Origin of the sequence: Delftia sp. WSY_10 (assembly GCF_043104705.1) — a bacterium.
Classification (GTDB): Bacteria; Pseudomonadota; Gammaproteobacteria; order Burkholderiales; family Burkholderiaceae_C; genus Comamonas; species Comamonas tsuruhatensis.
This window is the reverse complement of record NZ_JBICKY010000021.1, coordinates 1-57671: the sequence shown is the minus strand read 5'-3', so window position 1 is coordinate 57671 and position 57671 is coordinate 1. Positions and strand designations below refer to the sequence as shown.

Below are 57671 nucleotides of genomic sequence, written 5' to 3'. Positions count from 1 at the left end.
CGCAGCGCGGCAGAGACGGCATAGACCAGGCTGCCCTCCACGCCCGTGGTCGTGGCCACGAATTCGCCCTTGCGCGAGAAAACGTTGCCCCGGCCATCATCAAAGGACAGCGCCACCGACTTGAAAGGCTGGCCGGCAAAGCGCTCGGTGAAATAGGGGCTCCAGCCGCGCGCAGGCTGGGGGCTGGCCCCCAGCAGCTCGGCCATGAATTCCCGGCGATCGATCTGCCCGCCCGGCGCCGCATCGCCCAGGCCCACATCGAACCCGCAGTTGGAGGGCTTCAACGCAGCGACTTCCACGCCGCGCTGCTCCAGCCAGGGCATCCAGGCGCCATCCGAGCCCAGCCGCGCCCAGCTGCCGCCGCCCAGCGCCAGCACCACGGCCTTCGCGTGCACCTGCAGCCGCCCTTCGGGGGTGTCAAAGCCCAGCGCATCGCCATCCTGCCAACCCAGCCAGCGGTGGCGCGTGTGCAGGACCACACCCTGGGTCTGCAGACGCACCAGCCAGGCACGCAGCAAGGGCGCAGCCTTCATGTCCTTGGGGAATACGCGGCCCGAACTGCCCACAAAGGTTTCCACGCCCAGCTCGCCGGCCCAGGCACGCAGCTGATCCGGGGGCAGCAGCTCCAGCCAGCGCGACACCTCGGCACTGCGCTCGCCATAGCGGGAGACAAAGGCGGGCAGGTTTTCGGAATGGGTCAGGTTGAGCCCGCCCTTGCCGGCCATGAGGAACTTGCGTCCTGCGGAGGACTTGGCCTCGAACACATGGACAGTCAGCCCCTTGCCGGCCAGCCCTTCGGCCGCCATCAGGCCCGCAGGCCCCGCGCCGATCACCGCCACATCGCAGTCCATCGTGCGCGCCGCCGCGCTGTGTTCAAAAGCATCCATCACATCAGTTCCCATTCCAAGCTCGCATTCAACTTTGCGCTGCCGGCAGACTCATATGCCTGCAGCGCGGGCGCGCAGAATACCCTGCCGCAGGCCGGCCTGCGCGCAGGCGCCACTAATTCCCGATGACCCCGCAACCCTGCTGCCGCCCCGTAAACAGCTATGACAGTCATAGCATCCAGCTACCGCCCATACGGTGCAGCAGGTGATAGGTTTCTGTCACAATCATTTCGCGGTGCGGATTTTCCTGCGCCTTCCTCATTGCGAAAAATCAAGGACATCACCCATGGCCAGCGAACTGATCAAACACATCTCCGACGCAAGCTTTGAAGCTGACGTCTTGCAACCCGGCTCCACGGTGCTGGTCGATTACTGGGCCGAATGGTGCGGTCCCTGCAAGATGATCGCCCCCATCCTCGACGAAGCAGCCCAGACCTACAAGGACAAGCTGTCCATCGCCAAGATGAATGTGGACGAGAACCGCGAGATCCCGGCCAAGTTCGGCATCCGCGGCATCCCCACGCTGATGCTGTTCAAGGACGGCCAGCTGGCTGCCACCAAGGTCGGCGCCCTCAACAAGGCACAGCTGTCTGCTTTCCTGGACCAGCACCTGGCCTGATTCTCCTGGCTGCCCCCTACACCGGGGCAGCCAAACATGCGGCCCGGCGCTGACCGCTGCACCGCATCGCACTGGCGCACAAACCCTGCGCCAGCGCAAATTTCCCTATGACCTGCGGATTTTTTCCTGTCATAATGCCCCTCATCACCGGCCTTATGCATCGAAGGCCGCGCTGAGACCCTCAGGCAAGCCAGCCCACTTCCACAGTGTTTCGCTTGGCTCAACGCCTCCCCCTGGTTTCTTTCCACTCCGTTCTGGAGTCTCTCCATGCACCTTAATGAACTCAAGGCACTGCACGTGTCTGAAGTCCTGAAGCAGGCCGAAGCGCTTGAGATCGAAAACGTCGGTCGCATGCGCAAGCAAGAGTTGATGTTCGCCATCATCAAAAAGCGCGCCAAGGCCGGGGAACAAGTGTTCGCCGACGGCGTGCTGGAAATCCTGCCGGATGGTTTCGGCTTCCTGCGCAGCCCCGACACCAGCTACACGGCCAGCACCGACGACATCTACATCTCGCCCAGCCAGGTCCGCCGCTTCAACCTGCACACCGGCGACATGATTGAAGGCGAAGTGCGCACGCCCAAGGATGGCGAGCGCTACTTTGCCCTGACCAAGCTCGACTCCGTCAATGGCGGCTCGCCCGAGCAGAACAAGCACAAGGTGCTGTTCGAGAATCTGACCCCCCTGTTCCCCACCCAGCAGCTGCGCCTGGAGCGCGAGATCAAGGGCGAGGAGAACATCACCGGCCGCATCATCGACATCATCGCCCCCATCGGCCGCGGCCAGCGCGCGCTGATCGTCGCGCCGCCCAAGAGCGGCAAGACCATGATGATGCAGAGCATCGCCCACGCCATCACGGCCAACCATCCCGACGTTCACCTGATGGTGCTGCTGGTCGATGAGCGCCCCGAAGAAGTGACCGAGATGCAGCGCTCGGTCAAGGGCGAGATCATCGCCTCCACCTTCGACGAGCCCGCCACGCGCCACGTGCACGTGGCCGAGATGGTGATCGAGCGCGCCAAGCGCCTGGTCGAACTCAAGAAGGACGTGGTCATCCTGCTGGACTCCATCACCCGCCTGGCCCGCGCCTACAACAACGTCGTGCCCTCGTCGGGCAAGGTGCTGTCGGGCGGCGTGGACTCCAACGCGCTGCAGCGCCCCAAGCGCTTCTTCGGCGCGGCGCGCAATGTGGAAGAAGGCGGCTCGCTGACCATCATCGCCACGGCCCTGGTCGATACCGGCAGCCGCATGGACGAAGTGATCTTCGAAGAGTTCAAGGGCACGGGCAACAGCGAACTGGCCCTGAACCGCCGCCTCTACGAAAAGCGCGTGTTCCCCGCCATCGAACTCAACAAGAGCGGCACGCGCCGCGAAGAACTGCTGCTGGCTCCCGAGATCCTGCAGAAGACGCGCATCCTGCGCCAGTTCATGTACAACATGGACGAGATCGAGGCCATGGAGCTGATGATCAAGAACATGCGGGCCACCAAGACCAACGTGGACTTCTTCGACATGATGCGCCGCGGCGGCTGATCTCAGAGATCCAGCCCACGGCACCTGCGAACGCCTCGCTCACGCGGGGCGTTTTGCATTCAGCTCACCATGCAGCGGCAGCCGTACCCAGGGCGCAAGCCGCACGCTCCCAGTGCATGGGGGCGCCCACCACCTCCACCGGCGCCCGCAGGCGCCGCGCGGGCCCCCAGGAAGTGGCCTCGACGGCCGCGCCGAAATCCGCACAACGGTCCACCGGCGCCAGCGTGCAGGGGTCCGGATCACCGACGCCCTGGCCCGCCAGGAGATGGGCCGTGCGCGCCAGCGAGGCTTGCACCGTGCTGCCGCCCAGCCCCTGGCTACGCCGCACCAGCGCCATCACCACGGCGGCCGCCATCAGATAACCCGTTGCATGATCCAACGCCTGCAGCGGCAACGGCGTGGGCCGGTCGCGGCCCAGCTGGCGCATGCCCGCATCGGCAATGCCGGCGCTCATCTGCACCAGACTGTCGAAACCGCGCCGCTGCTGCCAGGGCCCGCTCCAGCCATAGGCATTGAGCGACACGTCGATGAGCGAAGGATTCACCTGCCGACGCCGCGCGGCATCGAATCCCAGGCCTTCCAGCGCGCCGTCCCGGTAGCCATGGACCAGCACATCGGCCCCGGCCAGCAGTTGCTCGAACACGGCACGATGCTGTGGCGCCCGCAGGTCCAACCGGGCACAGCGCTTGCCCAGCGTGACCTCGGGCACCGTGCCGGGCTCCTCCCAGCCCGGCGGATCGATGCGCAATACCTCGGCGCCGTGACCCGCCAGCCATCGCGTGGCAGCGGGGCCGGCCAGAATGCGCGTCAGGTCCAGCACGCGCAGCCCCTGCAGCGGGCGCCTGGCCGATGGCTGCCAGGCACCCGCATGCCGGCTCGATTGCGGATGCGGATGTGGATGCATCTGCCACGCCAGCAAGGGCTCCCGCTGCACTGCGCGACCCTGCGGGTGCGCGGCCCATTCAGACAGCCCGCGCATGGCTGCAGCACAGCCGCCTTGCGCCACAACGGCCGACTCCAGCTCTTGTGCTGCCCAGCGCTCGACCGCGGCAGCCACGGCCTCGCGTTCGGCGGGCGCATCCAGAACGGCCAGTGCCGCTGCACGGTGATGGGGCGCATTGGTATGCAGGCGAATCCAGCCGTCCGCCGTGCGGTAGTCGCCGGCCACGGAATCCCACAGCGCGGGCATCTCCCAGCCCTGCGGATGCAGGCTATGGCCAAACCACAAGGAGGCAAGCCTGCGATCCACCACCACACGCGGCGCTGCAGCGCCGAGCTGCGCGATCAACTCGGATAGGCAAAGGCCTGCCACGCCCAGGCTGGCGGCCGCCAGATCGGAGACCGGGAACACGGAGGCCAAGGACCCACGACCTCGCTGCTCCAGACGTTGGAGCGCCACCGGATCACCATCCAGCGCCTCCCAGATCTGGCCGGTGCAATGGTCGAAAGCGCAGGGAAAAGGGAGACGGGACATGGAGCACTCCTGGCAGCTGAAACAAGGCTTGGAGCTCGCACCATAGGTTCCTGGTAAATATTGTCAATATTGATTCAATTAATCAACATATGATCGACCCATGCCCGACTACCTGAACTCCACCGAGGCCACCGCGCTGCTGGGCGTGAGCCGTGCCACGCTGTACGCCTATGTCAGCCGAGGCCTGCTGCAGGCCCACGCCGCAGACACGCCGCGCCAAAGCCGCTACCTGCGCGAAGAGGTCGAGCAGCTCGCACGCCAGCGCGGCCAGGGCCGCAAGCCGCGCGAAGTGGCGCAGGCCGCGCTCAGTTGGGGCCTGCCGGTGCTGGAGTCCACGATCACATTGATAGAAAAGGGCCGCCTGTACTACCGGGGCGAGGACGCCGTGCACTGGGCGCGAACCCGCACGCTGGAGGAGACAGCCGCCCTCCTGTGGCAATGCCCGACCCAGGCAGCCTTCGCTGCAAACGCCGTGGAGGCCGCGCCTTTGCTGTCCGACCTGCAGCAGCGCATGGCAGGCCAACCGTGCGAAAACACATTGCTGCCCCTGTTCACCGTCGCCAGCGATGACACGGCCACCGCTGCCTGGCAGCAATCACCCGAACGGCTGGCAGCAGGCTGCGGTGCGCTGTTGCGCCTGCTGGCTGCCTGCCTGCTGGGCACCGTGCCGGACAAGGCCGCCATCCATCTGCAATGCGCACGGGCCTGGAAGCTGGACGCGCCAGGCGCGGACCTCGTGCGCATGGCCCTGGTGCTGTGCGCCGACCATGAACTCAACGCATCAGGCTTCACGGCGCGCTGCGTGGCCTCCACGGGCGCAAGCCTGCGCGCTGCCGTGGTGGGAGGCCTTGCCGCCTTGACAGGCGGGCGCCACGGCGGCACGACCGCGCGCGTGGAAGCGCTGTGGGACGAGGTGGGCGAGCAGCAGATCGCCACCCGCCTGCGCCAGCGTCTGGCGCGCGGCGAATCCCTGCCCGGCTTCGGCCACCACCTCTACCCAGATGGCGACGTGCGTGCCGCCCTGCTGCTTGACATGCTGCCGGCGCATGGCCCGGCAACGATGCTGGCCAAGGAGGTGATGGCGCTGACGGGGCAGGCGCCTTCGGTCGATTTCGCGCTGGTGGCCCTGCGACGGCATCTGCAGCTGCCGCCGGGCAGCGCCTTTGGCCTGTTCGCGCTGGGCCGCTGCGCCGGCTGGCTGGCGCAGGCGCTGGAGCAGCGTGCCACCCGGCAAATCATCCGTCCGCGCGCGGCGTACACGGGCCCCAGGCCTGACGGTTTGGCACGGAACTGAGCACTATGCGATAATGCAGGGCTTTTTCTTGCGGAAAGTACGCTTGATTTGAACCGCTACAAAGGTTGCAGCGGGTCAGGCACGGCTACCGCACTTGCATCAGAAGGAAAGATCATGAAAGAAGGCATCCACCCCAACTACCGCGAAGTGCTGTTCGTGGACCTGTCCAACGGCTTCAAGTTCGTGACCCGCTCCTGCGTGAACACGAAGGAAACCGAAACCTTCGAAGGCAAGGACTACCCCCTGTTCAAGCTGGACACCTCGTCCGAGTCGCACCCCTTCTACACCGGCACGCAAAAGTCGGTGGACAACATGGGCGGCCGTGTGGAGCGCTTCCGCAACCGTTTCGGCAAGAAGTAAATCCTGCTTCTCCGGCCAGAAGGGCAGCACGGGCAACCGCGCTGCCCTTTTGTTTTTCGCAGTCCGGCCAATCCATGCCGGCCAGGCATGCCCCATTCTTTTCGAGGCCCTTGCTTCGCGTATTCTTGCGCCCTCCGTTGCAGAAAGTCCTGTGAGTGAACCAGCCCACCCCTGCCATCGTTGCCCAAAGCGCCGTGCGCCGCCTGCCGCGCTGGTCGCTGCTGCTGCTGTGCCTGGCCTATGTCGTGCCCGGATATGTGGGGCGCAGCCCCTGGCGCATGGCCGACATGGAGGCCTTCGGCTACATGCGGGAGCTGGCCCTGGGCCATACCTCTTGGCTGGCACCGCGCATGGCGGGGCTGCTGCCCGAATCCGAAGGCCTGCTCTCGTACTGGCTCGGTGCGCTGGCCATGCAGGGAGCACCTTCCTGGCTGCACCCGGAGATGGCGGCACGCCTGCCCTTCATCGCCATGCTGGTGATCACGCTGGCGGCCACTTGGTGGGGCGTGTACTACCTGGCGCGCACACCGGGCGCACGCCCCGTGGCCTTTGCCTTTGGCGGTGAGGCCCAGCCTACCGACTATGCGCGCGCCATGGCCGACGGAGGGTTGCTGGCCCTGGTGGCCTGCCTGGGCCTGGCCCAGCTCTCCCACGAAACCACCAGCTACATGACCCAGCTGGGCTGCGCGGCCCTGCTGTTCTTTGCCGCCGCCGCCATGCCCTACCACGGCCGCACGGCCACGCTGGCATTGCTGCTGGGCCTGCCCGGCCTGGCACTGAGCGGTGCGCCGACCGTGGCCACGCTGTTCGGCCTGGGCGGTACCTCCATGGCTTTCTTCTCGCGCACCTGGGGCGACGAAGCCACGCCCGCCCCACGCGCATCACGCCTGTGGACCGTGCTGTGGCTGGCGGTGACGATCTTGGCGGCCGCACTGTCCTGGTGGCTGGACCAGTGGGCCTGGCGCGTGGTGGACAGCGGCACTGCCAAGGAATGGCAAAGCCTGGTCAGGCTGCTGCTGTGGTTCAGCTGGCCCGCCTGGCCGCTGGCACTGTGGACGCTGTGGGTCTGGCGTCGCCAGATCGCCACGCCCCGGCGCTATCCCCATCTGGCGCTGCCGCTGTGGTTTGCCATCATTCCGGTGATCGCTTCGTTGAGCACGCTGCCAGCAGACCGCGCCCTGCTGCTGGGCCTGCCCGCCATCGCCACGCTGGCGGCCTTTGCCCTGCCCACGCTGCGCCGCAGCATCAGCGCCCTGATCGACTGGTTCACCCTGCTGTTCTTCAGCGCCGCGGCCATTGCCATCTGGGTGATCTGGCTTTCGCTGCAGACCGGCATTCCCGCCAAGCCCGCCGCCAATGTGGCAAGGCTGGCCCCGCAGTTCACGCCGGAATTCTCGGTGCTGTCCTTCGCCGTGGCGGTGGCCGCCACCCTGGCCTGGTGTGTGCTCGTGGCCTGGCGCACCTCGCGCAACCGTGCGGCCATCTGGAAGAGCCTGGTGCTGCCCGCCAGTGGCGCCACGCTGGCCTGGCTGCTGCTGATGACGCTGTGGCTGCCGCTGATGGACCATGCGCGCAGCTTCGAGCCACAGATGCGCCTGGTACTGGCCGAACTGCCCAGGGACGGCAGCTGCGTTCAAACCTATGGCCTGCCGCGCGCCCACATTGCCGCGCTGCGCTACTACGGTGACATCGATACCCAGCGCCTGAGCATGGCCGGTGCCGCGCGCTGCGACTGGATGGTGGCCGAGGAAGAAACCTGGCTGGATCCTCACAGCGCACGTCTGCAGGCCACCTGGGAGACCGTGGCCCGCGTGGTACGCCCCACCGACCGCAAGGACTTCCTTCTGGTCTTGAAACGCAGGCCTGAGGCGAGGCCCGTCCAGGTCAAGCCATGAACCTGCCAGCGCACGCCCCCCTGAGCGCTGAGCGACGCACCATTGCCCAGCATGCCTTGACCGTGCTGGCCGGGCAGCTGGCCGTGATGGCCTTCGGCGTGACCGACACCATCGTGGCGGGCCGCTATTCAGAGGAGGCGCTGGCGGCGCTGTCCGTGGGATCGGCCATCTTCGTGAGCGTCTACGTCTCGCTGATGGGCATTTTCCAGGCCCTGCTGCCGCTGTGGGCCGAGCACCGCGGCGCCGGACAGCCCCAGGTCATAGGCCGCACGCTGCGACAGGCCATGTACATGCTGCTGGCGGCCTGCGCCGTGGGCATGGGCGTGCTGCTGTTTCCCGATGCACTGCTGCGCTGGGCCGATGTTCCGCTGCCGCTGCAGGTGCAGGTGCGGGCCTATCTCTCGGTGCTGGCCTGGAGCCTGCCGGCCGCCCTGCTGTTTCGCATCTACAGCACGCTCAACCAGGCGCTGGGCCACCCCTTGCTGGTGACCTGGCTGCAGCTGGTGTCGCTGCTGATCAAGATCCCTTTGTCCATCTGGCTGGCCTTTGGCGGAGCCGGCCTGCCGGCCTTGGGCGCCGAAGGCTGCGCCTGGGCCACGCTGATCGTGAACTACGCCATGGTCGCGCTGGCCTTGTCTTTGATGCGCAGCCAACGCCTGTACGCACCGCTGGCGCTGTGGCAGCGCATGGAGCCGCCGGACTGGCCCCAGCTGGCGCAGTTCGCGCGCCTGGGCATTCCTGCGGGACTGGCGATTCTGGTGGAGGTGACATCGTTCACGCTGATGGCCTTGTTCGTGGCGCGCCAGGGCACGCTGGCCTCGGCCAGCCACCAGATCGCCGCCAACCTTGCAGCGCTGTGCTACATGGTGCCTCTGTCACTGGCCATTGCCACCAGCGCACGGGTCAGCTACTGGCGCGGCGCCGGCGACGAGGTCACGGCGCGGCGCCTGGTCGCCATGGGCTGGCGACTGGCGGCAATGGGCGGGTTGGTGCTGGCCTGTGCACTGTTCCTTTCCCGCGAGGGCCTGGCCCGCATCTACAGCGGCAACCCCGAGGTGGTGGCCATCACCGCCAGCCTGCTGGCCTGGGTGGCTGCCTACCATGTGGCGGACGCCATCCAGACTTTCTGCATCTTCGTGCTGCGCTGCTACCGCATCACCGTGGCGCCGCTGGTCATCTATTGCCTGCTGCTATGGGGTGGCGGTCTGGCCGGCGGATACTGGCTGGCCTATGGCACGGACAGCGTCCTGCCCGCCTGGCTGCACCCGGGCACGCCCGCCCCCTTCTGGGCCGGCAGCGCCTGTGCGCTGCTGGTGACCGCCGTGGTGTTCAGCGCGGTCGTACGCAAGGCCACAAACCGCTGAGCGGGTAGCGGCCATCCGTCAGAGCGCGCTATGCGGCGCGGCTGCCCCGGCTGTCGCTGCTGTCACGGGCCTCGGGCGCAGGAATGCGTACCCGGCTGGCCGGAAAGGTCACCGAAAACTCCGATCCCTGGCCCGGCGCGCTGGTGATGCCCAGCTTGGCACCATGGCGCTGCAGCACATGCTTGACGATGGCCAGGCCCAGGCCCGTGCCGCCGGTATCGCGCGAACGGCTGCGGTCCACGCGGTAAAAGCGTTCAGTCAGGCGCGCCAGGTGCTTGGGCTCGATCCCTGGCCCGGAGTCCTGCACAGCAAAGCGTGCCGATCCATCGGGCAAGGTCTCCCAGGTGACGTCGATGCGCCCGCCTGCCGGTGTGTAGCGCATAGCGTTGGCCAGCAGGTTGGAGAAGGCGCTTTGCAGCTCGGCGCTGGCGCCGGCCACCTCGCCGGCCTGCGCCAGCATCTCGGCCGACGGAAAGCTCAGCGCATGCGGCAGGGATTGCTTGCGCGTCAGCATGGACGACAGGCCGCGCGCCTCGTTTTCGCAGCGCTGCATGAGCTGGGCCACGGGCACCCATTCGTTGCTGCTGGGCAGCGGACTGCCCTCCAGGCGCGACAGCGCCAGCAGGTCTTCCACCAGATGCTGCATGCGCTCGGCCTGCTGGGCCATCAGGCCCAGGTAGCGGTTGCGTTCCTCGGGCTCCAGCGGCAGGTTCTGCAGCGTCTCGACAAAGCCCACGAGCACGGTCAGCGGCGTGCGGATTTCATGCGAGACGTTGGCCACGAAGTCACGGCGCATGGCCTCGGCCTGCTCCACCGCGGTCACATCGCGCGCCAGCAGCAGCTTGCGCCCTTCGCCATAGCCGTACAGTTGCACCGACAGCTTGACGGGGCGCGAGGCCGTGCTTTCGCGGCCCTGCATGACCAGATCGCGCGAGAAATCCTGGGTGGCGAAATAGGCGCTGAACTCGGGGTCGCGCACCAGGTTGCCAATGCTTTGCAGCAGGTCGCGTTCGGCATCGAAGCCGAACTGGCGCGCCGCGATCTGGTTGCACCATTCGATGCGGCCGTCGGCATCCAGCAGGACCACGCCGTTGGGACTGGCCTGCAGGGCAGAAAGAATGTCATTGAGCCGCTGGTCGCCCTGCTGCACCTGCTGCACGCTCTGGCGCAGCCAGCGGCGCATGCGCACGCTGGCTTCTCCCCAGATGCCGCTGAGTTCAGGCGCCTCCCGCAGCTCCGACTGGCGCAGCCAGGACAGCAGGCGCATGGCGTTCCAGCTGTCCACCAGCCACCACATCCAGCCCGCGCACAACGCACCCGCCAGGGCCGCCACGGCCTGTGACGCCATGCCAGGGCTGGAGGCCGCCATGGCGCCCCACAGCCACCATCCCAGCAATGCGCCCGCGATCTGGGACGCCAACAAGCGAAAACCTCGCCAACCCATACTTGCGCCTTCTTTGCGTTGTATTCGCTGCCTGGGGCAGCGGCGCCCGGGCATGGCCTGCGGGGGCCATGCGTGGATTCATTGGAACGCAGGACCGCCTCAGGCCAGCGCCTGCGCGCTGAGCCGGTAGCCGGCGCCCCGCACCGTTTCGATCAATGCACCGGCCATGCCCAGCGCCTCGCGCAGCCGCTTGACGTGGACGTCCACCGTGCGCTCCTCGATGAAGACGTGATCGCCCCAGACCTTGTCCAGCAACTGGGCACGGCTGTGCACACGCTCGGGGTGCTTCATCAGATAGTGCAGCAGCTTGAACTCGGTGGGGCCCACCTTGATCATGTCGCCCTGCCAGCTCACGCGGTGCGCGGCGGCGTCGAGCACCAGCTCGCCGATGCTGACCTTGTCCTGGATCTGCTCGGGCGCGCGGCGCCGCAGCACGGCACGGATGCGTGCCAGCAGCTCCTGGGTCGAGAAGGGCTTGGTGATGTAGTCATCGGCACCCGCATCGAGCCCCGCCACCTTGTCCGGCTCATCGCCGCGCGCCGTGAGCATCAGGATGGGCACGGCCTTGGTGCGGCTGTCGGCGCGCCACTTGCGCGCCAGGGCCAGACCGCTGGCACCGGGCAGCATCCAGTCGAGCAGGATCACGTCGGGCAGCACGGCATCGAGCTCGCGCTGCGCGGTCACGCCGTCCTCGGCCCAGACCGGCTGGAAGCCGTTGTGCCGCAGGTTGACAGCGATCAGCTCCGCGATGGCGGGCTCGTCCTCGACGATAAGGACCATGGGCATCTTCTTCATCCGTTGTTCGCCTCCGGCACTTACAGCACTGCCGACTCGATGGCATCCATGGTCTGGTGGCGGACATCCTTGCCCTCCACCAGATAGATGATCAGCTCGGCCACATTCTTGGAATGGTCACCGATGCGCTCGATGGCCTTGGCCAGGAACAGCAGGTCCAGGCTGGCGGAGATGGTGCGCGGGTCTTCCATCATGTAGGTGATGAGCTTGCGCACGAAGCCGTCGAACTCCTGGTCGATCAGGTCATCTTCCTTGAGGATGGCCACGGCCGCCTTGGTGTCCAGGCGCGCAAAGGCGTCCAGCGTCTTGCGCAGCAGGCCCGAGGCCATCTCGGCCGCAGTGCGCAGGTCGCCCGTGGGCAGGGAGCGTGCGGCGCCGCTTTCGATGATGGACTTGACCATGCGCGCCATCTTGTGCGCTTCGTCGCCCATGCGCTCCAGGTTGGCCGTGGCCTTGGAGAAGGCGATCAGCAGGCGCAGATCGCGCGCCGTGGGCTGGCGCCGGGCAATGATGGACGACAGTTCGTGGTCGATCTCCACTTCCATGGCATTGACGCGCTTTTCTGCGGCATCGACCTGCTCCACGGCCTCGATGCTGAAGCGCGACAGCGCATAGACGGCCTGGCGGATCTGGGACTCGACCAGACCGCCGAGTTCCATGACGCGCGCCGAGACGCGGTTGAGTTCGCTGTCGAACTGGCTGGAAAGGTGTTTTTCGGTCATCGATGGCTCCTGCTCAGCCGAAGCGGCCGGTGATGTAGTCTTCCGTTTCCTTGCGCTGGGGCTTGAAGAACATCTGCTCGGTGTCTCCGAATTCCACCAGGTCGCCCAGGTACATGTAGGCCGTGTAGTCGCTGCAGCGGGCCGCCTGCTGCATGTTGTGCGTGACGATGACGACGGTGTAGTCGTTCTTCAGTTCGGCAATCAGCTCCTCGATCTTGGCCGTGGAGATCGGGTCCAGGGCCGAGCAGGGCTCGTCGAGCAGCAGCACTTCGGGCTTGATGGCAATGCCGCGTGCAATGCACAGGCGCTGCTGCTGGCCGCCGGACAGGCCCGAGCCACTTTGCTGCAGCTTGTCCTTGACCTCGCCCCACAGGGCCGCCTTGCGCAGTGCCCATTCCACACGGTCGTCCATGTCGGAGGAGCTGAGGTTTTCAAACAGCTTCACGCCGAAGGCGATGTTGTCGTAGATGGACATGGGAAACGGCGTGGGCTTCTGGAACACCATGCCGACCTTGGCACGGATCAGCGCCACGTCCTGCTTGCTGGTCAGCAGGTTCTCGCCGTCCAGCAAGATCTGGCCTTCGGCGCGCTGCTCGGGATACAGCTCGAACATGCGGTTGAAGGTGCGCAGCAGCGTGGACTTGCCGCAGCCCGACGGGCCGATGAAAGCCGTGACCTTCTTTTCGGGAATGTCCAGGTTGATGCCCTTCAAGGCGTGGAACTTGCCGTAGTAGAAGTTCAGGTCGCGCACCGTCAGCTTGGAAGAGGTCAGCGCGCTGGAAGAGGTCGCAGTCATTGCGGAATCCTTGTCCTGGTTGATTGCTTGTTGCTGCATTACTTCTGGCGTGTCAGGAAACGCGCCAGGATATTGAGACCGAGCACCGCCACGGTGATCAGGAACACACCGGCCCAGGCCAGTTGCTGCCAATTCTCGTAAGGGCTCATCGCGAACTTGAAGATGGTCACCGGCAGGCTGGCCATGGGCTTGGACAGGTCGGCATTCCAGAACTGGTTGTTCAGCGCCGTGAACAGCAGCGGGGCGGTCTCGCCGGCAATGCGGGCCACGGCCAGCAGCACGCCGGTGATCACGCCGGCGCGCGCTGCACGCAGCGTCACCATGATGATGACCTTCCACTTGGGCGTGCCCAGCGCGTAGGCGGCTTCGCGCAGGCTGGCAGGCACCAGCACCAGCATGTTCTCGGTGGTGCGGATGACCACGGGAATCACGATCAGCGCCAGCGCCACCACGCCCGCATAGCCGGAAAAGCTCTTGAAGCGCGCCACGACCACGGTGTAGACGAACAGGCCGATCACGATGGACGGCGCCGACAGCAGGATGTCGTTGACGAAGCGTGTGGTATTGGCCAGCCAGCCACGCGCATCGTATTCAGCCAGGTAGACACCGGCCATCACGCCGATGGGCGTGCCCACGAACGTGGCCAGGGCCACCATGATCAGCGAGCCGAAGATGGCGTTGGCAATGCCGCCGGCCTCATTGGGCGGAGGCGTCATCTCGCTGAACAGTGCCAGGCTCAGGCCGCCGATGCCCAGGGTGATGGTCTCCCACAGAATCCAGATCAGCCAGAACACGCCGAAGGCCATGGCAGCCAGGGACAGGGTCAGCGCCACCTGGTTCACACGCTTGCGCTGGGCATACTTGGCCTGGCGCACGCGCGACAGCTCGGCGGCATTGATCATCTTGGTGGAGGTGCTGCTCACGAGCGTGCTCCTTCATTCTTTTGCAGGCGGTTGAGCAGGACCTTGGAGCAAGCCAGCACCACGAAGGTGATGAAGAACAGCACCAGACCCAGATAGATCAGCGAAGCCTGGTGCAAGCCCTCGCCCGCTTCGGCGAACTCGTTGGCCAGGGCCGAGGTGATGCTGTTGGCAGCCTCGAAGACCGACAGCGAGTTGAGCTGGTTCATGTTGCCGATCACGAAGGTCACGGCCATGGTCTCGCCCAATGCACGGCCCAGGCCCAGCATCACGCCGCCGAGCACGCCGGTCTTGGTGTAGGGCAGAACCACCTTCCAGACCACTTCCCAGGTCGTGGAACCCAGGCCATAGGCGGACTCCTTGAGCAGGGCCGGAGTGACCTCGAACACATCGCGCATCACGGAGGCGATGAAGGGAATGATCATGATGGCCAGGATGATGCCGGCCGACAGGATGCCGATGCCCACCGGCGGGCCGGACACGAAGGCCTCCAGATAGGGAACGCCCTGGAACAGCTTTTGCAGGGGCTGCTGCACATAGGTGGACAGCACGGGGCCGAACACCATCAGGCCCCACATGCCGTAGACGATGGAAGGCACGGCGGCCAGCAGCTCCACGGCCGTGCCCAGCGGGCGCTTGAGCCAGGCCGGCGACAGCTCGGTGAGGAACAGCGCGATGCCGAAGCTCACGGGCACCGCAATCAGCAAAGCGATGGCCGAGGTGGCCAGCGTGCCGTAGATCATGACCAGGCCGCCGAATTCGTTGCGAACGGGGTCCCAGACACTGCGGCCGAGGAAACTCAGGCCGTATTCATAGATGGCGGGCCAGGCACCGACCAGCAGCGAGGCCAGGATGGCCAGCAGCAGGCCCAGCGTCAGCAGCGCGGCCAGACGCGCGAGAGCGCCAAACAAGCGATCCGCCACGCGCCCCGACAGCATCGGGGGGCGTAGCGGAGAAGGTGTGCGTCGCTGGGAAGCCTGTGCAGAGGCGGCCAGCGAGTTCGAGGGCGACGTTGTGGACACGTGAGGCGCCTTTATTCGCGGTTTGTGAAGGGATCAGGGGAGCCATGATGCACCTGCCGGCGGTGCGCCATGGCCCCCTTTTCAGGGTTTACTTCAGGGAAATGGCAGTGCCGGAGGTGTCCTTGATCTGGCCCCAGGATTGGAAGATCACGTTCTTGACGGCGTCAGGCATGGGCACGTAGTCCAGGTCGGTGGCGGTCTTGTCGCCGGACTTGTAGGCCCACTCGAAGAACTTCAGCGAGGCAGCGGCCTGTGCAGGCTTGTCCTGGGCCTTGTGCATGATGATGAAGGTGGCCGAGGTGATGGGCCATGCCTCCTTGCCAGGCTGGTTGGTCAGGATCTGGTAGAAGCTCTTGGCCCAGTCGGCACCAGCAGCAGCGGCCTTGAAGGTGGCGTCATCAGGGGACACGAAGGTGCCGCCTGCGGTCTGCAGCTGGGTGTAGGTCAGCTTGTTTTGCTTGACGTAGGCGTACTCGACGTAGCCGATGGAGTTGGGCAGGCGACCCACGAAGGCGGCCACGCCTTCGTTGCCCTTGCCGCCTGCGCCCGTGGGCCAGTTCACGGCCTTGCCTTCGCCAACCTTTTCCTTCCACTCGGCATTGACCTTGGACAAGTAGTTGGTGAAGCCGAAGGTGGTGCCCGAGCCGTCAGCGCGGCGCACGGGAGCGATGGTGGCGTCAGGCAGGTTCACGCCCGGGTTCAGGGCCTTGATGGCCTCGTCATTCCACTTGCTGATCTTGCCCAGGTAGATGTCGCCCAGCACCTGGCCGGTCAGCTTGAGCTGGCCGGGCTGGATGCCCTTGATGTTGACCACGGGCACGATGCCGCCGATCACGGTGGGAAATTGCACCAGACCCTTCTTGGCCAGTTCTTCATCCTTGAGCGGCTCGTCGGAGGCGCCGAAGTCCACGGTCTTGGCTTCGATCTGCTTGATGCCGGCGCTGGAGCCCACGGACTGGTAGTTGATCTTCACGCCGGTGGCCTTGTTGTAGTCCGCAGCCCACTTGGAGTACAGCGGAGCCGGGAAGCTGGCGCCTGCGCCAGTGGCTTCCTGCTGAGCCAGGGCCTGGCCCACGCCGCCCGCAGACAGAGCACCAGCCACCAGAATGTGAATCACAGACAACTTCATGTACAGACCTCTTAGGGGTTGAAAGATGCGATGGCTGGACTGTAAGAAGGCTTTGTGACATTGATGTGACATGGAAAAAAGGCGTCACAAACAGCAGGACTTCCCATGTAAGAACCCGGTCATCGCGATGTCACAATTCCGTCTTAGTCTTGTGTGTCGCACGAGCAGGCACCAGACAGGTGCAGCCCTGCCCCCTCGGACATCGCTGTGCAATCGTGCTCGACGAATCTTGATTGGCGTTTCTTTCATGGCACCAGAATCCCTGCTCGCTGCCGTTGACCTCGGGTCCAACAGCTTTCGCCTCGAAATAGGCCGCGTCGGCAGCCACCAGCGCATAGAGCGCGTGGAATACCTCAAGGAAACCGTGCGCCAGGGCAATGGACTCAACGAGCGCCATGAACTGACTGACGAAGCCATGCAACGCGGCTGGGACTGCCTGGCACGCTTTGGCGAACGGCTGGCCGGCTTTGCGGCCGACCAGGTCCGCGCCGTGGCCACACAGACCCTGCGCGAGGCCCGCAACCGCGATGTCTTCATCGCGCGAGGCAGCACCCTGCTGGGCTTTCCCATCGAAGTCATCTCGGGCGAGGAAGAGGCCCGGCTGATCTATCGCGGCGTCTCCAGCCTGCTGCCGCCATCGTCTCAACGGCGTCTGGTGGTAGACATTGGCGGGCGCTCCACCGAAGTCATCATCGGCCAGCATGGCGAAGCGCGCCAGGTGGCCTCCTACCCCATAGGCAGCGTGGCCTGGAGCACGCAGTTCTTTGGCGAGGGCACGCTGTCGCGCGCGCACTTCTCGGCCGCCATCAAGGCGGCGCAGGCGGCACTCACCCAGACCGTATCGGCCTATCCAGCCACCGCATGGGACTGCGCCTATGCATCGTCAGGCACGGCCAACGCCGTGGGAGACATCCTGGCGGCCAACGGCTACTCCGGGCGGCTGATCACGCCCGACAGCCTGCGCTGGCTGCATGAGCAGCTGATGGACGCCGGCCACGTGGACCGCATCCGCCTGGCTGGACTCAAGGAAGACCGGCGAGCCGTCATCGCCGGCGGCCTGAGCATTCTGATGGCCGCCCTGGGCCTGCTGGGCATCGACGAACTGGAGGTTGCACAGGGCGCGCTGCGCCAGGGCGTGCTGCACGATCTGCTGGAACACGAGCCGCCTGCCGACCGCGAAGCCGCCGAGATCGCGGCGCTGCAACAGGACTTCGGCATTGACACATCCCACGCTCTGCGTGTTCGCAAGGTGGCACGCTGGGCCTGGCAGTCGCTGCAGGCGCAGCAGCCGCCCGATGCACTGGCCACGCACGCACTGGACACGGCTGCCAGCCTGCATGAGATCGGCATGCGCATCTCTCTGAGCGCCTACCACCGCCACGGCGCCTACATCACCGAACACTGCAGTGCCGCCACCTGGCCCGTGGAGCTGCGCGAACGCATCACCCAGCTGGTGCTTGGCCACCAGGGCAAGCTGCGCAAGCTCGAGGCTGCCATCGAGGACCGGGCCGTGGCCTGGCCATTGCTGGCGCTGCGCCTGGCCGTGCAGCTGTGCCACGCCCGGCGCGATCCCGATCTGCAAGGCATGCGCCTGCACCGCTCGGACAGCGTCTTTCACCTGACCGTGCCGGAAGGCTGGACCAGGAGCTACCCCCAGTCCGCCCAGTTGCTGCGCACCGAAGCCGTGGCCTGGCAGAAGACGCCCTGGACGCTGCAGCTGCATCTGCACTGAACGCCGAACGTCTCCGGCTGCCGCAGCGACAAGCAAAAAGCCCTGCCAGCGCAATGCGTTGGCGGGGCTTTTCGATTGCACAGGGCAGGCGCGCGGCGCCCTGACAGGATACGGCTCAGACCCGAGGGCCGTAACGCTCCATCAAGGCGTTCTGCGCCCCCAGGCCCGTGGTCGGATAGGGTGCGCGCTGGTAGGCGCCATTGGCTTCCAGCGTCCAGGCGTCGCGGTTGTCATGCAGGCTGGCGACAAGACATTCGTCTATCACCTGCTGGCGCAACGCCGGATCGCGCACAGGCCAGGCCAGCTCCACCCGGCGCATCATGTTGCGGTTCATCCAGTCCGCACTGGACAGCAGCAACTCCTGCTGATTGCCCCAGGCGAAGTAGAAGACGCGCGAATGCTCCAGGAAGCGGCCGATGATGGAGCGCACGCGGATGTTGTCCGTCCAGCCCTTGCGCTGCGGCGGCAGCATGCAGGCGCTGCGCACGATGAGATCGATGCGTGCGCCCTGCTGACCGGCACGCACCAGGGCCTGCATGAGCAGTTCGTCAGTCAGCGCATTCATCTTCAGCACAATCCGCGCCTCTTCGCCGCGCTGTGCGGCCTCGCCCACCTGGGCAATCAGCGCCAGCATGCGATCGTGCAGTTGGAACGGTGCAATCACAAGCTGGTGCAGCTTGGGCAAGCGGTTGTGGCTGGACAGGTGGCTGAATACGGCATCCATATCGGCCGTGATCTGTGCATCGCAGGTCAGTTGGCTGATGTCCGTGTACAGGCGCGCCGTGCGCACGTTGTAATTGCCGGTGGACAGGTGCCCATAGCGCTTGAGCTGACCGCTGCGCTTTTCGCGCCGGGTAATCAGCAGCATCTTGGCGTGCGTCTTCAGGCCCAGCACGCCGTAGACCACCTGGGCGCCCAAGGCCTCCAGCTTCTCGGCGGAGTTGATGTTGGCCTCTTCGTCAAAGCGGGCCTTGAGTTCCAGCACGGCCAGCACTTCCTTGCCGCGGCGAACCGCCTCGGCCAGCAGCTGCATGATCTCGGAGTCCGACCCCGTGCGGTAGATGGTCTGCTTGATGGCCAGCACCTCAGGGTCATTGACGGCTTCGCGCAGCAGCTCCAGCACGCCGTCGAAGCTCTCGAAGGGCTGGTGGATCAGCACATCACGCTTGCGGATCTGGGCCATCACCGAGCGGCCCGGCTGCAGCTGGCGCGGCCATGCCGGACGCCAAGGCGGAAACAGCAGCGCGGGGTCATCGACCAGATCCACCAGCTGCGACTGGCGCACCAGGTTCACGGGCCCCTTGACGCGGAACAGTGCCTCGGTCGGCAGGCCGAACTGGCCCAGCAGCAGGTCGGACAGCATGGGCGAGCAGGCAAAGGACACCTCCAGCCTCACCGCCTGGCCGTAGTGGCGATGGTGCAGACCCTGGCGCAGGGCCGTGCGCAGGTCGCTGACGTCTTCCTCATCCACTGCCAGGTCCGAATGGCGCGTGACACGGAATTGCGCAAACTCCGCCACCTCACGCCCCGGGAACAACTCGACGAGATGAGCACGCACGATGCTGGAGATGCTCACGAACAGGCGCTGCTTGCCCGCGATCTTCTCGGGCAGGCGCACTAGGCGCGGCAAGACACGCGGCACCTTGACGATGGCCACCTCGTTGGCACGGCCAAAGGCATCGACACCTTTGAGGCGCACGATGAAGTTCAGCGCCTTGTTGGCCACCTGGGGGAATGGATGGGAGGGGTCCAGGCCCACGGGCATGAGCAGCGGCTGGACTTCGCGCAGGAAGTACTCGCGCACCCATTTGCGCTGGGCGCTGCTGCGCTCGCCATGGGATACCACGCGTATGCCCTGCCCCGCAAAGGCGGGAATCAGCGACTGGTTGTACAGCGTGTATTGGCGCAATACCAGCTCATGCGCCTTGTCCATCAGCGAGCGGAAGCTCTGCAGGGTGTACAGGCCCTTGGCGTCGCCGGCCTTGGCGGCCGTCACATGCGGGGCGCAACGCACCTCGAACCATTCGTCGAGATTCGAGGAGACGATGCACAGATAGCGCAAACGCTCCAGCAGCGGCACATCTTCACGCACGGCCCAGTCCAGCACGCGCTCATTGAAGGCCAGGATGCAATGGTCACGGTCAAGAAACTGTTGCTGCTGCTCTTGCACTTCACCGCTTTCGGCTGTGGCGTGCAGTCCAGTGTATTCGGGGGCGGGAAGCCTTGCAGAAGAAGCAGAGGCAGAAGCCGCAATGGCCTGGCCCTGCAGCTCCGACAAGGCGGTGGAGAGGCTTTTCGCCAGAGGCATCATCGGGACATTCAGGGGTGCAGAGACGGGTATGGGAGCTGTCTGGCGGGCCATGCCCAGCGAAGCCGGCCCTGCGGGCACGGCACGCGCTCCCTGTTCATGTTCTGGTTCGGCAGGTGCGGCAGAGGCGCCACCGGGAATCGGCGTGAATGTCTGGGGCATGGATGCAGGGGCCCGGCCTGGGCAGGACCCGGTAGTCACCCCGCTAGCCGGGGATTCGGGCAGTCTGCCCCGGATTTGTGACATGTTCATGACATGCATTCCTCTGTTCATGACATCTGTCATACAAGCCAAGTCAGGCGCAAGCAACGGCGCAGAAACCGTCACGCAAAAGTCATGACCCAGTCACAACGGCACGAGAGCGACGCGAGATCGCCGGGGTGCTAAGCTAGCTGCCTTCCCCTGGATGCCGTTGGCTGCTGCAAACCTGCCGCAGCCGTGCCGTCGTCCGCCTTTCGCGCATGTCCTCTTCCAATCCCCCCGAAAGCCGCCTGGCCGCCATCGACATTGGCTCCAACAGCTGCCTGCTGGCCATGGCCCGCAGCGACGGCGCAAAGGTACAGCTGCTCAGCCATCGCAAGGAAGCCATACGCCTGGGCAGCGCCCTCGACGCCCAGGGCGCCTTGAGCCTGGAGGCCATGCAGCGCGGCTGGGCCTGCCTGGAGCGCTATGCGCAGGTGCTGGGTGATCTGCCCCGCCACCGCGTACGTGCAGTGGCCACGCAGACGCTGAGAGAGGCATCGAATCGCCAGATCTTCCTGGACGAAGGCCAGCGCATCCTGGGCTGCCCCATCGAGGTCATTGACGGCGAGGAGGAAGCACGCCTGATTTATCGCGGCGTCGCCCAGTTGCTGCCGCCCGGCGCCCAGCGGAGGCTGGTGGTGGACATCGGCGGCCGCTCGACCGAGCTGTGCCTGGGTCAGCAGCGGCAAGTACTGCAGGCACGCTCCTTCGCCTTCGGCAGCGTGACCTGGGCCTTGCGCCACTTCCCCGATGGCGAGCTGTCGGCCCAGGCCCTGTCCCAGGCCGAAGCAGCCGTGGCCGACATCATTGCGCCCGAAGCAGGACTTTTCGCTGCCGGGCAATGGAGCCATGCCTATGGCTCCTCGGGCACGGCCGGTGCCATTGTCAAGGTCCTGGCCCATGCGCCCGGGGGCACGGCCGGCTGGATCACGCGGCAGGGACTGGACTGGCTGCATGCGCAGTTGCTGCGCGCAGGCCATGTCGACCGTGTGAACATGGACGGACTCAAGGAAGAGCTGCGCCCCATGATCGGCGGCGGCATGAGCGTGATGCGGGGCATCTTCTCCAGCCTGGGCATCGAGCGCATGCGCGTCACGCACGGAGCCCTGCGCCATGGCGTGCTCTATGAATTGGCCCACAAGCTCGATGCGCAGGCCAAGGGCCGGCAACGACAGTCCACCGGCACCTGAAAACCAAGGCCCTGCCCTCGCCAGGGAACGACAAAATGCTGTTTTGCGCGCAAGTGCTACACTTTGTAAGTTCCCCCTCATCCCTTTACCACCGCCCTAACGCTTCGCCATGTCCGCGCCGACGATTGCGTACGACCCTGTACTCGAACGTCCGTCTTCGATGATGGCGGCGTCGCTGCAGCGCAGCCTGCGCGAGCAGCAGGCACTGCTCGACAATGCCGGCGTGGGCATCGTCTTCATCCGCCAGCGCGTCATCGTCCGATGCAACCAGTGCTATGCCGACATCTTCGGCTACGCGGGCGAGCATGCGCTGGTCGGCATCAACAGCGAGCACCTGCACCCCAGCCGCGACGAGCTGCGCAGCCTGGGGCGCGAGGCCTATCGCACGCTGAGCGCGGGCCTGTCCTTTCGCACGCAGCGCCGCCTGCGCCGCAAGGATGGCAGCCTGTTCTGGGGTGAACTGACGGGCCGGCTCATCAATCCGGGCGATGCACGCGAAGGCTCCATCTGGATCGTCAGCGACATCGACGACCGTCTGCGCGCCCAGCAGGCCCTGAGCCAGGCCCACGAACTGCTGGAGCAGCAGGTGCGCGACCGCACACGCGAACTCAGCGCCACGGTGGAGAACCTGCACCGCGAGATCGCCGACCGCAAGCTGGACCAGGAACGCATCTACTGGATGGCGCACTACGACGCGCTCACCGGCCTGCCCAACCGCACGCTGCTGGCCGAGCGCAGCGCCCGCGCCATCGAGCTGGCCAAGGTCAACGACACGCCGCTGGCCGTGATGTTCCTGGACCTGGACCATTTCAAGCATGTCAATGATTCGCTGGGCCATCGCGTGGGCGATGCCCTGCTGGTGGAGATTGCCCGCCGCCTGCGTGCCGTCGTGCGTGACCGCGATACGGTGGCCCGCATCGGCGGCGACGAATTTGTGCTGCTGCTGCCCGGCGCCAATGCCCAGGGTGCGGCCCGCGTGGCAGGCAAGCTGCAGGAGGCGTCGCGCCAGGCCTACCAGATCGACCGCCACGAACTGACCATTGCGCCGTCCATGGGCATCGCGCTGTACCCGCGCGACGGCCACGACATCGACTCGCTGACACAGGCCGCCGATGCGGCCATGTACCACGCCAAGCAGGCCGGCCGCAACACCTACCGCTTCTTCACTCCGCAGATGCAGGCCCAGTCCCTGCGCGCCCTGCAGCTGGAGAACGCCTTGCGGCGGGCGCTGGAACGCAATCAGCTGTATCTGCATTACCAGCCGCAGATCACCCTGAGCACCGGACGCGTGCGCAGCGTGGAGGCACTGCTGCGATGGGAGCATCCCGAGCTGGGCTCGGTTTCGCCCGCGGAGTTCATCCCCGTCGCCGAGGATAGCGGCCAGATCCTGCAGATCGGCGAATGGGTGCTGCGCAGCGCCATGCAGCAACTGCAGGCCTGGCGCAATGCGGGGCTGCGGGACCTGAAGGTGGCCGTGAACCTGTCGGCCATCCAGTTCCACCAGCAGCAACTGCCCGAAATCATCAACCGCATCCTGCTCGACAGCGACCTGCCGGCCGATTCTCTGGAGCTGGAGCTGACCGAGGGCGTGGCCATCCATGATCCGCGCCAGGCCACGGCCACCATGGACCGGCTGCGCGAGCATGGCGTGCGCCTGGCCATGGATGACTTCGGCACCGGCTATTCATCCCTGAGCCAGCTCAAGCGCTTTCAGATCTACAAACTCAAGATCGACCAGTCCTTCATCCAGGACCTGGACCACGACAGCAATGACCGCGCCATTGTCAGCGCCATCATCCGCATGGCCCAGGCCCTGGGCATGCAGACCACGGCCGAAGGCGTGGAAACGGAGGCGCAGCTGCAGTTCCTGCGCGAGCAGGGCTGCGATGAAGCCCAGGGCTACCATTTCAGCCGCCCGCTGCCGCCCCAGGCGCTGGAGGCCTTTCTGCGCAGCCAGGGCTGAACAGCTCACCGCGCCACGGTCTGCAGACGAAAAAGCCGAAGCCTGCAGCTTCGGCTTTCCATGGCCGGGAACGTGCCGCCCGCCGCTCAGGGCATGGGTGAATTCTTCGCCACGCTGGCCAGGCGCTCGGCGCAGCGGCTGGCCTGGTCGCCATCGCGTGCCTCCACCATCACGCGCAGCAAAGGCTCGGTGCCGCTGGCGCGGATAAGCACGCGCCCCGTATCACCCAATTCGGCCTTGACGGCCTCGGTGGCTTCCTCCAGCTGGGTGTTGCGCTTCCAGTCCTGGCCCGGCTGCAGCCGCACGTTGAGCAATACCTGGGGAAACAGCTGGACCGAAGACAGCCACTGCGACAGGCTCTTGCCCGAACGCACGCAGGCCTGCAGCACCTGCAGCGCGCTGACCAGGCCATCGCCCGTGGTGTGCTTGTCCAGCGCCAGCAGATGGCCCGAGCCCTCGCCCCCCAGGGTCCAGCCCTGGCGGTGCAGCTCCTCCAGCACATAGCGGTCGCCGACCTTGGCGCGCACAAAGCCCACACCCTGGGACTTCAGCGCCACCTCCACGGCCATATTGGTCATCAGTGTGCCCACGGCGCCCGGCACGGCCTCGCCACGCGCCAGCCGATCGGCCGCCATCAGGTACAGCAGTTCGTCGCCGTTGTAGAGCCGGCCTGCCGCATCGACCAGCAGCAGCCGGTCGGCATCACCATCCAGCGCCACACCGAAGTCGGCCTTGTTCGCTCGCACGGCCAGCACCAGGGCCTCGGGATGGGTGGCACCCACGCCTTCGTTGATGTTCAGTCCATCGGGCGCACAGCCAATGGCCACCACATCGGCCCCCAGTTCATGGAAGACCTTGGGGGCGATCTGGTAGGCCGCGCCATGGGCCGCATCGACCACGATCTTCACACCCTTGAGCGTGAGCGCATGGTCGAAGGTGCTCTTGCAGAACTCGATGTAGCGCCCTGCCGCGTCTTCAAGGCGCCGGGCCTTTCCCAGAGCGGCAGAGTCGACCCATACGGGATCTTCGGTCAAGGCCTGCTCGACCTCTTCCTCCCAGGCATCGGGCAGCTTGGTGCCCTGTGCGCTGAAGAACTTGATGCCGTTGTCGTAATAAGGGTTGTGGCTGGCGCTGATGACCACGCCCAGGCTGGCGCGCTGGGCGCGCGTCAGATAGGCCACGCCCGGCGTGGGCAGGGGGCCCAGCAGCATCACGTCCACGCCGGCAGAGTTGAACCCGGACTCCAGCGCGCTCTCCAGCATGTAGCCCGAGATCCGCGTGTCCTTGCCGATCAGCACCATGGGACGGGCTTCCTTGCGCCGCAGCACACGGCCCACGGCATGCGCCAGACGCAGCGCGAAGTCGGGGGTGATGGGCGAACGGCCCACCAGGCCGCGAATTCCATCGGTACCAAAATATGTGCGTGCCATAGTGCTCCTTTGTTGTTCAGTCGTTGTCGTGCATGGTCTGCCAGACCGTCAATGCCGCCACCGTATCGGCCACGTCGTGCACGCGCACCACGCGCGCGCCACGCTCCACCGCCAGCAGTGCCGCCGCCACGCTGGGCACCATGCGCTGGCCCTGTGGACGGCCACTGACCTGCCCGAGCGAGCCCTTGCGCGACCAGCCGGCCAGCAGCGGGAAGTCTAGGCCCAGCAATTCATGCTGGCGTGCAAGCAGGGAAAAATTCTGTGCCACGCTTTTGCCGAAGCCGATGCCATAGTCCCAGACGATGCGCTCCCGCGCCACGCCCCGGGCCAGCAGGGCATCGCTGTGCAACTGCAGGAAATCGCGCACGGCGGGCACGGCATCGCCTTGCATGGGCGTGGTCTGCATGTCCTGCGGCGTGCCATGCATGTGCATGAGACAGATGCCGCAGCTCGGGTGCGCGGCCACCACCTGCTGCGCGCCCGGCTGGCGCAACGCCCAGATGTCGTTGACGATGTCAGCCCCCAGATCGAGCACGGCCTGCATGACCTCGGGCTTGTAGGTATCGACGGAGACAGGCACGCCCAGTTGCACTGCGCCCTGCACAACAGGCAGCACGCGCCGCAACTCCTCATCCAGCGGAACAGCCGGTGAGCCGGGCCTGGTGGACTCGCCGCCAATATCGAGGATGTGCGTGCCCTCACTGACCAGTTGCTCTGCATGCCGCAAGGCCTGCTCCACCGTGTTGTGCCGCCCGCCGTCGGAAAACGAGTCGGGCGTCACATTGACGATGCCCATGACCAGTGGACGCTGAAGGTCTAGAACAAAGCGCGAAGTCTGCCATTGATGCGGCATGGGATTTCCTGAAGGTAGGCGCCTGCCGGACCGGGTTCATCGCTGGCCGTTGCGGGCAATTGAACACATCCTGCAAGCAAAGCAAAAGGGCCCCTCAGGGCCCTTTGCATGGGATTGACCGATTCTGCGGCAAGCAGCTCAGGCCGTGGTGGGCGCAGGGTCGGCATCCACTGCCGGCGTGCCGCCGGACGAATTGCCACCGTCGGACGACGGCGGGTTGCGCGGCACCCAGTCCTTGGGAGGACGCGGCTCACGGCCGGCCATGATGTCATCGAGCTGCTCGGCGTCGATGGTTTCCCAGTCGAGCATGGCCTTGGCCATGGCATGCATCTTGTCGGAGTTGTCCTCGATCAGCTTGCGCGCCAGTCCGTACTGCTCGTCGATGATGCGGCGAACCTCCTGGTCCACCTTCTGCATCGTCTGCTCGCTCATGCTGTTGGTCTTGCTCATCGAGCGGCCCAGGAAAGGCTCGCCTTCCTGTTCCGCATAGACCATGGGACCCAGCGCGTCGGTCATGCCGTAGCGGGTGACCATGTCGCGTGCGATCTGCGTGGCCCGCTCGAAGTCGTTGCTCGCGCCCGTGGTCATCTGGTTCATGAACACTTCTTCGGCAATGCGTCCACCGAACAGCATGGCGATCTGGTTGAGCATGAACTCCTTGTCGTAGGAGTAGCGGTCCTTCTCGGGCAGGCTCATGGTCACGCCCAGCGCACGGCCGCGCGGGATGATGGTGACCTTGTGCACGGGATCGCACTTGGGCAACAGCTTACCGATCAGCGCGTGGCCTGCCTCGTGGTAGGCCGTGTTGCGGCGCTCTTCCTCGGGCATGACCATGCTCTTGCGCTCGGGGCCCATGATGATCTTGTCCTTGGCCTTCTCGAAGTCCTGCATCTCGACGGTGCGCGCATTGCGGCGCGCGGCCATCAGGGCTGCTTCGTTGCAGAGGTTGGCCAGATCGGCGCCCGACATGCCAGGCGTGCCGCGCGCGATCACGCCCGGGTTCACGTCCTGGCCTACAGGGATCTTGCGCATGTGCACATTGAGGATCTGCTCGCGGCCACGGATGTCGGGCAGCGTCACATACACTTGGCGGTCGAAACGGCCGGGGCGCAGCAGCGCCGCATCCAGGATGTCGGGACGGTTGGTTGCAGCCACGACGATCACGCCGAGGTTGGTCTCAAAACCGTCCATCTCGACCAGCATCTGGTTCAGGGTCTGTTCACGCTCATCGTTACCACCGCCCAGGCCTGCGCCACGCTGGCGGCCCACGGCATCGATTTCATCGATGAAGATGATGCAGGGTGCATTCTTCTTGGCGTTCTCGAACATGTCGCGCACGCGGGCCGCGCCCACGCCGACGAACATTTCCACGAAGTCGGAGCCCGAGATGCTGAAGAACGGAACCTTGGCTTCACCAGCGATGGACTTGGCCAGCAGCGTCTTGCCGGTACCCGGAGGACCGACCAGCAGCAGGCCGCGCGGAATGCGCCCGCCGAGCTTCTGGAACTTGTTGGGGTCCTTGAGGAAGTCCACGACTTCCTTGACCTCTTCCTTGGCTTCGTCGCAGCCTGCAACGTCGGCAAAGGTCACGGTGTTGTTGTTCTCGTCCAGCATGCGGGCCTTGCTCTTGCCGAAGCTGAAGGCACCGCCCTTGCCGCCGCCCTGCATCTGGCGCATGAAGTACACCCACACGCCGATCAACAGCAGCATGGGCCCCCAGCTGACGAGCAGGGTCATGAGGACCGAGCCTTCTTCGCGGGGCTTGACGTCGAACTTGACGTTGTTGTTGATCAGGTCACCCACGAGCCCGCGATCCAGGTAGGTGGCGGTGGTGCGCACCTTGCGGTCATCGTTGGTCGTGGCCACGATCTCGGTGCCGCCGGGGCTTTCCTGGATGGTGGCGCTCTTGATGCGATTGCTTCGCACCTCTTCCAGGAACTCGGAGTAACCGACATGGGACGCGCCAGCGCCGCCACGGGTGTCAAATTGCTTGAACACCGTAAACAGCACCATGGCGATGACCAGCCAGACGGCAATTTTTGAAAACCACTGATTGTTCAAGCGGGGCTCCAATGGGGGATACAGATAAAACGACTTCCAGCGTGCTCGAAGCGTATTTGCGGTCCATTTTAGGTGTTTCAAGCTGGCTGGTCGCCTATATCCCTCTATAGCAGCCATAGCTTGAATACGGTCTTGACCCGGGTCAGGGCAGCGCCGGGCGGCTGCACAGGCCTACTTGAGCCCCATGCCCACCAAAAACGTCTCCGAAGACTTGTCACGCGAGGACTTGGGCTTGATCGGCTTGACCACCTTGAAGGTCTGCCGGAACAGCGCAACCAGGTCATCGTAGGCCCCGCCGTGGAAGAGCTTCACGACCAAGGCGCCTTCAGGTTTCATATGGTGGATGGAAAAATCAACCGCCAGTTCGACCAGCAGCGCAATGCGCGCCGCATCCGTCGTGCCGTTGCCCGACAGGTTGGGAGCCATGTCGGAGACCACCACGTCGGCCTTGCCCCCGCCCAGGGCCTCCTGGAGCTGGGCCAGAACCGGCTCCTCGCGGAAATCGCCCTGGATGTACTGCACGCCCTCAATGGGCTCCATGGGCAGCAGATCCAGCGAGATGATGCGGCCGTTGAGAGCGCCGACGGCCGCCCCGTTGGGCGACAGGCAACGGCGCACATACTGGCTCCAAGCCCCGGGTGCGCAGCCCAGGTCCACCACCGTGGCACCCGGCCGGATGAGCTTGAGCTGCTCGTCGATCTCCTTGAGTTTGTAGGCCGCGCGCGCGCGGTAGCCGTCCTTCTGGGCGGCCTTGACGTAAGGATCGTTGACGTGGCTGTTGAGCCAAGCCTTGTTGACCTTCTTGCTTTTTGTGTTGACTTTCATGCTGGATTCTTTCAGCCTCGATAATACGGCCATGCCCCAAATTCAATTGACTCCCGCCGAGCGCCGGGAACACCGCGCCAACGCACACCACCTGGACCCCGTGGTCCTCATCGGGGGTGACGGCCTGACGGCTGCCGTGCAAAAGGAGGTCAACGCCGGCCTTAACGCACATGGCCTGATCAAGGTCCGTGTCTTCAACGACGACCGCGCCGCACGCGAGCAGATGTATCTGCAGCTGTGCGACGAGCTTGGCGCTGCACCCATTCAGCACATCGGCAAGCTGCTGGTGCTCTGGCGCCCCATGCCGGAAAAGGAAAAAGCCATCGACGAGAACCGCATGCCCGGCCCTCGCGATGTCAAGCTGCTCAAGTTCAGCAAGCGCTCGGGCCAGAAGCCCGAGGTCAAGCAGATCCGCGTGCTGGGCAACCAGCGCCTGACGGCAGGTGGCCAGGTCAAGCGCGCCAAGCCCAAGCAGAAGTCGGTCAAGAAGCGTCAGGCAGACTGAGTCCGCCGCATCCATGACCGTAGCATCCCATGCCGCCAGCGTGGCCCAGGCCGCGCAACCGCCCTCCGCCTCCCCCTCTGCGCAGCAGCGCTTCGTGATCTGCATGAAGTGGGGCAAGAAGTACGGTCCGGAGTATGTCAACAGGCTCTACGCCATGGTGCGTCGGCATCTGAAGGGCGATTTTCGCCTTGTCTGCCTGACCGATGACGGCGTGGGGATTCGCGACGAGGTCGAATGCCTGCCGATTCCTCCGCTGAACCTGCCCGCGGGCATTCCGGAACGCGGCTGGAACAAGCTCGCCACCTTCAGTGCCGACCTGCACGGCCTGCGCGGCACGGCGCTGTTTCTTGACGTGGACGTGGTCATCACCGGGCCGCTGGACGATTTTTTCACCGAGCCCGGCGAGTTCCTGATCATCCACGACTACAAGCGTCCGTGGCGCATCACGGGCAATTCCTCGGTGTACCGCTTCGAGCTGGGTGCCCACCCCGAGGTGCTGGACTACTTCCGCACGCATTTCGAAGAGATACGCCGCAACTTTCGCAATGAGCAGGCCTATCTGTCCGACATGCTGCACAAGCAGGGCAAGCTCAAGTACTGGCCGCAGGCTTGGTGCCCCAGCTTCAAGTACCACTGCATTCCCGCATGGCCGACGAACTACTGGAAGCCGCCCTTCGTGCCGGATGGTGCGCGCGTGGTGATCTTCCACGGCGAATGCAACCCGCCTGACGCGTTGGCCGGCCGGCGCAATCGGCGCTTTCGCTATATCCGGCCTGCCACCTGGGTGGCCGAGCACTGGCACGAGTGAGCAGCTCGACCCACAAAAAAACGCCCGCGCTTGCGGGCGTTTTTGTTTGGCATGGTGCCGAACCGGCAGGACCGGGATCAGGCCGTGGCCCGGGTGTTCGCTTGAGACGAACGGCCTATGCGCCACAGCACGACGAGCGCACACAGCCACTGCAGCGCATACATCACCGTGCCCACGCTGTGCCACAGTTTGAGGTTGTCGCGTGCAACGATGCGCGGCGACACGCCGTACTGGACGACAAATGCCAGCAGCATGCCTGCGATCACAAAGCCCAGGCAGGCCTTGGCCCAGGGCTGCAGGACCGACTCCTTGCTGCGCCGGGACAGGACCAGCAGCACGGCCGCGCAGGCGATGGACACCCAGGTCTGCGCGGCAAACAGCTTGGCAGCCATGAAGCCCGCGACAGCCGGCGTGGGCAAGTGGGCGAACAGCATGGGCACGGCCATGAAGCCGATGGCCGACAGGCTGCCCCACCACAGGGCAGCAGCCAGCAGGGGAACGCGCTCGTACAGGTTGCTCATGGGCTTAGGCCTTCCTCAACGATCGAGGCACAGGCACCGACGCATCAGAGGTAGCGCACCGACACCACTTCATAGCGGCGCTCGCCGCCCGGTGCCTGCACGACAGCGGTATCGCCTTCTTCCTTGCCGATCAGCGCGCGTGCGATGGGGCTGGAGACGTTGATCAGGCCCAGCTTGAGATCGGCTTCGTCCTCGCCGACGATCTGGTACTTGACCGTGTCGCCGCTGTCCTCGTCTTCGAGTTCAACCGTTGCACCGAAGACCACGCGGCCGCCGGCATCCACGGCGGAAGGATCGATGATCTGGGCTGCGGACAGCTTGCTCTCTACCTCGGCAATGCGGCCCTCGATGAAGCCTTGGCGGTCCTTGGCGGCCTCGTACTCTGCGTTTTCGCTCAGGTCGCCCTGGGCACGGGCCTCGGCGATGGCCTGGATGATGGCAGGACGCTCCACGGTCTTCAGACGGTGCAGCTCGTCCTTGAGTTTCTCGGCTCCGCGCTTGGTGATGGGAATGGTGGCCATTGAAAAGTCTCCATGTGCAGCAAACGCCGCGCGTTGCGCGGCTTCTTTGGCACAGGCGGGCCGGCAGTATGGCGGCAGGGCCTGCGCCCCAAAAGCAAACCGCCGCACGTTGCCGCGCGGCGGTTTCATCAAGTCATGTGGTCCATTATGCCGCGTTTGACCACCAGCTTCGGTGGGAAAACCCGGCGGCACTGTCGGACAGTGCCGCCGGCTGCACCTCGTCAGAAACGAGGGACGGCAGCGCGGAAGGATCAGGCCGTTTGCAGCTGGGCGTGCAGCTCCTGGACGGAGTGCACATCCATGTTGCCCATGGACTTCATGCCTTCGACGGCGGCTTCGGCACCGAAGATGGTGGTGAAGGTGGTCACGCGCGCCAGCAGGGCGCTGGTACGGATGGCGCGCGAGTCGGCGATGGCGTTGCGGCGCTCTTCCACCGTGTTGATGACCATGGCGATCTCGCCGTTCTTGATCATGTCCACGATGTGGGGGCGGCCCTCGGTCACCTTGTTGACGAGCTGCACTTCGATACCTGCCTCGGAGATGGCCGCTGCCGTGCCGCGCGTGGCGCACAGCACGAAGCCCATGGCAGCCAGTTCCTTGGCCACGGCCACGGCGCGCGGCTTGTCGGCGTTCTTCACGGTCAGGAAGACCTTGCCCTGGGTGGGCAGTGCCACGCCGGCGCCCAGCTGGCTCTTGACGAAGGCTTCGCCAAAGGTCTTGCCCACGCCCATGACTTCGCCGGTGGACTTCATCTCGGGGCCGAGGATGGTGTCCACGCCCGGGAACTTCACGAACGGGAAGACGGCTTCCTTGACGCTGAAGTACGGCGGCGTGACTTCCTTGGTGATGCCTTGCTGGGCCAGCGTGTCGCCGGCCATGCAGCGCGCAGCCACCTTGGCCAGCTGGATGCCCGTGGCCTTGGAGACGAAGGGCACGGTGCGCGAGGCACGCGGATTGACTTCCAGCACGTAGATCACGTCGCCATCGGCCGTTTCCTTGATGGCGAACTGCACGTTCATCAGGCCGATCACGCTCAGCGCGTTGGCCATGGCAGCCGTCTGGCGCTTGATCTCGGCCACGGTCTCGGGCTTGAGGTAGTAAGGCGGCAGCGAGCAGGCGGAATCGCCCGAATGCACGCCGGCCTGCTCGATGTGCTCCATCACGCCGCCGATGAAGACGGCGCCTTCGCGGTCACGCACGCAGTCCACATCGCACTCGATGGCGTTGGACAGGAAGTGGTCCAGCAGCACGGGCGAGTCATTGCTGACCTTGACGGCTTCGCGCATGTAGCGCTCCAGGTCGCGCTGCTCATGCACGATTTCCATGGCACGGCCACCCAGCACATAGCTGGGACGCACGACCAGGGGGTAGCCCAGGCCGGCCGCCTTTTCCAGCGCTTCGGGCTCGGTACGGGCCGTGGCATTGGGCGGCTGGCGCAGGCCCAGCTCATGCAGCAGCTTCTGGAAGCGCTCGCGGTCTTCGGCCGCGTCGATCATGTCGGGCGTGGTGCCGATGATGGGCACGCCTTCCTTTTCCAGGCCCAGGGCGAGCTTCAGGGGCGTCTGGCCACCGTACTGCACGATGACGCCGACCGGCTTCTCGACAGCCACGACTTCGAGCACGTCTTCCAGCGTCAGCGGCTCGAAGTACAGACGGTCCGAGGTGTCGTAGTCGGTGGACACGGTTTCGGGGTTGCAGTTGACCATGATGGTTTCATAGCCGTCCTCGCGCATGGCGAGCGCGGCATGCACGCAGCAGTAGTCGAACTCGATGCCCTGGCCGATGCGGTTCGGGCCACCGCCCAGCACCATGATCTTTTTCTTGTCCGTCGGCTCGGCTTCGCACTCCTCGTCATAGGTGGAGTACATGTAGGCCGTGTCGGTGGCGAACTCGGCAGCGCAGGTGTCCACGCGCTTGAACACGGGGCGCACGCCCAGTGCCTTGCGCGCCTCGCGCACGGCCTTGTCGGTGCTGTGCAGCAGCTTGGCAAGGCGGCGGTCGGAGAAGCCCTTTTGCTTGAGCGTGCGCAGCGTGGTGGCGTCCAGTGCAGCCAGCGCGGCATCGCCCTTTTCCTCGTAGACCTTGTCCAGTTCGAGTTCGATCTTGACGATCTCTTCGATCTGCACGAGGAACCACTTGTCGATCTTGGTGATGTTGTGCACTTCGTCCAGCGTCCAGCCGGCAGCAAAGGCGTCACCCACATACCAGATGCGGTCCGGACCTGGTTCGCCGAGTTCCTTTTCGAGGATCTCGCGGTCCTGGGTCTTTTCGTTCATGCCGTCCACGCCGACTTCCAGGCCGCGCAGAGCCTTCTGGAAGGATTCCTGGAAGGTGCGGCCAATGGCCATGACCTCGCCCACGGACTTCATCTGCGTGGTCAGGCGGTTGTCGGCAGCCGGGAACTTCTCGAATGCGAAACGCGGGATCTTGGTGACCACGTAGTCGATCGAGGGCTCGAACGACGCAGGCGTCTTGCCGCCCGTGATGTCGTTCTTGAGTTCGTCCAGCGTGTAGCCCACGGCCAGCTTGGCAGCGACCTTGGCGATGGGGAAGCCCGTGGCCTTGGAGGCCAGCGCCGAGGAGCGCGACACGCGCGGGTTCATCTCGATGACGATCATGCGACCGTCCTTCGGATTCACCGAGAACTGCACGTTGGAGCCACCCGTGTCCACACCGATCTCGCGCAGCACCGCCAGCGAGGCGTTGCGCATGATCTGGTATTCCTTGTCGGTCAGCGTCTGCGCGGGCGCCACGGTGATCGAGTCGCCGGTGTGCACGCCCATGGGGTCCAGGTTCTCGATGGAGCAGATGATGATGCAGTTGTCCGCCTTGTCGCGGACGACTTCCATCTCGTACTCCTTCCAGCCGAGCAGCGATTCCTCGATCAGCAGCTCATTGGTCGGCGACGCTTCCAGGCCGCGCTTGCAGATGGTCTCGAACTCTTCGGGGTTGTAGGCAATGCCGCCGCCCGTGCCGCCCAGCGTGAAGCTGGGGCGGATGACGGTGGGAAAGCCCATCTCCTTTTGCACGGCCCAGGCTTCGTCCATCGAATGGGCGATGCCCGAGCGTGCCGAACCCAGGCCGATGCGCGTCATCGCATCCTTGAACTTGAGGCGGTCCTCGGCCTTGTCGATGGCCTCGGGCGTGGCGCCGATCAGCTCGACCTTGTACTTGTGCAGCACGCCGTTGCGCCACAGGTCCAGCGCGCAGTTCAGCGCGGTCTGGCCGCCCATGGTCGGCAGGATGGCGTCGGGACGCTCCTTGGCGATGATCTTCTCGACCGTCTGCCAGGTGATGGGCTCGATGTAGGTGACGTCGGCCGTGGCCGGGTCGGTCATGATCGTGGCAGGGTTGCTGTTGATCAGGATGACCTTGTAGCCCTCTTCGCGCAACGCCTTGCAGGCCTGCACGCCGGAGTAGTCAAACTCGCAGGCCTGGCCGATGACGATGGGACCGGCGCCAATGATCAGAATGCTTTTGAGGTCGGTGCGCTTAGGCATTTTTGTGTTTCTCCATCAGCGCCGTGAAGCGGTCAAACAGGTAGGCGATATCGTGCGGGCCGGGGGAGGCCTCGGGGTGGCCCTGGAAGCAGAACGCAGGCTTGTCCTTGTGCTCAAGGCCTTGCAGCGTGCCGTCGAACAGGCTGATGTGCGTGGCGCGCAGCGTGTCGGGCAGCGATTCCATCTCCACCGCAAACCCGTGGTTCTGGCTGGTGATGCTCACGCGGCCGTTGTCCAGGTCCTTGACGGGGTGGTTGGCGCCGTGGTGGCTGTTGGCCATCTTGAAGGTCTTGGCGCCAGCGGCCAGGGCCATGATCTGATGACCCAGGCAGATGCCGAAGACGGGCTTGCCGGACTCCACCAGTTCCTTGGTCGCGGCAATGGCGTAGTCGCAGGGCTCCGGGTCGCCAGGGCCGTTGGACAGGAAAACGCCGTCGGGGTTGAGTGCCAGCACATCCTTGGCGGGCGTCTTGGCCGGCACCACGGTCAGCTTGCAGCCGCGCTCGGCCAGCATGCGCAGGATGTTGAACTTCACGCCGAAGTCATAGGCCACCACATGGAAACGCGGGGCCTGCTGCTGGCCGTAGCCTTCGCCCAGCTTCCACTCGGTTTCCGTCCATTCGTACTGCTGGGCGGCGCTCACCACCTGGGCCAGATCCAGGCCCTTCATGCTGGGGGCCGCCTTGGCCGCAGCCAGTGCCTCGTCGATGCGCGCCTGGGTCACTTCTTCGCCAGCGGCCAAACCGACGATGGCGCCGTTTTGTGCGCCCTTGTCGCGCAGCAGCCGTGTGAGCTTGCGCGTGTCGATGTTGGCAATCGCCACCGTGCCGCTGCGCGTCAGGTAGTCGGGCAGGGTCTCGGACTTGCGGAAGTTGCTGGCCAGCAGCGGAAGGTTCTTGATGATCAGGCCCGCCGCATGGACCTTGCCAGCCTCGACATCCTCTGCGTTGACGCCGTAGTTGCCGATGTGCGGATACGTGAGCGTCACGATCTGCTGGCAGTAGCTGGGGTCGGTGAGGATTTCCTGGTAGCCGGTGATTGCCGTGTTGAAAACGACTTCACCAACCGTGGTGCCTTGCGCACCGATCGAGTTGCCAACAAAGACCGTGCCGTCTGCGAGCGCCAGGATGGCGGATGGGAATGCTCCCTTGAGAGACAAAAGCACTGGGTTCTCCGGTTCTAATTACGGTTACGCCCAGCGTGCCGCACGGACGGGTCCGTGCGGTTTACAGCTTGTCTGCAGGGGGTGGCGAGGAAGCGTCGCTAGGCGTATTGTGGAATGCTTGAAAGCCGCCCATTATAGGCTGGTCGCGCTTCAGCCTCCTGACAGGAGGCGGGATTACCCTTGACGTGAGCCGGCACTCACGCTGCTTGCGTGCAGGCATATCGCCGCTGCCGCAGCCACGTTCAGAGACTCTTCACCACCCGGCTGGCCGATGCGCACATGCTGCGCCGCCTGCTGCATCAGCGCCTCGCCAACGCCCTGCCCTTCATGGCCCATGGCCCAGGCGCACGGCCAGGGCAGAGCGGCGCTCTGGATCAGTTCACCTTGATGGGAGCTGGTCACGATCAGGGGCAAGCCAAGCGCATTCAGGTCCTCGGGTGATGCCGACTCCACCAGGTGCAGCCCGAAATGCGCGCCCATTCCGGCGCGCAGCACCTTCTGGCTCCACAGCGCAGCCGTGCCCTTCAAGGCCACGATCTGGCCGAAGCCGAAAGCGGCCGCACTGCGAAGAATGGAGCCCACGTTGCCTGCGTCCTGCACACGGTCGAGCACCACGGTGGCCACGCCGGCACGCACGGCCGCCGACGCCTGCCAGTCCATCAGAAAGCCGATGCGGGCCGGAGACTCCAGTCCGCTGACCTCGGCAAACACGGCATCGGACAGCACCACGCACTTGCCTGCGCCCTGCACCCACTCCAGCGGCACCTGAGGCCAGAAGGACTCGGCCACCACGGCCACGGCGGGCTGCATGCCGCGCGCCAGGGCAGCACGGCACAGATGGTCCCCCTCCAGCCAGACACGTCCTTGTTTGCGATAGGCCCCGCTGTCCTGGGCAAGCCTTCGCAAATCCTTGACCAGGGCGTTGTCACGGGACTGGATCGATGTAGCGGCAGGTTGTCGGCTCATGGCAAGGCTTCCGGGCAAAGAGAACAGCGAAGAACAGCGCCACGGGCGCAGAAAGCGAAGGCGCTCAGGCCGACAGCAGCAAGGCCTGCGCGCCCTGCGCCGCAGCGGCCACGCGGGCGGCTGCCAGCGGCTCGGCCCTGCGGGCAATGCTCACGACATGGGCCACGGGCGCGAAGGTTCGTCGGTGCTCCTGGCAGGCGCCATGCAGGCGCAGCGCGGCAAGATGGGCCGCCGTGCCATAGCCCTTGTGGCCATCGAAGCCGTATTCCGGGTATTGCTCATGCAGGCGCTGGCACCACCGATCCCGCGTGACCTTGGCAAGAATGGAGGCCGCCGAGATGGACTGCACCAGGGCGTCGCCCTTGACGATGGCCTCGGCCTGCACATCCAGCACGGGCAACTGGTTGCCATCCACCAGAACCAGTACCGGCTTCAATCGCAGGCCCAGCACCGCGCGGCGCATGGCCAGCAGCGTGGCCTGCAGGATGTTCAGGCGATCGATCTCTTCGACCGAGGCCTCGGCAATGCTGCAGCACAGCGCCTTGGCACGGATCTCGTCATAGAGTGCCTCGCGGCGCGCAGCCGTGAGCTTCTTGGAATCGTTCAGGCCCTCGATGGGATGGAGATCGTCAAGAATGACAGCGGCGGCCACCACGGGGCCGGCCAACGGGCCGCGGCCCGCTTCGTCCACGCCCGCAACCAACCCCGGCGGATGCCAGGGCAGGCACGCCTGTTCAGGCGGCAGTGGGGGCAATGATTTTCTCGATCGCATGGGCGGCCAGTTCGGCAGTATCGCGCCGCAATTCATGGTGCAGCGCTGTGAAGCGCTGTACCAGCGCTTCGACGGTTGAAGGGGAATGCTCGCAGGCCTGCAGCCATTGCAGCACGGCCGCGCTCAGCGCCTGGGGCGTTGCCGCATCCTGGATCAGCTCGGGCACGACGAAATCGCCGCACAGGATGTTGGGCAGGCCCACCCAGGGCTGCAGTTGCTTGCCACGCATCAGACGCCAGCTCCACGGGTGCATGTTGTAGCCGATCACCATGGGCCGCTTGTACAAGGCGGCTTCCAGCGTGGCCGTGCCGCTGGCTATCAGCGTCACGTCACAGGCTGCCAATGCGTCATGGGACTGGCCGCGCACGATGTGCAGCGACGAAGCCATGCCGGCTTGCGCGGCAATGCGCTGCAGCTCGTCGAATTGCGAAGGCACAGCAGGCACTACTATTTTAATAGCTGGCAGCGCCTTCCGAACCAAAGCTGCCGCCTGAAAGAAGCGGGCAGCCAGGTAACGTATTTCAGAGCGCCGACTGCCGGGCAGCACGGCCAGCACCAGACCATCTTCGGGCAGCCCTAACCGGCGGCGTGCAGCGGCGCGGTCGGGCTGCAGCGGAATCACGCTGGCCAGGGGATGGCCCACGTAGGTCGCGTCTATGCCATGGCGGGCCAGCAACTCGGGCTCAAAGGGGAAGATGCACAGGACATGATCGGCCGCGCGGCGGATCTTGTCGACGCGATCGGCACGCCAGGCCCAGATCGAAGGACAGACGAAATGCACGGTCTTGATGCCCGCAGCACGCAGATCGGTTTCCAGCCCCAGGTTGAAGTCCGGCGCGTCGATGCCAACAAAGACGGCCGGCCGCTGCTGGAGCAGTCGCTGACGCAGCTGGCGTCGGATATTCAGAATCTCGGCCAGCCGGCGAAACACTTCCCAGCTGTATCCATGCACGGCCAAGCGCTCGCTGGACCACCAGGCTTCAAAGCCGCGCTGCTGCATCTGCAGCCCGCCGATGCCAAAGGCCGAGGCCTCTGGCCAGCGGGACTGCAGCCCCCCCAGGAGCAAGGACGCCAGCAGGTCGCCAGAGGTTTCTCCGGCGACCATGGCAATCGATGGACTCAGGCGCGCCGATGGCGCCGCGTTCTCTGTCATGCCGTCCTTTCGCGCGCCAGATCAGCGCGCAATGCCCCGGGTCGAAGCCGCCAGGAAATCCAGCATCAGCGATACATCGGCCGCGGCCTCGGGCAGTTCACCCTCCAGCGAAGCAATGGCTTCTCGCGCAGCTTCAAGGGTCAGTCCCTGGCGGTACAGCAGGCGGTGCATCTGCTTGACGGCCTGAATGCGCTGCGGCCCGAAGCCGCGACGGCGCAAGCCTTCGATATTGAAGCCGCGCACGGCCAGCGGATTGCCATCCACCATCATGAAGGGCGGCACATCCTGCGAGATATGGCTGGCAAAGCCGGCCATGGCATGGGCGCCCACCTTGGTGAACTGGTGCACACCCGTCAGGCCGCCCAGGATGACATGGTCGCCCACGTGCACGTGGCCGGCCAGGGTAGCGTTGTTGGCCAGGATGGTGTGGCTGCCGACAACGCAGTCATGGGCCACATGCACATAGGCCATGATCCAGTTGTCGTCGCCGATGGCCGTGACGCCCTGGTCCTGCACGGTACCGGTGTTGAAGGTGCAAAACTCCCGCACCGTGTTGCGGTCACCGATAACCAGCCGGGTAGGCTCGCCTGCGTACTTCTTGTCCTGGGGCTGCGCGCCCAGGGACGCGAACTGGAAAATCCGGTTGTCGCAGCCAATGCGGGTATGGCCTTCGACAACGCAATGCGCGCCGATGGTGGTGCCGGCGCCGATTTCCACATGCGGTCCGATGACGGCATAGGCGCCGACCGACACCGACGAATCCAGCTGCGCAGCGGAATCTATCAGTGCCGTGGGATGGATGCGTTCAATGCCAGCCATGCGCCCGTCAGCCCACGTTGCGCATGGTGCACATCAGCTCGGCTTCGCAGGCCACTTCGTCCTCGACGCGGGCCACGCCCTTGAACTTCCAGATGCCGCCGCGCACACGGTCGATGGTGATCTCCAGCACCAGCTGGTCGCCCGGCTCCACGGGACGCTTGAAGCGCGCCCCGTCGATGCCCACGAAGTAGTAGATGTTGTTCTCATCCGGAACCTGGCCCATCGCATCGAAGGCCAGAAGGCCGGCCGCCTGCGCCAGCGCCTCCAGGATGAGCACGCCAGGCATGACAGGGCGGCCCGGGAAATGGCCCATGAAATAGGGCTCGTTGAACGTGACGTTCTTGATCGCCTTGATGCGTGTATTGCGCTCAAGCTCCGTGACCTTGTCCACCAGCAGGAAGGGGTAGCGGTGGGGCAGTTGCTTGAGAATTGCGTGAATATCCATCATTGCGTTCCGTTATGGCCTTGATCCGCCGATTGCTGCAGTTGCCGCTCCAGGGCCTTGATGCGATCGCGCATGGAGTGCAGCTGCTTCAGCGTCGCAGCATTTTTTTCCCATTTGGCGTTTTCATCCACGGGAAACATGCCCGTGTAAACACCTGATTGTGTCAGCGAACGGGTCACTACCGTCGCTGCCGAAATATGCACCCGGTCAGCCAGCTGCAGATGGCCCAGCACGATGGCCCCGCCTCCCACGGTGCAATGCGCGCCAATGCGCGCGCTGCCGGCCACCCCCACGCAGCCGGCCATGGCCGTATGCCTGCCGACGTGCACGTTGTGACCGATCTGGATCAGGTTGTCGAGCTTGACCCCATCCTCGATCACCGTGTCGTCCAGCGCACCCCGGTCTATGCAGGTATTGGCGCCGATTTCCACATCGTCGCCGATCCGCACGCCGCCGAGCTGCTCGATCTTCACCCATGCGCCGTTCTCGGGCGCGAACCCAAAGCCGTCCGCCCCCAGCACTACGCCGGAATGCAGCAGACAGCGCGCGCCCACATGGCAGTTCTCGCCAATGGTGACGCGCGACTTGAGCACGGTGTGGGCACCGATCGTGGCACCCTCCTCGACCACGCACAGCGGGCCAATGGTGGCCGATGCATCAACGATGGCGCTCTCGTGCACCACGGCGCTCGGATGGATACCGGCCGGCGCCACGGGCCTGCAGTTTCGCTTCCACCACTGCGTGGCCCTGGCGAAATACGCATACGGATCAGGGACCACGATGCAGGCACCCCGCTGCTGCGCCAGCTCGCGCATGGCGGGCGCCACAATAACGCAGGCCGCCTCGGAGGCGGCCAGTTGCTGGCGGTAGCGGGGGTTGCTCAGAAAACTGAGATCCCCGGCCCCGGCAGAGTCCAGCGGTGCGATGCGGGAGATGGACATCTCCCTTTCGCCACCGACCAACTCGCCACCGAGTGCATCGAGGATCTGGCCCAACAATACGCTCACGGCATGCAGCCCTGGACAGCTGGCTTACTTGCCGCCGCCGTTCAGCGCCTTGATCACCTTGTCAGTGATGTCGTACTTGGGGTTGATGTAGACGGCTTCCTGAAGGATGACGTCGTACTTCTCGGATTCGGCCACTTGCTTGACCACCTTGTTGGCGCGTTCCAGCACCTGGGCCAGTTCTTCGTTCTTGCGGGAGTTCAGGTCTTCCTGGAACTCACGGCGCTTGCGCTGGAACTCGCGGTCCTGATCCACCAGCTGGCGCTGGCGCGAGACGCGCTGGCTTTCGGCCATGGTGGGAGCTTCACGCTCGAACTTCTCCGAAGCGCTCTTGAGCGAGTTGCCCTGGTCAATCAGCTCCTTCTCACGCTTGGAGAATTCCTGCTCCAGCTTGGACTGCGCAGCCTTGGCAGTCGATGCTTCACGGAAGATGCGATCCGTATTCACAAAGCCGGCCTTGAACTCCTGGGCGTGCGCGGAAACGGCCATGGCGCCAAGCAGCACAGCCAGGGAAAAATGGCTAGATAGAGATTTCATTAGAAAGAGGTTCCGATTTGGAATTGCAGTCGCTGGATTTTATCCCCGGTCTGCTTGCGGATGGGTTGAGCAAAGGCCAGGCGCAGGGGACCCAGCGGGGAAATCCAGCTGATGCCCAGGCCCGTGGATGCCCGCAGCTCCCCGAGATCGAAGTTCTCGTTGGCTCCGTAGACATTGCCCACATCGAGGAATGTAAAAAGACGCAAAGTCCTGTCATTGCCAGCACCAGGGAACGGAACCATGAACTCGGCGTTCAATGTCACCTTCTTGGAGCCGCCAAGCGCCAGGTTTTCCTTGGTGTCGCGCGGACCCAGCGAGCCCTGCTCGAAGCCACGCACCGAGCCCAGGCCACCCGAGAAGAAGTTCTTGAACAGCGGGAACGGACGGCCATTGAGGCCCTTGCCGTAGCCCAGTTCACCGTTCAGTGCCAGCGTGTACTTCTTGCTCAGAGGGATGTACTGCTGGATCTGGTAGTTGGCTCGCACATAGCGGGCCTCGCCACCCACCGACCACTCGGTGTTCAGGCGCTGGTAGAGACCGGAGTTGGGCGCCAGCGCGCTGTCGCGGCTGTCGCGCGACCAGCCCAGGGTCAGCGGTATGCCGGTGTTGGAGTAGCCGTACTTGTCGGCATAGTCCTTGTACGCCTGGGGCAGGTAGGTGCCGGGCTTGATTTCGGAGCGCTCCACGCCGCCGCCGAAGTAAACGGTGTCGATCTCGCTGAAGGGCACGCCAAAGCGGACGCTGCCGCCCGAGGTGACGATCTTGTAGGCCGCATCGTCGTAGTAGGGACGGTCAGTGCGGTAGTACAGGTCGTAGGTGCGCGAGATGCCGGTGTCCGTGAAGTACGGGTCCGTGGTGGACAGCACCATGGTGCGGCGATACTTGCTGGTGTTCACGTCCACGCCCAGGTAGTTGCCTGAGCCGAACACGTTTTCCTGCTTGATGCCGAAGGACAGCGAAACCTTTTCAGCGCTGGAAAAACCAGCGCCCAGCTGCAGCGAGCCGGTGGGCTTTTCAGCCACCGAGATGACCAGATCCACCTGATCAGGCGAACCCGGCACTTCCTGGGTTTCGACGTTGACTTCGGTGAAGAAGCCCAGACGGTCCACCCGGTCGCGCGACAGGCGAATCTTGTCGCCGTCGTACCAGGAAGCCTCGTACTGGCGGAATTCGCGGCGGATCACTTCGTCGCGCGTGCGGTTGTTGCCGCTGAGATTGATGCGTCGCACATAGGCGCGGCGAGAAGGCTCGGCGTGCAGCACCAGGGCCACCCGGTTGGTCGCACGGTCGATGTCCGGCACGGCCTCGACGCGCGCGAAGGCAAAGCCGAAGTTGCCGAAGTGCTCGGTGAAGGCCTTGGTCGTTGCCGTGACCTGATCGGCGTTGTAGGGCTCGCCGGGCTTGATCTTGACCAGGGACTTGAATTCGTCGTCGCGGTCCAGGTAGTTGCCTTCCAGCTTGACGCCGGAGACCACGAAACGCTCGCCTTCATGGATGTTCAGGGTCAGCGAGATGGTCTGCTTGTCGGGCGAGATCGCCACCTGGGTGGAGTCCACGCGGAATTCCAGGTAGCCACGCTGCAGGTAGTAGGAGCGCAGCGTTTCCAGGTCGGCGTTGAGCTTGTTGCGCGCATAGCGGTCCGACTTGGTGTACCAGCTCATCCAGTTGCCGGTGTCCTGGTCAAAAAGGTCCTTGAGCGTGGATTCGCTGAAGGCCTTGTTACCGACGATATGGATCTCGTTGATACGGGCGGGATCACCTTCGGTCACCGTGAAGGTCAGGTTGACGCGGTTGCGCTCGATGGGCGTGACCGTCGTGACGACTTCGGCGCCATACAGGCTGCGGTTGATGTACTGGCGCTTGAGCTCCTGCTCCGCGCGGTCGGCAAGTGCCTTGTCGAACGGACGCCCCTCGGCCAGGCCCACATCGCGCATGGCCTTTTGCAGGGTTTCCTTGTCGAATTCCTTGGTGCCGGCGAAGTTCACTTCGGCGATGGTCGGGCGTTCTTCGACCACGACGACGAGCACGTTGCCGTTGGCTTCCAGGCGGATGTCCTTGAACAGGCCCAGTGCGAACAGCGAGCGGATGGCGGCTGCGCCCTTGTCGTCGTCATACTGGTCTCCCACGCGCAGGGGGATGGAAGCGAAGACCGTGCCCGGCTCCACGCGCTGAAGACCTTCGATGCGGATGTCCTGTACGCGGAAGGGCTCCAGTGCCCAGGCTGCATTGGCAGCCAAAACCATGGCAGCCAGGGTCGATGCAGCGCGCACGCCCAGGCGATTGATACGTTTAGTCATGAATGGATTTGCCGCCGCTGCGGCTTGCCGAAAACGGCTGAAAAGTTAGCCCCAAAGCCGGTTGATATCGTTGAAAAAGGCGACGGACATCATCATCATCAAAACCGCCACGCCTGCACGCTGCAAGCGTCCGGCCCAGACTTCCGACACGCTTCGGCCAGTCACGCCCTCCCAAAGATAATACATCAGGTGCCCACCATCGAGCACCGGCAGGGGGAGCAAGTTGAGAACCCCCAGGCTGATGCTGATCAGCGCCAGGAACGAGAGATATTGGACCAGGCCCATGCTGGCCGAACGCCCCGCGTAGTCGGCAATGGTCAGGGGCCCGCTGATGTTCTTGAGCGAGGCCTCGCCGATCACCATGCGGCCCATCATGCGCAGTGTCAGCGACGACAGCTCCCAGGTGCGCTGCACGCCGGCCCACAGGCCCTCCAGCGGACCGCGCTGCACCAGCGCCATTTCCGGGGCGCTGCCGATGTAGGCGCCGATGCGGGCGATGCTTTCCTTGCCGTCTTCCGATCGGCCCAGGTCGGGCAGCACCGGGATCTGCAACTGCCGCCCCTCGCGCTCCACCAGCCAGATCTGCTGCTGGACCTGGCCCGATGCGCCCATCTTGCGGATGAGATTGCGCAGCTGCGTGCCATCGTCCACCGAGGTGCCACCCACGCGCAAAACCAGATCGCCCTGGCGCAGGCCCGCCTTTTCGGCGGCACCACCGGCAATCACCTTGTCCAGCACAGGCTGCGTCCAGGGACCAAGCAAGCCCAGGCGCTCGAAGAAGGCGGCATCGGGCTCGCCCTGAACCTGACCAGCCAGCGCGAGCCGCAGTTCGGACGGGGCGGTGCGGCGGGCCTGGAGCACCTCCATGCGCACGGACTCGTCATCGAGCGCTGCACGGGTCAGCGTCCAGCGCAGATCATTGATGGAGCGGACCTCTTCCCATTCCTGGTCACCCAAAGCCATGCGCAGCACGCGATCGCCGCCTTGAACACCCGCCATCTGCAGCACCGTGCCTGCTGGCGGTGTTGCCAGCCGTGCAACGGGCTCCTGCATGCCGACCCAATTGACGATGGCCAGCAGCGCAATGGCCAGCACGAGATTGGCCACGGGGCCTGCGGCCACGATGGCTGCACGCGCACGCAGCGGCTGGGTGTTGAATGCCAGATGGCGTTGGTCGGCAGGCACCTCGCCCTCACGCTCATCGAGCATGCGCACATAGCCGCCAAGGGGCAGTGCACCGATGACAAATTCCGTGTCCGAACCCTTGCGCTTCCATCGCAGGATGGGGCGGCCGAATCCGACGGAAAAGCGAAGCACCTTCACGCCGCAAGCCACGGCGACGCGGTAGTGGCCCCACTCATGCACGGCAATCAGCAAGCCCAGTGCGACCACGAATGCGACAACGGTCAGCAACAATTGATACTCCTTTGAATCCAATGCGCCTCTGGATTCCGCCGCAGGCCCATCAAGAAAACCCTCCTGACCTGCGAAGCCGGCATCACAGCTGCCACTGCCGCGCCACGGTCTGCGCGATTTCGCGCGCCTGCGCGTCCAGGGCCAGCAGGTCTTCCAGACTGCCCAGTGTAGGCGGCAGCAAGGTCTCGAGCGTGCGCAAATTCACAGCGTGGATACGGTCAAATGCCAGGCGCCGCTCCAGGAAGGCGGCAACGGCGACTTCGTTGGAAGCGTTGAGAACCGCCGTGGTTCCCTCGCTGGCGTGCAGCGCCTGCCAGGAAAGGTGCAGGCCCGGAAAGCGCACGGCATCCGCCTCCTCGAAGGTCAGGGCAGACAGCTTGGCGAAATCCAGGGGCGCCGCACCGCTGGCGATGCGGCGGGGCCAGGCCAGGCCGCAGGCGATGGGCACGCGCATGTCGGGCGTACCCAGTTGCGCGAGCACCGAAGCATCCTTGAACTGCACCATGGAGTGCACGATCTGCTGCGGATGGATGACGACCTTGATCTTGTCAGGCGCCATGTCGAACAGCCAGCGGGCCTCGATCACCTCCAGCGCCTTGTTCATCATGGTGGCCGAGTCCACGGAGATCTTGCGCCCCATGGAGAAATTCGGGTGCGCGCAGGCCTGCTCCGGCGTGATCTCGGACAGGGTGGACGGATCGCGCAGGCGAAAAGGCCCGCCCGAGGCTGTGAGCAGCAGACTGTCCACGCGATCGGGCCAACTGGTGCGGTCTTCGGGCAGGCACTGGAAGATGGCCGAGTGCTCACTGTCAATGGGCAGCAGCGTTGCGCCGTGGCGCTTGACGGTGTCCATGAACAGTGCACCGCCAACCACCAGCGCCTCCTTGTTGGCCAGCAGCAGACGCTTGCCGGCGCGTGCGGCAGCCAGGCAAGGCGCCAGGCCCGCCGCACCGACGATGGCCGCCATGACGGCATCGGCTTCAGGATGCGAGGCGATCTGCTCCAGCGCGTCAGGCGACTGCAGCACTTCGGTGGCCAATCCATTGCTGCGCAGCTGCTCAGCCAGCAGCCTTGCATGCGGCGCGCTGGCCATGACGGCGTAGCGGGGCTTGAATTCGGCACACTGGCGCAGCATCAGGTCCACCTGCGTGGCCGCGCTGAGCGCAAAGACTTCGTAGTGATCGCGGTGGCGCGCCACCACATCCAGCGTATTGGTACCGATGGAGCCTGTGGAGCCCAGGACGGTGATTTTCTGCTTCATGAATGCGCGAAAGAGGAAAGCATCAGGGCCAGCGGCAGGGTCGGCAGCAGGGCATCGACGCGGTCGAGGACGCCGCCATGACCGGGCAGCAGGCCACTGCTGTCCTTGACGCCGACGCTGCGCTTGACCAGGGATTCGACCAGGTCGCCGACCACGCTCATCGCGGCCATGAAAACAACCGCCAGCAGCAGGAACCAAGCCCCGCGCGCCAGCAGCAATGAATAGAAACTGGGCACGGCCACCGCGTAGTGGCGGTCAGCCCAGACCCAGACCAAGGCCAGCACCACAACGCCTGCCATGCCGCCCCATACGCCTTCCCAGCTCTTGCCGGGGCTGATCGTGGGAGCCAGCTTGGATTTGGTGAATTTCAGGCCCAGGGTCCGTCCTGCGAAATACGCGAACACGTCGGCCACCCAGACCAGCACCAGCACCGACAGCAGGAAGTTGATGCCCATCATGCGCGCCTGCACCACGGCGACCCAGGCCAGCCACAAGGCCAGCACTCCGCCGACCAGGCGCACAGGCGCTGCAATGCGCGGCCAGCCAGCCACGCCGGCACGCAGCAGCGCCCCGCCACCCAGCACCCAGGCAGCACCGGCAACAATCCAGAGCGCAGACAGGGGACGCTCCAGCCAGCCGGCAGCCCAGGCGCCCAGGCACATCGCCGTGCAGATGGCGCCTATGCCGATGGCGCCCGCGGTGCCAAAGCCGTTGAGACGCCCCCATTCCCAGGCACCTGCCGCCATGAGCACGAGCACGACCACGGCGAACGGAATGCCTGTGGGATAGAACAGCGCAGGCAACAGGATGGCCAGCAGGATCAGGGCGGTGATGACTCGCTGCTTGAGCATGGCTCCCCCTTGTTCAGGACGTCTGCGGATGGGACGACGTCGGTTGTGATTGTTGTACTTGCGCGGAAGTCTGGCCGAAGCGCCGCTCGCGTGAAGCGAAAGCCGCGATGGCCTCGTCCAGGCAGGCCTCATCGAAATCAGGCCACAAGCTGTCACTGAAGAAAAGCTCGGAATACGCAGCCTGCCACAGCAGGAAGTTGCTGATGCGCATTTCCCCGCCGGTACGGATCAGCAGATCCGGGTCGGGCACATGGGCCAGCGCGAGCGCGCGGTCCAGGCTCTGCGGGGTGATGGGCTCGCCCTTCTCTGCCAGCCGGGCAGCTGCCTGTGCAATGTCCCAGCGTCCGCCGTAGTTGAAGCAGACGTTGAGAACCAGGCGATTGTTGTGCGCAGTGACGGTCTCGGCCTGCGCAAGGCCCGCGCACACTTTCTCGCCCAGGCCGCTGCGGTCACCGATGAAATGCAGGCGCACGCCGTCGCGGCTCAGTTGCTGCACTTCCTTGGCAAGTGCGTTGGCCAGCAGGCCCATGAGACCGGAAACCTCCTCTTCGGGACGGTTCCAGTTCTCGGAAGAGAAAGCGAAGACGGTCAGGACCTGCACGCCGCGCTGGACGCAGGCGCGGGCGCAGCGGCGCAGTGATTCCACGCCCTGCTTGTGGCCGGCCAGTCGCGGCAGAAAGCGGCGATTGGCCCAGCGTCCATTGCCGTCCATGATGACGGCAATATGGCGCGGCACCGCGCCGGAGTCTTGTTTGGTCAAAGGTACGGACCCTGAGGCAAATGAGGCAAGAAGCCTCAGACCGCCATGATGTCTTGTTCCTTGGCCGCCACCAGCGTATCGATCTCGGCGATGTGCTTGTCGGTCATCTTCTGGACATCGGCTTCGCAACGCTTTTGATCGTCTTCCGAGGCTTCCTTGTCCTTGACCAGCTTCTTGACGGCTTCGTTGGCATCGCGGCGCAGGTTGCGCACGGCGACCTTGGAAGCTTCGCCTTCATTGCGCGCCAGCTTGGTCATTTCCTTGCGGCGCTCCTCGCTCATGGGAGGCATGGGCACGCGGATCAGGTCGCCCAGCGAGGCGGGGTTCAGGCCCAGATCGCTTTCGCGGATGGCCTTCTCCACCTTGGCCGACATGCTCTTTTCCCAGGGCTGGACGCTGATGGTGCGCGCGTCAAGCAGGGTGACGTTGGCCACCTGGGACAGCGGCACCATGGAGCCGTAGTACTCCACATGGATGGAGTCCAGCAGCGATGGATTGGCACGACCGGTGCGCACGCGCGCAAGATTGTTCTTGAGCGCTTCGATGGACTGGCCCATCTTGGACTCGGTGGTCTTCTTGATGTCTGCAATCGTCATGTTCTTGTTCCTTGAAGAGCTGTGTAACGCGGTATCAAAACACTCAAGCGTACACCAGCGTGCCCTCGTCCTCGCCCATGACCACGCGCTTGAGCGCGCCAGGCTTGACGATGGAGAACACCCGGATCGGCAGCTTCTGATCGCGGCACAGCGCAAAGGCGGTGGCGTCCATGATGCCCAGGTTGCGCGAGATGGCCTCGTCGAAAGCCAGCTTGTGGTAGCGGGTCGCGTCGGGGTTCTTCATCGGGTCGTCGGTGTAGACACCGTCGACCTTGGTGGCCTTGAGCACCACCTCGGCGCCGATTTCAGCGCCACGCAGCGCGGCGGCCGTGTCGGTCGTGAAGAACGGGTTGCCGGTGCCGGCAGCGAACACCACCACCTTGCCCTCCTCGAGGTACTGCAGGGCCTTGGGGCGCACATAGGGCTCCACGACCTGCTCGATGGCAATGGCCGACATCACGCGGGCTGTCAGCCCCTGCTTGTCCATGGCATCGGCCAGGGCCAGGGCATTCATGACCGTGGCCAGCATGCCCATGTAGTCGGCGGTGGCACGGTCCATGCCGACCGAGCCGCCAGCCACGCCGCGAAAGATGTTCCCCCCACCGATCACCACCGCCACCTGGACACCAACCTTGGTGACCTCGGCAATTTCGGAAACCATGCGCTCGATGGTCGCACGGTTGATGCCGAACGAGTCATCCCCCATGAGTGCCTCACCGGACAGCTTGAGCAGGATGCGCTTGTGGGCCGGTGTGGCGTGGGTCATGGTGTTTCTCCGAAGTGGTGGATGATGATGGATGGTGAAGGGAACGGTTCGGTCGCCCGGAAGGATCAGGCGCCGGCCTTGGCGGCAGCCACCTGGGCAGCCACTTCGGCAGCGAAGTCGTCGACCTTCTTTTCAATGCCTTCGCCGACCACGTACAGGGTGAAGCCCTTGACGTTGGTGTTGGCGGCCTTGAGCATCTGGGCCACGGTCTGCTTGCCGTCGGCAGCCTTCACGAAGACCTGGTCGGCCAGCGAGACTTCCTTCAGGTACTTCTGCACCGAGCCTTCGACCATCTTGGCGACGATGTCGGCAGGCTTGCCGGACTCGGCAGCCTTGGCGGCAGCAACGGTACGCTCCTTCTCGATCAGCTCGGCGGGCACGTCGGCGCTGGTCACGGACACGGGCTTCATGGCGGCCACGTGCATGGCGACATCCTTGGCAGCCGTGGCATCGCCGTCGAACTCGACGACCACGCCGATGCGCGAGCCGTGCAGGTAGGAAGCCAGGCTGGAGCCTTCGAAGCGCTTGAAGCGGCGGAAGGACATGTTTTCGCCGATCTTGCCGATCAGGCCCTTGCGCACGTCTTCCAGCGTGGGGCCGAAGCCGTCCTGCTCATAGGCCAGTGCGCTCAGCGCGGCCACGTCGGCGGGGTTTTGCTCGGCGACCAGCTTGGCGGCGGCGTTGGCCATCGCGATGAAGCTGTCGTTCTTGGACACGAAGTCGGTTTCGCTGTTGACTTCGATCATGGCACCCTGGTTGCCATTGATGAAGGCGGCGATCACGCCTTCGGCGGTCACGCGCGAGGCAGCCTTGCCAGCCTTGGTGCCGAGCTTGACGCGCAGCAGCTCTTCCGCCTTGACCAGGTCGCCTTCGGCTTCGGTCAGGGCCTTCTTGCACTCCATCATGGGCGCGTCAGTCTTTGCGCGCAGTTCAGCCACCATGCTTGCGGTAATTGCAGCCATCGTATTTCTCCAATGTCAGTTCGATTCGTTACAGGATTTCGGCTTAAAAAAACGGGGCTACCCTGAGCCCCGCTTTTTATTCGGCGACGAGGTCGCTCAGCCGGACAAGCTCAATCAGGCAGCGGATTCTTCCACTTCCACGAACTCGTCACCGCTCTCGCCGGATGCGGCCTTGACCACGTCGGTCAGTGCAGCAGCGCGGCCTTCCAGGATCGCGTCGGCGATGCCTTGGGCGTACAGTTGCACGGCCTTGGCAGAGTCGTCGTTACCGGGGATGACATAGTCGATGCCTTCGGGATTGTGGTTGGAGTCAACCACGCCGACCAGGGGGATGCCCAGCTTCTTGGCTTCGGCCACGGCAATCTTGTGGAAGCCCACGTCGATCACGAAGATGGCGTCGGGCAGGCTGTTCATGTCCTGAATGCCGCCGATGTCCTTTTCCAGCTTTTCCAGTTCGCGAACGAACATCAGCTGTTCCTTCTTGCTCATGGCTTCCAGACCGGCTTCCTGCTGGGCCTTCATTTCCTTCAGACGCTTGATGGACGTCTTGACGGTCTTGAAGTTGGTCAGCATGCCGCCCAGCCAGCGCTGGTCAACGAAAGGAACGCCAGCGCGCTGGGCTTCGGCAGCCACCAGCTCGCGGGCCTGGCGCTTGGTGCCGACCATCAGGATGGTGCCGCCGTTGGAAGCCAGCTGCTTCACGAACTTCTGGGCGTCCTGGAACATCGGCAGCGACTTTTCCAGGTTGATGATGTGGATCTTGTTGCGGTGGCCGAAGATGAAGGGGGCCATCTTGGGGTTCCAGAAACGGGTCTGGTGACCGAAGTGGACGCCTGCTTCCAGCATATCGCGCATAGTGACGGACATATGAATACCTCAAAGGTTAGGTCTAAAATCCAGCCCGACAATTGCCCCCCGGATACAGGAAGCAACACCTTGAAGGGACTGGTTTGCGATTGACTTTGCAACGGGGGTTGCAAGCATGGGCAGGCATTCATGACGAACACCTCGCACCCCAAAGCCATCACCTGATCTCCGGCAATTCCGAAGAAAATCAGGGTGAACCCCTAGCAAAGCCGCAAGATTCTAGCATACGCCATCCCAAGACTGAGGCTTCGCACCCAACGCGCGCTCACACCCCGCATAGCCACGGCTGCCGCATCGGCCACACACTCCTGTAGTGATAGCTACATCCGCTTGATAATTCAGGCACTTCAGCAGATTCCACCCCAAAATGAACATCGCGATTGTGGGCGCCGGCAGCATTGGCGTTGCGACAGCCCACGCACTGGCCCAGGTCGGGCACGAGGTCACCGTCTACGAGCGCCATGGCACGGTGGCCGAGGAAGCCAGCTTCGGACATGCCGGCTGGCTGGGCCCCAGCCTGCTCCAACCGTGGAGCGTCCCCGGTCTCTCCACCACAGAACGCTCACCCACGCTTCCCGGCCGGCAGGCTTTGCCACGCCTCGGCTCCGGAAACCTCGCAGCCCAGCTGCGCTGGCTATGGCAATGGCGCCAGGCTGGGCGGCGCCTGCGCAAAGCCGGCGAACCCACAGCCACGATGGCGGCACTGGAGACACTCACCCAGCGCAGCCAGCAGTTCCAGCAATCGCTGTGGCGGCAGTGGGAGCTGGACCCGGAATATGTCTCCGGCAGCCTGGTGCTGCTGGGCAGCGAGGCCGACCATGAGCAACTGAAACCTGCACTGGCAGCGCTGGCCGAGGCCGGCACGCGCTGCGAGGCACTGGATGCCGCCCAGACCCGCCTGCGTGAGCCCGCGCTGGGCGAGGAGACCGCACTCGCAGGCTCCTTGTATTTCCCGCAGGCTGGCGCCGCCAACGGCCGCCTGGCCACGCTGATGCAAAGGCAGGCCGCACAGTCCGCAGGAGCACGATTCGAGACGCAACGCCTTGTGCAGCGACTGCAGCCCGGCGGCGCCGAGCGCACCGCTCGCCTGCAGCTGCAAGGCGAAGACACGCCCCGGTCGCACGATGCCATCGTCGTCTGCGCTGGCGCCGAGGCCGCAAACCTGCTCGCGCCGCTGAGCCTGCGCCTGCCCATGATCGCCCTGCGCGGCTATGGCATCAGTGCTCCGCTGCGCGAACAAGGCTACGCGCCCCGCCACGCCATCGTCGACTGGAGCGAGCAGATGACCCTGGTGCGCCTTGGCCAGCGCATGCGGGTCGTGGCCGGCGCTGAACTGGGCAGCCACGGCCCCATGCACGAGGCCACGCTGCAGCGCATGTACCACCGACTCAACATGGTCTTTCCCGGCAGCGCCGTGCTGACCTCGGGCGTTCAGATCTGGCATGGCACACGCATGTGCACAGCCGATGGACTGCCCCTACTGGGCGCCAGCGGTTTGCCCGGCATCTGGCTCAACCTGGGCCATGGCAGCTGTGGTGCCGCCATTGCCCAAGGCTGCGCCAGCATGCTGAGCGACCTGATGGACAACCGCACCAGCTTCCTGGACAGCGCATTGCTGGATCCGCGCCGCTTCGGCTGACCGCTGCGGACACCCCGCCCTGCGGCTGGCGGCTATGCTCAGGCCATGCTGCGCATTCCCACATCCACCGCATTGCCACTGTTCGATACAGTGGCCACACGCACCCTGGAACAGCAGGCCGCGGCCCGACTGCCCGAACACTGCCTCATGCAGCGCGCAGGCATGGGGCTGGCACGCCTGGCACGCGCCATCGCCCCTCACGCCAACCGCATCTGGATTGCCTGCGGCCCTGGGAACAACGGCGGAGACGGCTTGCAGGCAGCCGCCTGGCTTCAACAGCACCTGAACACGATGCCGGCACGATCCTGCAATTGCCGCATCCTGGTCAGCTGCGTGCGCGAACGCGTCCGCATGCCCGCCGACGCGCGTGCCGCATGGGATGCGGCCCACAAGGCCGGCGTGCAATGGATCGCCCACATGCCCCCTGACATGGGGCCTCAGGATCTGTGCATTGATGCCTTGCTCGGCATCGGCCTGCGCCGACCCGACACGGCAAGCCCACCCACCCGAAAAGATGACCGATTGCTGTCGCTGCTGCGCAGCCTGCAGTCCGGCATCAGCCCCGTCCTTTGCGTGGACATCGCATCCGGCCTGGATGCCGACACCGGGCAATACCTGCCTGGATTCGAGCCCATGAACCTCCCGGTCAGCGCACGGCATACGCTGGCTCTGCTGACACTGCATCCCGGCCTGTTCACAGGAAGCGGCCGCGACGCCTGCGGCCAGATATGGTGGGACGATCTGGACACAGGACTGGCAAGCAGCGCGCCACCCTTCGCCATCTCACCGTGCGCACAACTTTTCTCCCCGGAAGCCCGCGCCCCGCGTCCGCATGCCAGCCATAAGGGGAGCTTTGGCGACGTGGCCATTCTGGGCGGAGAGGGGCTGGAATACCGCGGCCTGTCCATGACCGGCGCCGCCTGGCTGGCCGCACTGGCAGCCTTGCACGGCGGGGCGGGACGCGTGATGCTGGCACTGCTCGATGCCTCGCACGGGTCAGGCCAGGCTATCTCCCCCTGGCCCGAAATCATGTTGCGCAGCCCCGAAGCACAAGACTGGCGCGGCGCCACTGTCGTGTGCGGATGTGGCGGCGGCATGGCGGTGCGCGCCTGGCTACCCCAAATTCTGGATCAGGCGCCCAGGCTGGTACTGGACGCAGACGCACTGAACGCGGTTGCCGAAGATGAGTCGCTGGCCCTGCTTCTGAAAGAACGCAGCCGACGCAGCCAGCACACGGTGCTGACACCGCACCCGCTGGAGGCCGCCCGCCTGCTAAAAATGAGCACTGCCCAGGTCCAGGCCCAGCGACTTTCAGCAGCCAGGCAGCTGGCGCTGCAATTCCACTGCACGGCGTTGCTGAAGGGCTCGGGCACCGTGATCGCCGGATCGCAGGGCGACGGCAATGCATCGCCGCCCTGCTGGATCAACCCCACAGGCAACGCCCGGCTGTCCACCGGAGGAACCGGAGATGTTCTCGCCGGGCTGATTGCCGCGCTATGGGCGCAAGGGCTGGACCCCGCGCAGGCCGCAACACTGGCGGCCTGGCGCCACGGCCATGCGGCAGACCAATGGCCCGCGCAAATGCCGTTCAGCGCCAGCGCGCTGGCCCAGCGGCTGGGCCAATAGACGCCCTCAGGGCTTGCGCCGGGGCTTGGATGTCTTGCCTGCCACCTTGGACTTGACGGCCCCCAAGGCCTTCTTACCCAAGGCGCGCAGCGCCTGCACCGGCGATGGCGGCGGCAACTGCGGCAGACCGTGGTCAGCATCGATGGCGACAGACTTGCGCGCTTCAGCCGCCCTGCCCTTGCGGGAGGCGCGTGCCGCAGGTACGGACGAACCTGGCACCACGGCCGGCTCACTCACGTCGCTTTGACGCACTGGCGCGGCCGGGCGGGACTGGGCACTCGCATATTCAGCCTCCAGCGCGGCCAGGTTCACGCCCTTGACCATGGCCTTCTTGGACGCCTTGCGCCCCTGCTTGCCGGAAGACACCGCGCCGTCGGATTCAGACCGGGCTCCGCCGGCACCGCCGGAGTTACGCTGCGCACGCTTTTCCTTGGCGTCGCGGCGCCCCCATTTTTCGCCCTGATGGGCTTCCGTGCGCGCCGGCGCCCTGCCGGAACGACCCGAAGCCGGCTGCTCTTCGCCGTCGCGCACCAGGCGGAAATCGATGCGCCGGCCATCCAGGTCCACACGGCTGACCTGAACGCGCAGCCGCGTACCTATGCCGTAGCGAATGCCCGAGCGCTCGCCCCGCAGTTCCTGGCGCGCCTCATCAAAGCGGAAGTAGTCCCCCCCCAGCTCGGTGATGTGGACCAGACCCTCCACATACATGGCATCGAGCGTGACGAAGATGCCGAAGGTGGTGACCGCAGAGACCACGCCTGCGAACTCCTCCCCCAGATGCTCACGCATGTACTTGCACTTGAGCCAGGCCTCGACATCTCGGCTGGCCTCATCGGCGCGGCGCTCGTTCGCGCTGCAGTGCAGGCCTGCAGCCTCCCAGGCCTGGACCTCGGCGGCGGGCGCGCGCTTGCGCGGCTTCTGGCCGGGTGCACTGACACGCGAGGCCAGACGCTTGGCCAACTTGGCTTCGGCCTCTCCAGGCGTGGGCAGTTCGGGCAGGCGATAGTGAGTGCCTTCAAGCTCGGCCTTGATCACGCGGTGCACGAGCAAGTCGGGATAGCGGCGAATCGGACTGGTGAAGTGCGTATAGGCATCGAAGGCCAGCCCGAAGTGGCCCGAATTTTCAGGCGTGTAGAAGGCCTGCATCATCGAGCGCAGCAGCATGGTGTGGATCTGCTGGGCATCAGGCCGGTCCTTGGTGGCATTGGCAATGGCCTGGAATTCGGACGTGGCCGGATTCTCGCCAAGCGCCATACCCACTCCCATGGCCTTGAGGTAGTTGCGCAGGATGTCCTGCTTCTCCAGCGAGGGCTTGTCGTGCACGCGGAACAGGCCAACGCGGCCGCTGTGCTCGATGAAGTCCGCGCTGCAGACGTTGGCGGCCAGCATGGCCTCCTCAATCAGCTTGTGCGCCTCGTTGCGCGTGCGCGGCACGATCTTCTCGATGCGGCCGTTCTCGTCACAGACGATCTGCGTCTCCGTGGTCTCGAAGTCCACGGCGCCGCGTGCTTCGCGCGACTTGAGCAGCGCCTGGTACACCCCATGCAGATTCAGCAAGTCGCCCACGCGATCGGAGCGCTTGGCAGCCTCCGGGCCACGCGTATTGGCCAGGATGGCAGCCACCTCGTTATAGGTGAAGCGCGCATGGCTGTGCATCACCGCGGGGTAGAACTGATAGGCATGGATATCGCCCTTTGCAGTGATCAGCATGTCGCAGACCATGCACAGGCGATCCACATCGGGATTGAGCGAGCACAGGCCATTGCTGAGCTTCTCGGGCAGCATGGGGATCACGCGGCGCGGGAAATAGACGCTGGTGGCACGGTCATAGGCATCGATATCGATGGCACTGCCCGTGGTCACGTAGTGACTCACATCGGCAATCGCCACCAGCAGGCGCCAGCCCTTGCCGCGCCCGACCTTGGCAGGCTCGCAGTAGACGGCGTCGTCGAAGTCGCGCGCATCCTCGCCATCGATGGTGACCAGGGGCACATCGGTCAGATCGATGCGATTCTTGCGATCGGCAGGCCGCACCCTGTCCGGCAGGGCCTTGGCCTGTGCCAGGCAGGCATCGGAAAACACATGGGGCACGCCGTACTTGCGCACCGCAATCTCGATCTCCATGCCGGGATCGTCGACCTCACCGAGCACTTCAATGATGCGCCCCACGGGCTGGCCGAACAGTGCAGGCGCCTCGGTCAACTCCACCACGACCACCTGCCCGATCTTGGCCGAACCCGTCGCGTTGGCAGGGATCAGGATGTCCTGGCCATAGCGCTTGTCTTCGGGAGCGACCAGATACACGCCGCTTTCCTGCAAGAAGCGGCCAATGATGTTGTGCGCAGGCCGCTCGATGATCTCGACCACGCGGCCTTCAGGCCTGCCGCGGCGGTCCTGCCGCACGATGCGAACCTTGACACGGTCCTTGTGCAGCACCGCACGCATTTCATTGGGGGGAAGGAAGATGTCGCCTTCGCCGTCATCACGGATGACGAAGCCATGTCCGTCGCGGTGCCCCTGCACACTGCCCCCGATTTCGTCGTTCGCGTCGGCACTTTTTGCGTGAGGGTTCATTTTCTTGGTATACAATCTAAATCTTTCCTGAGATGCCCAGGTGGCGGAATTGGTAGACGCACTAGTTTCAGGTACTAGCGGGTAACTCCGTGGAGGTTCGAGTCCTCTCCTGGGCACCAAGTTTAACGACAACCTGCAGAGGTTGCGGTGAACTGAGGAACTATCTTCACAAGAAGGTGGCTCCCTGGCTTCATGACTTGGCCGATCACAGTCTCAAGAAAAAAATCGAAGATCAGGACTTCGCTGCAAAAAATGCAGTAGAATTTCAGCTTCAGCAAGCCCAGGTGGCGGAATTGGTAGACGCACTAGTTTCAGGTACTAGCGGGTAACTCCGTGGAGGTTCGAGTCCTCTCCTGGGCACCAAACATGAAAAGGCCGTTGCACATGCAACGGCCTTTTTCTTTGCCGTTTCCGAAAAGCGACGTCACGCGCCTCTCGCCAGAAAAATTTCACGAAAATCTTTGCAAACCTGCCCGGCACATCG

48 protein-coding genes and 2 tRNA genes (1 of these 50 running past the window's edge) are annotated in these 57671 nt (G+C 64.8%); 15 read left to right on the top strand and 35 right to left on the bottom strand.

The window, feature by feature from the left end:
- A protein-coding gene (locus tag ACF8ML_RS11350; RefSeq protein WP_047326739.1) for a TIGR03862 family flavoprotein crosses the window boundary here: on the bottom strand, nt 1-902 show its 5' portion. Its footprint begins 475 nt before the window's first position; 902 of the gene's 1377 nt are visible here — the first part of the coding sequence; it begins with the start codon at nt 900-902; the stop codon falls past the left edge of the window.
- A 271-nt stretch (nt 903-1173) separates the two neighbouring features.
- Here ACF8ML_RS11350 and trxA point away from each other — a divergent pair, with 271 nt between their 5' ends.
- Nucleotides 1174-1506 (top strand): thioredoxin TrxA, encoded by a 333-nt coding sequence (trxA, locus tag ACF8ML_RS11345; protein WP_016447450.1) that lies wholly within the window; start codon nt 1174-1176, stop codon nt 1504-1506.
- 267 nt (nt 1507-1773) lie between these two features.
- Nucleotides 1774-3036, top strand: a complete 1263-nt coding sequence (gene rho / locus ACF8ML_RS11340) for a transcription termination factor Rho (RefSeq protein WP_016447451.1) — start codon at nt 1774-1776, stop codon at nt 3034-3036.
- 64 nt (nt 3037-3100) lie between these two features.
- Here rho and ACF8ML_RS11335 read toward each other — a convergent pair whose 3' ends face one another.
- Nucleotides 3101-4510 (bottom strand): CoA transferase, encoded by a 1410-nt coding sequence (locus ACF8ML_RS11335; RefSeq protein WP_392408024.1) that lies wholly within the window; start codon nt 4508-4510, stop codon nt 3101-3103.
- Nucleotides 4511-4610: 100 nt separating this feature from the next.
- Here ACF8ML_RS11335 and ACF8ML_RS11330 point away from each other — a divergent pair, with 100 nt between their 5' ends.
- From ACF8ML_RS11330 to ACF8ML_RS11315, 4 genes are all read left to right on the top strand, one after another.
- A complete protein-coding gene (locus ACF8ML_RS11330; RefSeq protein ID WP_047326737.1) occupies nt 4611-5804 on the top strand; it encodes a citrate synthase family protein in 1194 nt (397 codons plus the stop codon).
- A gap of 114 nt (nt 5805-5918) precedes the next feature.
- Nucleotides 5919-6164, top strand: coding sequence for a type B 50S ribosomal protein L31 (locus ACF8ML_RS11325; RefSeq protein ID WP_012206708.1), 246 nt, complete (start codon nt 5919-5921; stop codon nt 6162-6164).
- 155 nt (nt 6165-6319) lie between these two features.
- A complete protein-coding gene (locus tag ACF8ML_RS11320; protein ID WP_047326736.1) occupies nt 6320-8059 on the top strand; it encodes a hypothetical protein in 1740 nt (579 codons plus the stop codon).
- Nucleotides 8056-9423 carry an MATE family efflux transporter gene (locus ACF8ML_RS11315; RefSeq protein ID WP_016451342.1) on the top strand — a complete coding sequence of 456 codons (1368 nt, stop codon included), beginning with the start codon at nt 8056-8058 and terminating at the stop codon, nt 9421-9423. The genes ACF8ML_RS11320 and ACF8ML_RS11315 overlap by 4 nt, the downstream gene beginning before the upstream one ends.
- 28 nt (nt 9424-9451) lie before the next feature.
- Here ACF8ML_RS11315 and phoR read toward each other — a convergent pair whose 3' ends face one another.
- The 7 genes from phoR to pstS form a co-directional block, all read right to left on the bottom strand.
- Entirely contained in the window at nt 9452-10846 is a 1395-nt protein-coding gene (gene phoR, locus ACF8ML_RS11310; protein ID WP_392408023.1) for a phosphate regulon sensor histidine kinase PhoR, read from the bottom strand.
- A 120-nt stretch (nt 10847-10966) separates the two neighbouring features.
- Entirely contained in the window at nt 10967-11662 is a 696-nt protein-coding gene (gene phoB / locus ACF8ML_RS11305; RefSeq protein WP_016447457.1) for a phosphate regulon transcriptional regulator PhoB, read from the bottom strand.
- Between the two features lie 20 nt (nt 11663-11682).
- Nucleotides 11683-12384 (bottom strand): phosphate signaling complex protein PhoU, encoded by a 702-nt coding sequence (phoU, locus tag ACF8ML_RS11300; RefSeq protein ID WP_016447458.1) that lies wholly within the window; start codon nt 12382-12384, stop codon nt 11683-11685.
- A 13-nt stretch (nt 12385-12397) separates the two neighbouring features.
- A complete protein-coding gene (gene pstB, locus ACF8ML_RS11295) occupies nt 12398-13180 on the bottom strand; it encodes a phosphate ABC transporter ATP-binding protein PstB (protein ID WP_016447459.1) in 783 nt (260 codons plus the stop codon).
- A 38-nt stretch (nt 13181-13218) separates the two neighbouring features.
- Nucleotides 13219-14082 (bottom strand): phosphate ABC transporter permease PstA, encoded by an 864-nt coding sequence (gene pstA, locus ACF8ML_RS11290; RefSeq protein WP_034347746.1) that lies wholly within the window; start codon nt 14080-14082, stop codon nt 13219-13221.
- A 17-nt stretch (nt 14083-14099) separates the two neighbouring features.
- The gene (gene pstC, locus ACF8ML_RS11285; protein WP_016447461.1) at nt 14100-15038 is read right to left on the bottom strand and encodes a phosphate ABC transporter permease subunit PstC; all 939 of its coding nucleotides are present in this window, start codon (nt 15036-15038) and stop codon (nt 14100-14102) included.
- A gap of 172 nt (nt 15039-15210) precedes the next feature.
- The gene (gene pstS, locus ACF8ML_RS11280; protein WP_016447462.1) at nt 15211-16251 is read right to left on the bottom strand and encodes a phosphate ABC transporter substrate-binding protein PstS; all 1041 of its coding nucleotides are present in this window, start codon (nt 16249-16251) and stop codon (nt 15211-15213) included.
- Nucleotides 16252-16498: 247 nt separating this feature from the next.
- On the opposite strand from pstS, the gene ACF8ML_RS11275 reads away from it, so the two are divergent.
- Nucleotides 16499-17983, top strand: a complete 1485-nt coding sequence (locus tag ACF8ML_RS11275; RefSeq protein WP_047326735.1) for a Ppx/GppA phosphatase family protein — start codon at nt 16499-16501, stop codon at nt 17981-17983.
- 115 nt (nt 17984-18098) lie between these two features.
- Here ACF8ML_RS11275 and ppk1 read toward each other — a convergent pair whose 3' ends face one another.
- Nucleotides 18099-20543, bottom strand: coding sequence for a polyphosphate kinase 1 (ppk1, locus tag ACF8ML_RS11270; RefSeq protein ID WP_047326762.1), 2445 nt, complete (start codon nt 20541-20543; stop codon nt 18099-18101).
- Between the two features lie 209 nt (nt 20544-20752).
- Between ppk1 and ACF8ML_RS11265 the strand changes: the two genes are divergently transcribed.
- Together ACF8ML_RS11265 and ACF8ML_RS11260 are read left to right on the top strand one after the other, a co-directional pair.
- Nucleotides 20753-21724 carry a Ppx/GppA family phosphatase gene (locus tag ACF8ML_RS11265; protein ID WP_016447465.1) on the top strand — a complete coding sequence of 324 codons (972 nt, stop codon included), beginning with the start codon at nt 20753-20755 and terminating at the stop codon, nt 21722-21724.
- Nucleotides 21725-21833: 109 nt separating this feature from the next.
- On the top strand, nt 21834-23687 hold the full coding sequence (locus ACF8ML_RS11260) for an EAL domain-containing protein (protein WP_016451338.1): 1854 nt from the start codon (nt 21834-21836) through the stop codon (nt 23685-23687).
- An 86-nt stretch (nt 23688-23773) separates the two neighbouring features.
- Here the strand turns inward: ACF8ML_RS11260 and glmM are convergent, their stop codons facing one another.
- The 4 genes from glmM to ACF8ML_RS11240 all read right to left on the bottom strand — a co-directional run bounded on the left by glmM (nt 23774) and on the right by ACF8ML_RS11240 (nt 28856).
- Complete coding sequence (gene glmM / locus ACF8ML_RS11255; RefSeq protein WP_016447467.1) at nt 23774-25117, bottom strand: phosphoglucosamine mutase; 1344 nt, start codon at nt 25115-25117, stop codon at nt 23774-23776.
- A gap of 16 nt (nt 25118-25133) precedes the next feature.
- Nucleotides 25134-25970: a dihydropteroate synthase gene (folP, locus tag ACF8ML_RS11250; RefSeq protein ID WP_047326734.1), complete on the bottom strand. Its 837-nt coding sequence runs from the start codon at nt 25968-25970 to the stop codon at nt 25134-25136.
- Nucleotides 25971-26108: 138 nt separating this feature from the next.
- On the bottom strand, nt 26109-28031 hold the full coding sequence (gene ftsH / locus ACF8ML_RS11245) for an ATP-dependent zinc metalloprotease FtsH (RefSeq protein WP_016447469.1): 1923 nt from the start codon (nt 28029-28031) through the stop codon (nt 26109-26111).
- Nucleotides 28032-28202: 171 nt separating this feature from the next.
- Complete coding sequence (locus ACF8ML_RS11240; protein WP_016447470.1) at nt 28203-28856, bottom strand: RlmE family RNA methyltransferase; 654 nt, start codon at nt 28854-28856, stop codon at nt 28203-28205.
- A gap of 31 nt (nt 28857-28887) precedes the next feature.
- Here ACF8ML_RS11240 and ACF8ML_RS11235 point away from each other — a divergent pair, with 31 nt between their 5' ends.
- Nucleotides 28888-29361: a YhbY family RNA-binding protein gene (locus ACF8ML_RS11235; protein WP_012206726.1), complete on the top strand. Its 474-nt coding sequence runs from the start codon at nt 28888-28890 to the stop codon at nt 29359-29361.
- Nucleotides 29362-29374: 13 nt separating this feature from the next.
- Nucleotides 29375-30169 (top strand): hypothetical protein, encoded by a 795-nt coding sequence (locus ACF8ML_RS11230; protein WP_016447471.1) that lies wholly within the window; start codon nt 29375-29377, stop codon nt 30167-30169.
- 77 nt (nt 30170-30246) lie between these two features.
- Here the strand turns inward: ACF8ML_RS11230 and ACF8ML_RS11225 are convergent, their stop codons facing one another.
- The 20 genes from ACF8ML_RS11225 to rpsB form a co-directional block, all read right to left on the bottom strand.
- Nucleotides 30247-30690 carry a DUF4149 domain-containing protein gene (locus ACF8ML_RS11225; protein ID WP_016447472.1) on the bottom strand — a complete coding sequence of 148 codons (444 nt, stop codon included), beginning with the start codon at nt 30688-30690 and terminating at the stop codon, nt 30247-30249.
- 44 nt (nt 30691-30734) lie between these two features.
- Nucleotides 30735-31211: a transcription elongation factor GreA gene (gene greA / locus ACF8ML_RS11220; protein WP_047326727.1), complete on the bottom strand. Its 477-nt coding sequence runs from the start codon at nt 31209-31211 to the stop codon at nt 30735-30737.
- A gap of 251 nt (nt 31212-31462) precedes the next feature.
- Nucleotides 31463-34711 carry a carbamoyl-phosphate synthase large subunit gene (carB, locus tag ACF8ML_RS11215; RefSeq protein ID WP_047326726.1) on the bottom strand — a complete coding sequence of 1083 codons (3249 nt, stop codon included), beginning with the start codon at nt 34709-34711 and terminating at the stop codon, nt 31463-31465.
- Nucleotides 34704-35876, bottom strand: coding sequence for a glutamine-hydrolyzing carbamoyl-phosphate synthase small subunit (carA, locus tag ACF8ML_RS11210; RefSeq protein ID WP_016447475.1), 1173 nt, complete (start codon nt 35874-35876; stop codon nt 34704-34706). The genes carB and carA overlap by 8 nt, the downstream gene beginning before the upstream one ends.
- 174 nt (nt 35877-36050) lie before the next feature.
- Nucleotides 36051-36842, bottom strand: a complete 792-nt coding sequence (locus ACF8ML_RS11205; protein ID WP_026062159.1) for an RNA methyltransferase — start codon at nt 36840-36842, stop codon at nt 36051-36053.
- A gap of 64 nt (nt 36843-36906) precedes the next feature.
- The gene (rnhB, locus tag ACF8ML_RS11200; protein ID WP_016447477.1) at nt 36907-37614 is read right to left on the bottom strand and encodes a ribonuclease HII; all 708 of its coding nucleotides are present in this window, start codon (nt 37612-37614) and stop codon (nt 36907-36909) included.
- Nucleotides 37577-38767 (bottom strand): lipid-A-disaccharide synthase, encoded by a 1191-nt coding sequence (gene lpxB, locus ACF8ML_RS11195; protein ID WP_016447478.1) that lies wholly within the window; start codon nt 38765-38767, stop codon nt 37577-37579. Before lpxB ends, rnhB begins: the two co-directional genes overlap by 38 nt.
- A gap of 21 nt (nt 38768-38788) precedes the next feature.
- Complete coding sequence (gene lpxA / locus ACF8ML_RS11190; RefSeq protein ID WP_017404505.1) at nt 38789-39586, bottom strand: acyl-ACP--UDP-N-acetylglucosamine O-acyltransferase; 798 nt, start codon at nt 39584-39586, stop codon at nt 38789-38791.
- A 7-nt stretch (nt 39587-39593) separates the two neighbouring features.
- Nucleotides 39594-40034, bottom strand: a complete 441-nt coding sequence (gene fabZ, locus ACF8ML_RS11185; protein ID WP_012206736.1) for a 3-hydroxyacyl-ACP dehydratase FabZ — start codon at nt 40032-40034, stop codon at nt 39594-39596.
- Nucleotides 40031-41038 (bottom strand): UDP-3-O-(3-hydroxymyristoyl)glucosamine N-acyltransferase, encoded by a 1008-nt coding sequence (gene lpxD / locus ACF8ML_RS11180; RefSeq protein WP_016451336.1) that lies wholly within the window; start codon nt 41036-41038, stop codon nt 40031-40033. Before lpxD ends, fabZ begins: the two co-directional genes overlap by 4 nt.
- A gap of 24 nt (nt 41039-41062) precedes the next feature.
- Complete coding sequence (locus ACF8ML_RS11175; RefSeq protein ID WP_016447481.1) at nt 41063-41572, bottom strand: OmpH family outer membrane protein; 510 nt, start codon at nt 41570-41572, stop codon at nt 41063-41065.
- On the bottom strand, nt 41572-43869 hold the full coding sequence (gene bamA / locus ACF8ML_RS11170) for an outer membrane protein assembly factor BamA (RefSeq protein ID WP_016447482.1): 2298 nt from the start codon (nt 43867-43869) through the stop codon (nt 41572-41574). Before bamA ends, ACF8ML_RS11175 begins: the two co-directional genes overlap by 1 nt.
- A gap of 45 nt (nt 43870-43914) precedes the next feature.
- Nucleotides 43915-45285 (bottom strand): RIP metalloprotease RseP, encoded by a 1371-nt coding sequence (gene rseP, locus ACF8ML_RS11165; RefSeq protein ID WP_026062158.1) that lies wholly within the window; start codon nt 45283-45285, stop codon nt 43915-43917.
- An 82-nt stretch (nt 45286-45367) separates the two neighbouring features.
- Complete coding sequence (gene ispC / locus ACF8ML_RS11160) at nt 45368-46546, bottom strand: 1-deoxy-D-xylulose-5-phosphate reductoisomerase (RefSeq protein ID WP_047218936.1); 1179 nt, start codon at nt 46544-46546, stop codon at nt 45368-45370.
- On the bottom strand, nt 46543-47397 hold the full coding sequence (locus ACF8ML_RS11155) for a phosphatidate cytidylyltransferase (protein WP_016447485.1): 855 nt from the start codon (nt 47395-47397) through the stop codon (nt 46543-46545). Before ACF8ML_RS11155 ends, ispC begins: the two co-directional genes overlap by 4 nt.
- A gap of 13 nt (nt 47398-47410) precedes the next feature.
- Entirely contained in the window at nt 47411-48157 is a 747-nt protein-coding gene (gene uppS / locus ACF8ML_RS11150) for a polyprenyl diphosphate synthase (protein ID WP_043792021.1), read from the bottom strand.
- Nucleotides 48158-48192: 35 nt separating this feature from the next.
- Nucleotides 48193-48753 (bottom strand): ribosome recycling factor, encoded by a 561-nt coding sequence (gene frr, locus ACF8ML_RS11145; RefSeq protein ID WP_016447487.1) that lies wholly within the window; start codon nt 48751-48753, stop codon nt 48193-48195.
- 43 nt (nt 48754-48796) lie between these two features.
- Nucleotides 48797-49519, bottom strand: coding sequence for a UMP kinase (gene pyrH / locus ACF8ML_RS11140; RefSeq protein WP_016447488.1), 723 nt, complete (start codon nt 49517-49519; stop codon nt 48797-48799).
- A 65-nt stretch (nt 49520-49584) separates the two neighbouring features.
- Complete coding sequence (gene tsf, locus ACF8ML_RS11135) at nt 49585-50481, bottom strand: translation elongation factor Ts (RefSeq protein ID WP_016447489.1); 897 nt, start codon at nt 50479-50481, stop codon at nt 49585-49587.
- 114 nt (nt 50482-50595) lie between these two features.
- A complete protein-coding gene (rpsB, locus tag ACF8ML_RS11130; protein ID WP_016447490.1) occupies nt 50596-51348 on the bottom strand; it encodes a 30S ribosomal protein S2 in 753 nt (250 codons plus the stop codon).
- Nucleotides 51349-51715: 367 nt separating this feature from the next.
- On the opposite strand from rpsB, the gene ACF8ML_RS11125 reads away from it, so the two are divergent.
- Both ACF8ML_RS11125 and ACF8ML_RS11120 read left to right on the top strand, forming a co-directional pair.
- Entirely contained in the window at nt 51716-52987 is a 1272-nt protein-coding gene (locus tag ACF8ML_RS11125; RefSeq protein WP_047326725.1) for an FAD-dependent oxidoreductase, read from the top strand.
- A 45-nt stretch (nt 52988-53032) separates the two neighbouring features.
- Entirely contained in the window at nt 53033-54613 is a 1581-nt protein-coding gene (locus ACF8ML_RS11120) for an NAD(P)H-hydrate dehydratase (protein ID WP_047326724.1), read from the top strand.
- Nucleotides 54614-54619: 6 nt separating this feature from the next.
- Here ACF8ML_RS11120 and rnr read toward each other — a convergent pair whose 3' ends face one another.
- Nucleotides 54620-57187, bottom strand: coding sequence for a ribonuclease R (gene rnr, locus ACF8ML_RS11115; protein ID WP_047326723.1), 2568 nt, complete (start codon nt 57185-57187; stop codon nt 54620-54622).
- A 34-nt stretch (nt 57188-57221) separates the two neighbouring features.
- Between rnr and ACF8ML_RS11110 the strand changes: the two genes are divergently transcribed.
- A tRNA-Leu gene (locus ACF8ML_RS11110) sits at nt 57222-57306 on the top strand.
- Between the two features lie 159 nt (nt 57307-57465).
- Nucleotides 57466-57550, top strand: a tRNA-Leu gene (locus tag ACF8ML_RS11105).
- Nucleotides 57551-57671 lie beyond the last annotated feature (121 nt).

Excerpts from the sequence above, each read along its gene's own strand:
- trxA (WP_016447450.1), top strand. The coding sequence starts at position 1,174 with ATGGCCAGCGAACTGATCAAACACATCTCCGACGCAAGCTTTGAAGCT.
- rho (WP_016447451.1), top strand. The coding sequence starts at position 1,774 with ATGCACCTTAATGAACTCAAGGCACTGCACGTGTCTGAAGTCCTGAAG.
- ACF8ML_RS11335 (WP_392408024.1), bottom strand. The coding sequence starts at position 4,510 with ATGTCCCGTCTCCCTTTTCCCTGCGCTTTCGACCATTGCACCGGCCAG.
- ACF8ML_RS11330 (WP_047326737.1), top strand. The coding sequence starts at position 4,611 with ATGCCCGACTACCTGAACTCCACCGAGGCCACCGCGCTGCTGGGCGTG.
- ACF8ML_RS11325 (WP_012206708.1), top strand. The coding sequence starts at position 5,919 with ATGAAAGAAGGCATCCACCCCAACTACCGCGAAGTGCTGTTCGTGGAC.
- ACF8ML_RS11315 (WP_016451342.1), top strand. The coding sequence starts at position 8,056 with ATGAACCTGCCAGCGCACGCCCCCCTGAGCGCTGAGCGACGCACCATT.
- phoB (WP_016447457.1), bottom strand. The coding sequence starts at position 11,662 with ATGAAGAAGATGCCCATGGTCCTTATCGTCGAGGACGAGCCCGCCATC.
- phoU (WP_016447458.1), bottom strand. The coding sequence starts at position 12,384 with ATGACCGAAAAACACCTTTCCAGCCAGTTCGACAGCGAACTCAACCGC.
- pstB (WP_016447459.1), bottom strand. The coding sequence starts at position 13,180 with ATGACTGCGACCTCTTCCAGCGCGCTGACCTCTTCCAAGCTGACGGTG.
- pstA (WP_034347746.1), bottom strand. The coding sequence starts at position 14,082 with ATGATCAATGCCGCCGAGCTGTCGCGCGTGCGCCAGGCCAAGTATGCC.
- pstC (WP_016447461.1), bottom strand. The coding sequence starts at position 15,038 with ATGCTGTCGGGGCGCGTGGCGGATCGCTTGTTTGGCGCTCTCGCGCGT.
- pstS (WP_016447462.1), bottom strand. The coding sequence starts at position 16,251 with ATGAAGTTGTCTGTGATTCACATTCTGGTGGCTGGTGCTCTGTCTGCG.
- ACF8ML_RS11275 (WP_047326735.1), top strand. The coding sequence starts at position 16,499 with ATGGCACCAGAATCCCTGCTCGCTGCCGTTGACCTCGGGTCCAACAGC.
- ppk1 (WP_047326762.1), bottom strand. The coding sequence starts at position 20,543 with ATGAACATGTCACAAATCCGGGGCAGACTGCCCGAATCCCCGGCTAGC.
- ACF8ML_RS11265 (WP_016447465.1), top strand. The coding sequence starts at position 20,753 with ATGTCCTCTTCCAATCCCCCCGAAAGCCGCCTGGCCGCCATCGACATT.
- ACF8ML_RS11260 (WP_016451338.1), top strand. The coding sequence starts at position 21,834 with ATGTCCGCGCCGACGATTGCGTACGACCCTGTACTCGAACGTCCGTCT.
- glmM (WP_016447467.1), bottom strand. The coding sequence starts at position 25,117 with ATGGCACGCACATATTTTGGTACCGATGGAATTCGCGGCCTGGTGGGC.
- folP (WP_047326734.1), bottom strand. The coding sequence starts at position 25,970 with ATGCCGCATCAATGGCAGACTTCGCGCTTTGTTCTAGACCTTCAGCGT.
- ACF8ML_RS11240 (WP_016447470.1), bottom strand. The coding sequence starts at position 28,856 with ATGAAAGTCAACACAAAAAGCAAGAAGGTCAACAAGGCTTGGCTCAAC.
- ACF8ML_RS11235 (WP_012206726.1), top strand. The coding sequence starts at position 28,888 with ATGCCCCAAATTCAATTGACTCCCGCCGAGCGCCGGGAACACCGCGCC.
- ACF8ML_RS11230 (WP_016447471.1), top strand. The coding sequence starts at position 29,375 with ATGACCGTAGCATCCCATGCCGCCAGCGTGGCCCAGGCCGCGCAACCG.
- ACF8ML_RS11225 (WP_016447472.1), bottom strand. The coding sequence starts at position 30,690 with ATGAGCAACCTGTACGAGCGCGTTCCCCTGCTGGCTGCTGCCCTGTGG.
- greA (WP_047326727.1), bottom strand. The coding sequence starts at position 31,211 with ATGGCCACCATTCCCATCACCAAGCGCGGAGCCGAGAAACTCAAGGAC.
- carB (WP_047326726.1), bottom strand. The coding sequence starts at position 34,711 with ATGCCTAAGCGCACCGACCTCAAAAGCATTCTGATCATTGGCGCCGGT.
- ACF8ML_RS11205 (WP_026062159.1), bottom strand. The coding sequence starts at position 36,842 with ATGAGCCGACAACCTGCCGCTACATCGATCCAGTCCCGTGACAACGCC.
- rnhB (WP_016447477.1), bottom strand. The coding sequence starts at position 37,614 with ATGCGATCGAGAAAATCATTGCCCCCACTGCCGCCTGAACAGGCGTGC.
- lpxB (WP_016447478.1), bottom strand. The coding sequence starts at position 38,767 with ATGACAGAGAACGCGGCGCCATCGGCGCGCCTGAGTCCATCGATTGCC.
- lpxA (WP_017404505.1), bottom strand. The coding sequence starts at position 39,586 with ATGGCTGGCATTGAACGCATCCATCCCACGGCACTGATAGATTCCGCT.
- fabZ (WP_012206736.1), bottom strand. The coding sequence starts at position 40,034 with ATGATGGATATTCACGCAATTCTCAAGCAACTGCCCCACCGCTACCCC.
- ACF8ML_RS11175 (WP_016447481.1), bottom strand. The coding sequence starts at position 41,572 with ATGAAATCTCTATCTAGCCATTTTTCCCTGGCTGTGCTGCTTGGCGCC.
- bamA (WP_016447482.1), bottom strand. The coding sequence starts at position 43,869 with ATGACTAAACGTATCAATCGCCTGGGCGTGCGCGCTGCATCGACCCTG.
- ispC (WP_047218936.1), bottom strand. The coding sequence starts at position 46,546 with ATGAAGCAGAAAATCACCGTCCTGGGCTCCACAGGCTCCATCGGTACC.
- ACF8ML_RS11155 (WP_016447485.1), bottom strand. The coding sequence starts at position 47,397 with ATGCTCAAGCAGCGAGTCATCACCGCCCTGATCCTGCTGGCCATCCTG.
- frr (WP_016447487.1), bottom strand. The coding sequence starts at position 48,753 with ATGACGATTGCAGACATCAAGAAGACCACCGAGTCCAAGATGGGCCAG.
- pyrH (WP_016447488.1), bottom strand. The coding sequence starts at position 49,519 with ATGACCCACGCCACACCGGCCCACAAGCGCATCCTGCTCAAGCTGTCC.
- tsf (WP_016447489.1), bottom strand. The coding sequence starts at position 50,481 with ATGGCTGCAATTACCGCAAGCATGGTGGCTGAACTGCGCGCAAAGACT.
- rpsB (WP_016447490.1), bottom strand. The coding sequence starts at position 51,348 with ATGTCCGTCACTATGCGCGATATGCTGGAAGCAGGCGTCCACTTCGGT.
- ACF8ML_RS11125 (WP_047326725.1), top strand. The coding sequence starts at position 51,716 with ATGAACATCGCGATTGTGGGCGCCGGCAGCATTGGCGTTGCGACAGCC.
- ACF8ML_RS11120 (WP_047326724.1), top strand. The coding sequence starts at position 53,033 with ATGCTGCGCATTCCCACATCCACCGCATTGCCACTGTTCGATACAGTG.
- rnr (WP_047326723.1), bottom strand. The coding sequence starts at position 57,187 with ATGAACCCTCACGCAAAAAGTGCCGACGCGAACGACGAAATCGGGGGC.